This is a genomic window from Enterovibrio calviensis DSM 14347, assembly GCF_000621165.1.
Taxonomy (GTDB): Bacteria; Pseudomonadota; Gammaproteobacteria; order Enterobacterales; family Vibrionaceae; genus Enterovibrio; species Enterovibrio calviensis.
The window spans coordinates 172,551-229,812 of record NZ_JHZA01000009.1 but is presented as its reverse complement, the minus strand read 5'-3'; the positions used below and the strand labels follow the sequence as shown (position 1 = coordinate 229,812).

The 57,262-nt window shown below is 48.3% G+C and carries 58 protein-coding genes and 1 other RNA gene (2 of these 59 only partly in view); 37 read left to right on the top strand and 22 right to left on the bottom strand.

Annotated features, from left to right (window positions below; genetic code table 11):
* The 4 genes from rng to tldD form a co-directional block, all read left to right on the top strand.
* Positions 1-790 carry the 3' portion of a ribonuclease G gene (gene rng / locus Q365_RS0109575; RefSeq protein ID WP_028023141.1) on the top strand. The gene continues 680 nt to the left of window position 1, outside the view, so the window shows 790 of its 1,470 coding nt (coding positions 681-1,470); its start codon lies beyond the left edge, outside the window; the stop codon is at positions 788-790.
* A 52-nt stretch (positions 791-842) separates the two neighbouring features.
* The gene (locus Q365_RS0109570) at positions 843-4,730 is read left to right on the top strand and encodes a YhdP family protein (protein ID WP_028023140.1); all 3,888 of its coding nucleotides are present in this window, start codon (positions 843-845) and stop codon (positions 4,728-4,730) included.
* Positions 4,730-5,548, top strand: a complete 819-nt coding sequence (locus tag Q365_RS0109565) for a carbon-nitrogen hydrolase family protein (protein WP_028023139.1) — start codon at positions 4,730-4,732, stop codon at positions 5,546-5,548. The genes Q365_RS0109570 and Q365_RS0109565 overlap by 1 nt, the downstream gene beginning before the upstream one ends.
* 82 nt (positions 5,549-5,630) lie before the next feature.
* Positions 5,631-7,076, top strand: a complete 1,446-nt coding sequence (gene tldD, locus Q365_RS0109560) for a metalloprotease TldD (protein WP_028023138.1) — start codon at positions 5,631-5,633, stop codon at positions 7,074-7,076.
* Positions 7,077-7,177: 101 nt separating this feature from the next.
* On the opposite strand, the gene yjgA is transcribed toward tldD, so the two are convergent.
* Positions 7,178-7,708, bottom strand: a complete 531-nt coding sequence (gene yjgA, locus Q365_RS0109555) for a ribosome biogenesis factor YjgA (RefSeq protein WP_028023137.1) — start codon at positions 7,706-7,708, stop codon at positions 7,178-7,180.
* A 317-nt stretch (positions 7,709-8,025) separates the two neighbouring features.
* On the opposite strand from yjgA, the gene pmbA reads away from it, so the two are divergent.
* A complete protein-coding gene (pmbA, locus tag Q365_RS0109550) occupies positions 8,026-9,366 on the top strand; it encodes a metalloprotease PmbA (RefSeq protein WP_028023136.1) in 1,341 nt (446 codons plus the stop codon).
* 155 nt (positions 9,367-9,521) lie between these two features.
* On the opposite strand, the gene Q365_RS0109545 is transcribed toward pmbA, so the two are convergent.
* The 13 genes from Q365_RS0109545 to Q365_RS0109485 all read right to left on the bottom strand — a co-directional run bounded on the left by Q365_RS0109545 (position 9,522) and on the right by Q365_RS0109485 (position 20,102).
* A complete protein-coding gene (locus tag Q365_RS0109545) occupies positions 9,522-10,574 on the bottom strand; it encodes an acyltransferase (protein WP_028023135.1) in 1,053 nt (350 codons plus the stop codon).
* 299 nt (positions 10,575-10,873) lie between these two features.
* Positions 10,874-12,241 carry a magnesium transporter gene (gene mgtE / locus Q365_RS0109540; RefSeq protein ID WP_028023134.1) on the bottom strand — a complete coding sequence of 456 codons (1,368 nt, stop codon included), beginning with the start codon at positions 12,239-12,241 and terminating at the stop codon, positions 10,874-10,876.
* Between the two features lie 131 nt (positions 12,242-12,372).
* On the bottom strand, positions 12,373-12,648 hold the full coding sequence (locus Q365_RS0109535) for an HPr family phosphocarrier protein (RefSeq protein WP_028023133.1): 276 nt from the start codon (positions 12,646-12,648) through the stop codon (positions 12,373-12,375).
* Entirely contained in the window at positions 12,645-13,496 is an 852-nt protein-coding gene (gene rapZ, locus Q365_RS0109530; protein ID WP_028023132.1) for an RNase adapter RapZ, read from the bottom strand. The genes Q365_RS0109535 and rapZ overlap by 4 nt, the downstream gene beginning before the upstream one ends.
* A 17-nt stretch (positions 13,497-13,513) precedes the next feature.
* Positions 13,514-13,957, bottom strand: coding sequence for a PTS IIA-like nitrogen regulatory protein PtsN (ptsN, locus tag Q365_RS0109525; RefSeq protein WP_028023131.1), 444 nt, complete (start codon positions 13,955-13,957; stop codon positions 13,514-13,516).
* Between the two features lie 2 nt (positions 13,958-13,959).
* Positions 13,960-14,247: a ribosome hibernation promoting factor gene (hpf, locus tag Q365_RS0109520; RefSeq protein ID WP_028023130.1), complete on the bottom strand. Its 288-nt coding sequence runs from the start codon at positions 14,245-14,247 to the stop codon at positions 13,960-13,962.
* A 25-nt stretch (positions 14,248-14,272) separates the two neighbouring features.
* Positions 14,273-15,748, bottom strand: coding sequence for an RNA polymerase factor sigma-54 (locus Q365_RS0109515; RefSeq protein ID WP_028023129.1), 1,476 nt, complete (start codon positions 15,746-15,748; stop codon positions 14,273-14,275).
* A 75-nt stretch (positions 15,749-15,823) separates the two neighbouring features.
* A complete protein-coding gene (gene lptB, locus Q365_RS0109510; RefSeq protein ID WP_028023128.1) occupies positions 15,824-16,549 on the bottom strand; it encodes an LPS export ABC transporter ATP-binding protein in 726 nt (241 codons plus the stop codon).
* A 6-nt stretch (positions 16,550-16,555) separates the two neighbouring features.
* Positions 16,556-17,065, bottom strand: coding sequence for a lipopolysaccharide transport periplasmic protein LptA (gene lptA / locus Q365_RS0109505; RefSeq protein ID WP_028023127.1), 510 nt, complete (start codon positions 17,063-17,065; stop codon positions 16,556-16,558).
* Entirely contained in the window at positions 17,046-17,612 is a 567-nt protein-coding gene (gene lptC / locus Q365_RS0109500; RefSeq protein WP_028023126.1) for an LPS export ABC transporter periplasmic protein LptC, read from the bottom strand. Before lptC ends, lptA begins: the two co-directional genes overlap by 20 nt.
* Positions 17,609-18,160 (bottom strand): 3-deoxy-manno-octulosonate-8-phosphatase KdsC, encoded by a 552-nt coding sequence (gene kdsC / locus Q365_RS0109495; RefSeq protein WP_028023125.1) that lies wholly within the window; start codon positions 18,158-18,160, stop codon positions 17,609-17,611. The genes lptC and kdsC overlap by 4 nt, the downstream gene beginning before the upstream one ends.
* Complete coding sequence (locus tag Q365_RS0109490) at positions 18,160-19,128, bottom strand: KpsF/GutQ family sugar-phosphate isomerase (protein WP_028023124.1); 969 nt, start codon at positions 19,126-19,128, stop codon at positions 18,160-18,162. The genes kdsC and Q365_RS0109490 overlap by 1 nt, the downstream gene beginning before the upstream one ends.
* 11 nt (positions 19,129-19,139) lie before the next feature.
* Positions 19,140-20,102, bottom strand: coding sequence for a calcium/sodium antiporter (locus Q365_RS0109485; RefSeq protein WP_028023123.1), 963 nt, complete (start codon positions 20,100-20,102; stop codon positions 19,140-19,142).
* 401 nt (positions 20,103-20,503) lie between these two features.
* On the opposite strand from Q365_RS0109485, the gene mlaF reads away from it, so the two are divergent.
* The 7 genes from mlaF to murA are packed head-to-tail and all read left to right on the top strand — an operon-like array spanning position 20,504 to position 25,068.
* On the top strand, positions 20,504-21,301 hold the full coding sequence (gene mlaF, locus Q365_RS0109480) for a phospholipid ABC transporter ATP-binding protein MlaF (RefSeq protein ID WP_028023122.1): 798 nt from the start codon (positions 20,504-20,506) through the stop codon (positions 21,299-21,301).
* A complete protein-coding gene (mlaE, locus tag Q365_RS0109475; RefSeq protein WP_028023121.1) occupies positions 21,298-22,080 on the top strand; it encodes a lipid asymmetry maintenance ABC transporter permease subunit MlaE in 783 nt (260 codons plus the stop codon). The genes mlaF and mlaE overlap by 4 nt, the downstream gene beginning before the upstream one ends.
* Positions 22,081-22,084: 4 nt before the next feature.
* Positions 22,085-22,561 (top strand): outer membrane lipid asymmetry maintenance protein MlaD, encoded by a 477-nt coding sequence (gene mlaD, locus Q365_RS0109470; protein WP_028023120.1) that lies wholly within the window; start codon positions 22,085-22,087, stop codon positions 22,559-22,561.
* Between the two features lie 6 nt (positions 22,562-22,567).
* Positions 22,568-23,215 (top strand): phospholipid-binding protein MlaC, encoded by a 648-nt coding sequence (gene mlaC / locus Q365_RS0109465; protein ID WP_028023119.1) that lies wholly within the window; start codon positions 22,568-22,570, stop codon positions 23,213-23,215.
* On the top strand, positions 23,212-23,535 hold the full coding sequence (locus Q365_RS0109460; RefSeq protein ID WP_028023118.1) for an STAS domain-containing protein: 324 nt from the start codon (positions 23,212-23,214) through the stop codon (positions 23,533-23,535). The genes mlaC and Q365_RS0109460 overlap by 4 nt, the downstream gene beginning before the upstream one ends.
* A gap of 2 nt (positions 23,536-23,537) precedes the next feature.
* Positions 23,538-23,795, top strand: coding sequence for a BolA family iron metabolism protein IbaG (ibaG, locus tag Q365_RS0109455; protein ID WP_035024730.1), 258 nt, complete (start codon positions 23,538-23,540; stop codon positions 23,793-23,795).
* A 16-nt stretch (positions 23,796-23,811) separates the two neighbouring features.
* Positions 23,812-25,068 carry a UDP-N-acetylglucosamine 1-carboxyvinyltransferase gene (gene murA / locus Q365_RS0109450; RefSeq protein WP_028023116.1) on the top strand — a complete coding sequence of 419 codons (1,257 nt, stop codon included), beginning with the start codon at positions 23,812-23,814 and terminating at the stop codon, positions 25,066-25,068.
* Positions 25,069-25,170: 102 nt separating this feature from the next.
* Here murA and degS read toward each other — a convergent pair whose 3' ends face one another.
* The 3 genes from degS to zapG all read right to left on the bottom strand — a co-directional run bounded on the left by degS (position 25,171) and on the right by zapG (position 28,231).
* Positions 25,171-26,235, bottom strand: a complete 1,065-nt coding sequence (degS, locus tag Q365_RS0109445) for an outer membrane-stress sensor serine endopeptidase DegS (RefSeq protein ID WP_028023115.1) — start codon at positions 26,233-26,235, stop codon at positions 25,171-25,173.
* A 127-nt stretch (positions 26,236-26,362) separates the two neighbouring features.
* Positions 26,363-27,730: a Do family serine endopeptidase gene (locus tag Q365_RS0109440; protein WP_028023114.1), complete on the bottom strand. Its 1,368-nt coding sequence runs from the start codon at positions 27,728-27,730 to the stop codon at positions 26,363-26,365.
* Between the two features lie 87 nt (positions 27,731-27,817).
* The gene (gene zapG, locus Q365_RS0109435) at positions 27,818-28,231 is read right to left on the bottom strand and encodes a Z-ring associated protein ZapG (protein ID WP_028023113.1); all 414 of its coding nucleotides are present in this window, start codon (positions 28,229-28,231) and stop codon (positions 27,818-27,820) included.
* Between the two features lie 183 nt (positions 28,232-28,414).
* Here zapG and zapE point away from each other — a divergent pair, with 183 nt between their 5' ends.
* The 8 genes from zapE to sspB all read left to right on the top strand — a co-directional run bounded on the left by zapE (position 28,415) and on the right by sspB (position 34,784).
* Positions 28,415-29,518: a cell division protein ZapE gene (gene zapE, locus Q365_RS0109430; RefSeq protein ID WP_028023112.1), complete on the top strand. Its 1,104-nt coding sequence runs from the start codon at positions 28,415-28,417 to the stop codon at positions 29,516-29,518.
* Positions 29,519-29,752: 234 nt separating this feature from the next.
* Positions 29,753-30,181, top strand: coding sequence for a 50S ribosomal protein L13 (gene rplM, locus Q365_RS0109425; RefSeq protein WP_016960771.1), 429 nt, complete (start codon positions 29,753-29,755; stop codon positions 30,179-30,181).
* A gap of 12 nt (positions 30,182-30,193) precedes the next feature.
* On the top strand, positions 30,194-30,583 hold the full coding sequence (gene rpsI, locus Q365_RS0109420; RefSeq protein WP_028023111.1) for a 30S ribosomal protein S9: 390 nt from the start codon (positions 30,194-30,196) through the stop codon (positions 30,581-30,583).
* A 392-nt stretch (positions 30,584-30,975) separates the two neighbouring features.
* On the top strand, positions 30,976-31,566 hold the full coding sequence (petA, locus tag Q365_RS0109415; protein ID WP_028023110.1) for a ubiquinol-cytochrome c reductase iron-sulfur subunit: 591 nt from the start codon (positions 30,976-30,978) through the stop codon (positions 31,564-31,566).
* On the top strand, positions 31,566-32,828 hold the full coding sequence (locus Q365_RS0109410) for a cytochrome b (protein ID WP_028023109.1): 1,263 nt from the start codon (positions 31,566-31,568) through the stop codon (positions 32,826-32,828). The genes petA and Q365_RS0109410 overlap by 1 nt, the downstream gene beginning before the upstream one ends.
* The gene (locus Q365_RS0109405) at positions 32,828-33,565 is read left to right on the top strand and encodes a cytochrome c1 (RefSeq protein ID WP_028023108.1); all 738 of its coding nucleotides are present in this window, start codon (positions 32,828-32,830) and stop codon (positions 33,563-33,565) included. The genes Q365_RS0109410 and Q365_RS0109405 overlap by 1 nt, the downstream gene beginning before the upstream one ends.
* Before the next feature lie 86 nt (positions 33,566-33,651).
* Complete coding sequence (gene sspA, locus Q365_RS0109400; protein WP_028023107.1) at positions 33,652-34,287, top strand: stringent starvation protein SspA; 636 nt, start codon at positions 33,652-33,654, stop codon at positions 34,285-34,287.
* Positions 34,287-34,784 (top strand): ClpXP protease specificity-enhancing factor, encoded by a 498-nt coding sequence (gene sspB / locus Q365_RS0109395; RefSeq protein ID WP_028023106.1) that lies wholly within the window; start codon positions 34,287-34,289, stop codon positions 34,782-34,784. Before sspA ends, sspB begins: the two co-directional genes overlap by 1 nt.
* Before the next feature lie 45 nt (positions 34,785-34,829).
* Here the strand turns inward: sspB and Q365_RS0109390 are convergent, their stop codons facing one another.
* The 4 genes from Q365_RS0109390 to Q365_RS0109375 are packed head-to-tail and all read right to left on the bottom strand — an operon-like array spanning position 34,830 to position 38,178.
* Complete coding sequence (locus Q365_RS0109390; RefSeq protein ID WP_028023105.1) at positions 34,830-35,387, bottom strand: BON domain-containing protein; 558 nt, start codon at positions 35,385-35,387, stop codon at positions 34,830-34,832.
* A 3-nt stretch (positions 35,388-35,390) separates the two neighbouring features.
* The gene (locus Q365_RS0109385) at positions 35,391-35,981 is read right to left on the bottom strand and encodes a phosphoheptose isomerase (RefSeq protein ID WP_028023104.1); all 591 of its coding nucleotides are present in this window, start codon (positions 35,979-35,981) and stop codon (positions 35,391-35,393) included.
* Between the two features lie 9 nt (positions 35,982-35,990).
* Positions 35,991-36,353, bottom strand: coding sequence for a YraN family protein (locus Q365_RS0109380; RefSeq protein ID WP_028023103.1), 363 nt, complete (start codon positions 36,351-36,353; stop codon positions 35,991-35,993).
* Complete coding sequence (locus Q365_RS0109375; protein WP_028023102.1) at positions 36,337-38,178, bottom strand: penicillin-binding protein activator; 1,842 nt, start codon at positions 38,176-38,178, stop codon at positions 36,337-36,339. The genes Q365_RS0109380 and Q365_RS0109375 overlap by 17 nt, the downstream gene beginning before the upstream one ends.
* A gap of 55 nt (positions 38,179-38,233) precedes the next feature.
* Between Q365_RS0109375 and rsmI the strand changes: the two genes are divergently transcribed.
* The 17 genes from rsmI to lpxC all read left to right on the top strand — a co-directional run bounded on the left by rsmI (position 38,234) and on the right by lpxC (position 56,798).
* Positions 38,234-39,094, top strand: coding sequence for a 16S rRNA (cytidine(1402)-2'-O)-methyltransferase (gene rsmI, locus Q365_RS0109370; protein ID WP_028023101.1), 861 nt, complete (start codon positions 38,234-38,236; stop codon positions 39,092-39,094).
* A 55-nt stretch (positions 39,095-39,149) separates the two neighbouring features.
* An RNA gene (gene rnpB, locus Q365_RS26110) (RNase P RNA component class A) lies at positions 39,150-39,537 on the top strand.
* Between the two features lie 286 nt (positions 39,538-39,823).
* Positions 39,824-40,282: a division/cell wall cluster transcriptional repressor MraZ gene (gene mraZ / locus Q365_RS0109365; protein ID WP_028023100.1), complete on the top strand. Its 459-nt coding sequence runs from the start codon at positions 39,824-39,826 to the stop codon at positions 40,280-40,282.
* Positions 40,283-40,294: 12 nt separating this feature from the next.
* Positions 40,295-41,248: a 16S rRNA (cytosine(1402)-N(4))-methyltransferase RsmH gene (gene rsmH, locus Q365_RS0109360; protein ID WP_028023099.1), complete on the top strand. Its 954-nt coding sequence runs from the start codon at positions 40,295-40,297 to the stop codon at positions 41,246-41,248.
* Positions 41,248-41,559, top strand: coding sequence for a cell division protein FtsL (gene ftsL, locus Q365_RS0109355; RefSeq protein ID WP_028023098.1), 312 nt, complete (start codon positions 41,248-41,250; stop codon positions 41,557-41,559). Before rsmH ends, ftsL begins: the two co-directional genes overlap by 1 nt.
* Positions 41,559-43,310: a penicillin-binding transpeptidase domain-containing protein gene (locus Q365_RS0109350; RefSeq protein WP_028023097.1), complete on the top strand. Its 1,752-nt coding sequence runs from the start codon at positions 41,559-41,561 to the stop codon at positions 43,308-43,310. Before ftsL ends, Q365_RS0109350 begins: the two co-directional genes overlap by 1 nt.
* Positions 43,310-44,797: a UDP-N-acetylmuramoyl-L-alanyl-D-glutamate--2,6-diaminopimelate ligase gene (gene murE / locus Q365_RS0109345; RefSeq protein WP_028023096.1), complete on the top strand. Its 1,488-nt coding sequence runs from the start codon at positions 43,310-43,312 to the stop codon at positions 44,795-44,797. Before Q365_RS0109350 ends, murE begins: the two co-directional genes overlap by 1 nt.
* Entirely contained in the window at positions 44,794-46,155 is a 1,362-nt protein-coding gene (locus Q365_RS0109340) for a UDP-N-acetylmuramoyl-tripeptide--D-alanyl-D-alanine ligase (RefSeq protein WP_028023095.1), read from the top strand. Before murE ends, Q365_RS0109340 begins: the two co-directional genes overlap by 4 nt.
* The gene (gene mraY / locus Q365_RS0109335) at positions 46,149-47,231 is read left to right on the top strand and encodes a phospho-N-acetylmuramoyl-pentapeptide-transferase (RefSeq protein ID WP_028023094.1); all 1,083 of its coding nucleotides are present in this window, start codon (positions 46,149-46,151) and stop codon (positions 47,229-47,231) included. Before Q365_RS0109340 ends, mraY begins: the two co-directional genes overlap by 7 nt.
* A gap of 3 nt (positions 47,232-47,234) precedes the next feature.
* Positions 47,235-48,575 (top strand): UDP-N-acetylmuramoyl-L-alanine--D-glutamate ligase, encoded by a 1,341-nt coding sequence (gene murD / locus Q365_RS0109330; RefSeq protein ID WP_028023093.1) that lies wholly within the window; start codon positions 47,235-47,237, stop codon positions 48,573-48,575.
* Positions 48,572-49,783, top strand: a complete 1,212-nt coding sequence (ftsW, locus tag Q365_RS0109325; RefSeq protein WP_028023092.1) for a cell division protein FtsW — start codon at positions 48,572-48,574, stop codon at positions 49,781-49,783. The genes murD and ftsW overlap by 4 nt, the downstream gene beginning before the upstream one ends.
* Positions 49,755-50,825: an undecaprenyldiphospho-muramoylpentapeptide beta-N-acetylglucosaminyltransferase gene (gene murG / locus Q365_RS0109320; RefSeq protein ID WP_028023091.1), complete on the top strand. Its 1,071-nt coding sequence runs from the start codon at positions 49,755-49,757 to the stop codon at positions 50,823-50,825. The genes ftsW and murG overlap by 29 nt, the downstream gene beginning before the upstream one ends.
* Before the next feature lie 12 nt (positions 50,826-50,837).
* Complete coding sequence (gene murC, locus Q365_RS0109315) at positions 50,838-52,301, top strand: UDP-N-acetylmuramate--L-alanine ligase (protein WP_028023090.1); 1,464 nt, start codon at positions 50,838-50,840, stop codon at positions 52,299-52,301.
* A gap of 205 nt (positions 52,302-52,506) precedes the next feature.
* Complete coding sequence (locus Q365_RS0109310) at positions 52,507-53,277, top strand: cell division protein FtsQ/DivIB (protein ID WP_028023089.1); 771 nt, start codon at positions 52,507-52,509, stop codon at positions 53,275-53,277.
* 17 nt (positions 53,278-53,294) lie between these two features.
* Positions 53,295-54,551, top strand: coding sequence for a cell division protein FtsA (gene ftsA / locus Q365_RS0109305; protein WP_028023088.1), 1,257 nt, complete (start codon positions 53,295-53,297; stop codon positions 54,549-54,551).
* Positions 54,552-54,584: 33 nt separating this feature from the next.
* The gene (gene ftsZ / locus Q365_RS0109300) at positions 54,585-55,763 is read left to right on the top strand and encodes a cell division protein FtsZ (protein WP_028023087.1); all 1,179 of its coding nucleotides are present in this window, start codon (positions 54,585-54,587) and stop codon (positions 55,761-55,763) included.
* A gap of 117 nt (positions 55,764-55,880) precedes the next feature.
* Entirely contained in the window at positions 55,881-56,798 is a 918-nt protein-coding gene (gene lpxC, locus Q365_RS0109295; protein ID WP_028023086.1) for a UDP-3-O-acyl-N-acetylglucosamine deacetylase, read from the top strand.
* A 73-nt stretch (positions 56,799-56,871) separates the two neighbouring features.
* Here the strand turns inward: lpxC and Q365_RS0109290 are convergent, their stop codons facing one another.
* Positions 56,872-57,262, bottom strand: partial view of a DUF721 domain-containing protein gene (locus tag Q365_RS0109290; protein WP_028023085.1) — the 3' portion only. Its footprint extends 80 nt past the window's final position; only the last 391 of its 471 coding nucleotides appear in the window; its start codon lies off the right edge, out of view — the gene reads right to left on this strand; its stop codon occupies positions 56,872-56,874.

Sequence of the window (57,262 nt, the reverse complement as noted above, 5' to 3'; positions counted from 1 at the left end):
GTTAGACATCATTCGTGTTGATTCTCGCACCGGTATGGAAGCGCTTCGTGAGTTTACCGAAGAGTTTGTGCCTGAACTGAGTCCGAAGCTGGAACTGTACACGGGTGAGCAGCCGATCTTCGATATGTACGACACCGAGAACGAAATTCAACGTTCTTTGGATCGTAAAGTAGAACTGAAGTCGGGTGGCTACATCATTATCGACCAGACGGAAGCGATGACCACTATTGATATCAATACGGGTGCGTTTGTCGGTCGTCGTAACCTTGAAGAGACGATTTTCAACACCAATACGGAAGCGACAAAGGCGATCGCTCGCCAACTACGTTTACGTAATCTTGGTGGCATTATCATTATCGACTTCATCGATATGATCTCTGATGAGCATCGCCAGCGTGTCGTGCAATCGCTTGAGCAAGCGCTGCAGAAAGATCGCGTGAAAACCAACATCAATGGCTTTACCCAGTTGGGTTTGGTTGAGATGACGCGCAAGCGCACGCGAGAGAGTATTGAACATGTGCTTTGTGGGCAGTGCCCAACTTGTGTGGGTCGTGGCTCAGTGAAAACCGTAGAAACAGTCTGCTACGAAGTGCTGCGTGAAATCACTCGCGTTAACCGTGCTTATGATGCAGATAAGTTCGTCGTTTATGCGTCGCCTGCCGTGGGTGAAGCGTTGGAAGGCGAAGAGTCTCACGCTGTGGCAGAACTGGAAGTGTTTATCGGTAAGCAAGTTAAAGTGCATATTGAGCCGCTATACACCCAAGAACAATTTGATGTAGTGATGATGTAATCAGGCGCTGATTTTGGCGTGGTGTATGTAGCTTGATGATGAATATAGTTAAATGGTAAGAATCGCCCAGCGACTGGCTGGAATTGTTACGTGGTTGGTGGTTATCGTTCTGGTGACCGCCGCAGTTGTGACAGCTTCAATGCGCCTAGTACTTCCCAACTTGGATGCCGCGAAAGCGCCACTTCAACGTTGGGCAAGTAAAGAAAGTGGGTTTCATGTTGAATTCTCTACCTTTCAAGGGCACTGGCGTTATCTTCTGCCTTCGCTCTCCCTCCATGATTTCACGCTCTCAACCAACGAGGGCGAACAACAAGTGCTGTCTGCTACAAGCATTGAAATGCAGTTCGACCTGTTGGCCAGTCTTCAGCGCCGAGAGCCCACGTTCACCAATGTCAGTATTGACGGTTTAGCGGTCGATCTCACTCAACTTCCGGAACGAAATACCGCATCAGACAAAAGCGGCAGTTTAGCGACTCAGCTAGAAAATTTGTTTTTAGTCGGCCTTGGACAGTTTGCGATCCATGATGCGAGCGTCACCGTGTTGTCGCCATCTGATGAGCGGAAAACCATCAATATCGAATCACTGCGTTGGGACAATCAAGCGAGCGAGCATCGCGTCCAAGGTGTGGTGAGCGTTGAGGGGACGTCGCTCAATCAAGTCGATATTCGCGGTGTATTCACTGAAAACGATGGGCTCGCTTCGCTAAGTGGTGATTTTTATCTTAATGCTGAGGATGTATCGCTAAGAGCCTGGATCGCCAAATTCATCAATCCGGATGTGGTTTTGTCTAAAGCGAAAGTCGCAGGGCAAGCGTGGCTGACGGTAGAAAATGGCATGCCGAAAACGGCACTGGTGAGCTTGACCGACAGTGTCATTGCTTGGGGAGCCAAAGCACCGACCCTCCAAACGCAAGATACTTCACAATCTGTTTCGATCCGTCGAGGCCAAATTCTGCTGGAGCGTGCGGGAGAGAAAAGCTGGCGGATTGCCACCGAAAATCTTGCCATTAAAACCGGTAAAGTTTTGTGGCCAGAACCCAAGTTACGAGCTGATATTGCTGATGATGCTTGGGCGGTGAACTTGGCGGCATTGGACTTATCTTTGCTGTTGCCACTGCGGGAGATGCTGGTTATTCCTGATGACGTCGAGCATGCACTGACGTCACTGTCATTGTCGGGTAACGCCTCAGATATTCGTGTCGCCAAATCGAAAGCATCAGACGTTGCTTACTCTGTTGAACTCGATGAAGTCGCATTCCAGCATTGGAGCTATCTGCCTGAAGTACACAAACTCCATGTATCACTGGCGGGAGTGGGAACGAACGGTAAAGCTACATTGGCGCTGCAAGATGACACCTTGCCTTACGGCGAATTTTTCCAAGCGCCGTTACCCATAGAACAAGGTGATGTGACCGCCTATTGGGATTACACCGATGAGCGTGTGGTGGTGTGGTCTGACAATGTTGCGGTGCGATCGCCTGATCTGAGTGTCGTGGGTGAGTTTCGACTCGATATTCCCTTTGAAGGGAGCAGTTGGTTATCGTTTTATGCCGAAGCTAACGCGAAGAATGCTGGCGAGACATGGCGCTATTTACCCACATTGGCATTGGGGTATGAGCTGACTGATTACTTGTCGTCAGCCATTCGAGGCGGCCGCGCTGATCATGCTAAGTTAGTTTGGTATGGTGACTTCAACACCTTCCCTTACCCTGAGCATGAAGGTACGTTTCAAGCCTATGTGCCGCTAAAAGATGCGAAGTTCAGTTTTGACACGCAATGGCCAATGCTGACTGAGCTAGACCTCAACCTATTGTTCCAAAATGACAGCCTGTATTTAGATGCCAGTAATGTGGGTTTGATGGCGGCGAGAGGCTATGACCTTAACGGTGAAATTCCGTCATTGAGCAATGAAAATGGTCAGTTGCTGATTGATGCAAAAATTGCGTCTAACGGCAACGATTTGCACGAATACATGTTGGCCACACCCCTTGTGGACTCTGTCGGGGCGGCATTGACCCATGTGCAAGTCAATGGCGAGATCGAGGGTAAAATCTCCCTCTCGATTCCATTAAATGGCGATGATGTGAGTGTGCAGGGTTCAGCATCCCTAGATGGGAGCCAAGTAGCCATTGCCAGCCCGAAGATCGAGCTGAACAACGTGACAGGAACGATGTCGTTTGATAACGATGTAGTGTGGGCCCAAAAACTCAATGCGACGCTTCTTGATCAGCACGTCAATATCGGCTTCAAAGGTGAAGCTGAAGCAGAGAACTATTTGGTCAATATTGATATTGATGGCAAATGGGAAGGTGACAAGCTAAAAGCGGCATTGGATCTGCCCGATCTTCAATTCATTGAAGGGCGTTCAGCGTGGGACCTTGGGGTCGATATTGCATTAAAAGACATTGGATTTACCTACGATGTTTTGCTGGATGCTGATTTGACTCACGTCGATATCAATTTGCCTGCTCCGCTAAATAAACCGTTATCGGTTGAACAGCATGGTCGCTTAAAGGCATCGGGGAATGAACGAGGCTTAGTGGGACAAATTGAGTTTCCTCAGCTTAAATATCAAGCCGATGTCGATATCAGTGGTGAAAGACCGACAGTCATTCGAAGTCGCACCGTGGTGGGTAATGGAGAGTTGTCGCTTAAGCCTTTATCCGGTGATGCTGTCAGCGTTGATGTGCCCGTTTTGGATGTTATGGCGTGGAAAGACATTGTTACTCGCTATGAATTAGCCCAAGAGGGGCAGAAGCATGACTTTCCCGTCAACATGTCGCCGCCATCAAGAGTGAATGTGAAAGCGAGCAAAGTGTTGGCAGACGAACTTACGTTTAACCAATTCTCACTCGCGGCCCGACGGAAAAGCGACGGTTTTCATATTCTGATAGGCAGTGAGGAATTGTCGGGTGATGCGTGGTGGGATGAGGATAACTTGCTGACCGTGTCTATCGAGCACTTATTTTTGAATGTCGATATTGAAAAAGACATCAAAGAAAAAGCATCAACTCCCATTATCGCAGCAAGAGAGGCGACAGATATTGATCGCGTCTTGATGTCGAAGATCCCTTCGACAGATTTGGTGATCGACGAGCTTTGGCTGCAAGGTTACCGAGTGGGGCGTATTGAATCGCAGTTGCTGAAAACCGATCAAAAACTCACCTTGTCGAAATTTAAACTCGCCAGTGGGAACACTCGCTTAACCGCGAATGGCGGCTGGGAGATCACGCCTGGTGGGATCAATAAGAGTCATTTGACGTTTGGTATCCAAGGTCACAACAGTAGTGACTTAATGGGGCGTTTTTCAGTGACAGGCGGGATTCAAGATGCCAGTGTCAAGACGAGTGGTAACTTGACGTTTGACGGCGCACCGTGGTCGATGAATATCACCACATTAAATGGCACGCTGGAAACGCGGCTTGAAGATGGCTACGTCAGTGGTGTCGGGGGCGCGGGCCGTTTGCTCGGCCTGTTTAGTTTGGATTCAATCTTACGAAAAATGCAGCTCGACTTCACTGGCGTCTTTGAGGATGGTCTAGCTTTTGATGAGATCAGTGGTAGTGCTTCAATCACTAACGGGGTGATTGTCACGGATAATATCCAGATGAAAGCGCTAGCAGGTGATATGTTTATTAAAGGGATAGCGAATTTAGAGAAAAATCAGGTGAATGCTGAAGTGCGATTTATTCCTGATCTCACCTCCGGCATCCCAATATTAACCGCGTTTGCCGTCGCGCCCCAAACCGCATTATATGTTTTGGCGGTGACGACCGTGCTTTCTCCAGTGGTCGATGCATTTACACAAGTTCGCTATCAGGTTACGGGATCCATTGATGAACCCATTGTCAGGGAAGTATCGCGAATTACAGGCGAAGTGACCTTGCCAGAACAGGCAACGGAACGCCTGCGCAATGAGCAGAAAGGGAGTAATGAGTAATGACCAAGTTTGGTGTTGTACAGATGAACTCGGGGATAAATGCTGAAGAAAACCTTGATGTACTTGAAGGTCAGCTCAGGCATTTACGCTCTCAGGGCGCTCGCCTCATTCTCACGCCTGAAAACGCATTGGTTTTCGGTCGCAAAGAAGACTACGAAAAATACGCCGAAGAGCTAGGGCATGGCCCATTGCAAAAGCGCTTGTCAGAAGTGGCGTTTGAGTTGGGCATTTGGCTTGTGATGGGGTCGTTTCCAATCCGTAATCACGATGGCACCTTGAGCACCACGTGTTTGGTGTATGACGCCGCAGGGAACTTGCGCGCTTCTTACGAAAAGCTGCATATGTTTGATGTGGATATTGCGGACAACCACCGCAGCTATCGTGAGTCTGATACGTTTCGTGCTGGCGAAAACTTAGCGCTGGTCGATACCCCGTTTGGTACGTTGGGTCTCTCCATTTGTTATGACATCCGCTTCCCTCAACTCTACTCTGCACTTCGCCAGCGTGGCGCGGACATCATTGTGGTGCCAGCGGCCTTTACCAAAGTGACAGGGGCTGCGCATTGGGAAGTGCTGCTTCGTGCGCGTGCAATTGAAACCCAATGTTGGGTGCTAGCTGCCGCACAATGCGGAGAGCACCAAGGTGGACGCGAGACATATGGGCACTCGATGATTGTCGATCCATGGGGGCAGGTTGCGTGTCAGCTTAACGACAAAATTGGTACGGCATGGTCTGATGTCGATCTGGCGTCTAACAGTGCAATACGTAGCAAAATGCCAGTATTACAGCATGCTCAGTTGCAATGCGTGATGAAATAGCGCAACCTCAATTCATTATTCATCCGGCAGTGGAACTTGCTGCCGGACATGTCTTTTTTCAGCGCTAAAGAGCAATTTATCCATGAGTCTGGAACACGTCGAAGAAACCATGCTTCACCTATCGGGTGTAAGCAAAAATCAACTCAGCCAAACGCTGGAGCATTTGGCCGCTAGAAACATTGATTACGGCGATGTCTATTTCCAGTCATGCTGGCATGAGTCGCTCGTTTTGGAAGATAGCATCATTAAAGATGGTTCATTCAACATCGATCGCGGTGTGGGTGTGCGTGCTATTACCGGCGAAAAGACAGGTTTTGCTTATTCAGACCAAATCAGTGCTGATGCGTTGATGCAGAGTGCGACAGCTGCGCGAGGCATTGCGGATAAAGGCGGAAAGCTTAAGGTATCGGCGTTTGCTAATCGTGCTCATTCCATGATTTACCAAGCTATTGACCCGCTTCAGAGCATGTCGAAGCAAGACAAAATAGCTTTGTTGAAAGAAGTGGATGTTTACCTTCGCGCGAAAGAGCCATTGATTGAAGAAGTGTCTGTGAGCATCAGCGGTGTGTATGAGCAGGTATTGATCGCCGCAACCGATGGCACGTATGCAGCCGATGTTCGCCCGCTGGTGCGCATGTCTGTGAGTGTGCTGGTGGAGAAGGATGGACGTCGTGAGCGCGGTGCTGCAGGCGGCGGTGGTCGCTTCGGCTATCAGTACTTTGTGTCGGACGAAGACGGCAAAACCATTGCTATGCATTATGCCGATGAAGCCGTGCGCCAAGCATTGGTCAATTTACACGCGAAAGCAGCGCCTGCGGGTACTATGCCTGTTGTATTAGGTGCTGGCTGGCCGGGTGTGTTGCTTCATGAAGCTGTTGGTCATGGTTTAGAAGGTGACTTTAACCGTAAAGAGTCGTCAGTGTTTACCGGACAAATTGGTGAGCAAGTGACGTCGACGCTTTGCACCATCGTGGATGATGGCACGCTACAAGATAGACGTGGTTCATTGAACATTGACGATGAAGGTGTTCCGGGTCAATACAATGTATTGATTGAAAACGGCATCTTAAAAGGCTACATGCAGGACAAGCATAATGCGCATTTGATGGGCGTTGCGCCAACGGGCAATGGTCGTCGTGAATCTTACGCTCACCTTCCTATGCCTCGCATGACCAATACTTACATGTTAGGTGGACAAAGTTCGCAAGAAGATATGATCAGCAGTATTGAGTATGGCTTGTTTGCACCAAACTTAGGTGGTGGTCAGGTTGACATTACCTCAGGCAAATTTGTGTTCTCAACCAGTGAAGCGTATCTGATTGAAAACGGCAAAGTGACGACACCGGTGAAAGGTGCAACCTTGATTGGCAGTGGCATCGAAGCGATGCAGCAAATTTCCATGGTGGGTAACGATCTTAAATTGGATCGCGGCGTGGGTGTGTGTGGCAAAGCCGGTCAAAGTGTTCCTGTAGGGGTTGGACAACCTACGGTGAAAATTGATGCAATGACCGTTGGCGGAACGGAATGAAATGACGCATTAAGCACTACGAAGTTGAAATAAAAAAACCGGGAATATCCCGGTTTTTTTATGGGTCGCAGCAGCATATTAGGGATGCTACGCCAAAATAATTACTCGCCAGCTTCCGCTTTGAGTGCTCTCAGGATTTGGAAAATCTCACGAGAGGCTTTAGGTGGTTTGTTGCTTTCTTGCTCTTTCTTCGCCTGACGCGCTAGCTGGCGAAGTTTTTGACGATCTGCATTTGGGTGCGCTTCCATCACAACATTGATGGCTTCATCACCGCTTTCAATGACACGATCGCGCATTTTCTCAAGCTTATGCAGTTCGATCGTTTGTTGATTGTGCTTGTTCTGCAGAAGATCTAGTGCGGCTTGAATTGGTTCAACGTCGCGGGTACGCATCATTTTACCAATCAGCTGCAACTGGCGACGTCTGGCTTCTTTTTCAAAGCGTTGCGCGTCTACAACCGCAGTGCGCATATCGTCGTCCAGTGGAAACTTGGCCAGTACAGAAGGTCGAAGTTCGACAAGCTGTTGACCTAGCTTTTGCAACGCTTCCATGTCACGTTTCATCTCGGATTTACTGACCCAGATGATCTCTTCTTCCTCTTCCCAAGGCTCACGTTTGTTCTTACGGCCCATAATCTTTCCCGAGGTTATCGCTTACTTTAGCGCCTTAGTTTATACCAATATCATCAAATATTCGCTCATTCTTAGCGCTTAAACGTATCGAATATTTTGTCACAACCCTTGATATGAGAGTGCTAGGCTCCCTAGAGGGTTACTCGACTCAGGTCTTTCATCATGAATCTGCAGTCGTTGAAGGGGCAGGTCGCGCGATTAGGGCGCTAGAATCGCATGGATATGTTCAATAAAGTCGAATTTTGCAGGCGTTTTATAAGTACGCTAATGGCTTCGAATGGTATGCTTATTGGTAACACACATCAATTTAAGACTTTATGGACGTGAAACAACAGGTTGCTCAGCAACGTGCTGAATTAGAAGCCGCGGTTACCCGCGCTTTAGAATTGGCGGGTAAGAAAGCAGATGCCGCTGAAGTCGCGATCACCAAAACCACGGGGATCAGCGTTGCCACTCGTATGTGCGAAGTGGAAAGCGTCGAGTTTAACAGCGATGGTGCACTGGGAATCACGGTCTATCGTGGTCAGCGTAAAGGCAGTGCATCAACGTCGGATCTGTCTGAAAAAGCCATTGCACAAACTGTTGCTGCTGCGTTGGATATTGCCAACTACACGTCAGAAGACCCGTTCTCTGGTCCCGCTCCCGCGGAATTGATGGCCTACGATTATCCCGATCTGGATTTGTTCTACCCTGATGAGCCAGAACCTGATCATGCCGCTGAAAAAGCGATAATGGCTGAGCGTGCTGCGCTCGACTATGACAAACGTATCAAATTCAGCGACGGCGCGAGCTACGATAGCCACTATGGTGTGCGTGTTTATGGTAACAGCCATGGCATGTTAGGCAGCTACGCATCAAGTCGCCACAGCATCAGTTGCAGTGTGATTGCGGAAGACAGCAAGGGCATGGAACGTGATTACAGCTATTCCGTATCACGTGACAAAAATGAGCTGTGGCTCCCCGAGAAAGTCGGTATTGAAGCCGCCCAGCGCACGATTGATCGTATGGAGCCTCGCCGTTTAACCACACGTACAGTGCCAGTGATGTTCTCGGCTGATGTGGCGACGGGATTGTTAGGTCACCTCGTGATGGGGATCAGCGGTTCAAGCCTTTACCGTAAATCGTCATTCTTGCTAGATAAATTGGGCCATCAGATCTTGCCTGAATGGTTTTCAATTTATGAGCGCCCGCACCTGCTGAAAGGCATGGCGAGTGCGCCTTTTGATAGCGAAGGCATGATCACCAAAGATCTCGATATCATTACTGATGGTGTGCTTCAGACGTATCTCGCGACCAGCTACGCGGCACGCAAGCTAGGTATGCAGCCAACCGGTCATGCTGGTGGTATTCATAACTGGTTTGTGGGTAACACGGGTCAATCTTTCGCTCAAATGCTGAAAGAGTTGGGCACGGGCTTGTATGTGACCGAGTTGATGGGGCAAGGTGTGAACTCGGTAACGGGTGATTACTCTCGCGGTGCGGCTGGTTTCTGGGTTGAGAATGGCGAAATCCAATACCCAGTCAGTGAAATTACTATCGCAGGTAACCTCACTGATATGTACAAGCAGATTGTGGCCGTAGGTGCTGATACTGAGTACCGTAGCCAAATCCAGACTGGTTCGATTCTAATTGAATCAATGAAAGTGGGTGGCGAGTAACGTTAATTTTTGATGTGTAACTGCCAGTCATTGTGGTGACGCTGAAAGTGCCACCCAAACATACCCAAATAACCTGAATCCTGCATCTTCAAGTTATTTGGGTATAGAAAGCCACCCATCATGGGTGGCTTTTTTGTGTTAAACGTACCGGAATTTTAATATCCGATGATGTAGCGAGACTTGACCTTCCCTGTCAGTATTTTGTTGAGGGCGATGGATATTAATACGCTCAAAGCAATGACAACAAAGCAAGTGATCAGATAATACGGAATGTTTGTTGATTCTGGATGATCTAAAAATGGAAGCCTTTTGATGGTTGTTAGCACCCAAGGGTGAATGAAAAATATAGCGAAGCTTGTATCGGAAATGAGGTCTGTTAGCTTGGTTTTAAAAACAAACGTTTCCAATAAAAAATACAACCCGATTGATAAAAACATTTTCTGTATAAACATAATGTCAATGCCGCCGTATTCGAAAACATCCTTTGAATAACTGCCTTCATGCCCTAAAACATACTGATAGAAGGCAAGTGCCAAAGCCATAATCAAAAACACGGTTGCTTTCATGCCACAGTGCTTATTTACTTCCTCTCGGTATAAGGAAATGTAAATGCCGACCAAATAGAATGGCGTAAAATAAACCAGCATTTGAATAGGGTTAATGTTTTCGTAAGAGCGATGAACAAAGAGTGATATTGCAGAGAAAATAGCAATTAAAATAATCTGAGTGCGCTTTGGTAGTTGTATGAATTTGAAATGAAGAGGCGACGCGAGAAAAAGAAGTACCGCAAACGGGATATACCAGTAAGCAGTAAGCATCCGCCCTGTCAGGTAATACTTGATAGTCGTTGCAAAGGTACTGTCTTCGGGTGAGAAAAAAACAATCCTATGAAAATCTGCATCAGGAGAGAAAAAACCAGACTTGATAACATAGACAAGGGTGATAGCGCAGGTGGTAAGGATTAAGTAGGGAACGATAATTCTTTCGAATTTCCCTTTCATGAAGGACTTATATTTATACCTTTTATAAAAGATATGATGAAACATGTAGCCGGAGATGAAAACAAAAAGAGCGGTTCCGCCAGTTAGAATGTTCTTTAAAACCGTAACAAATCCCGTTGTATCCTCAAGGCCATAAACGTATGAATGACTCATGACGATAGCAATAATAGCGACGGCCCGATAATTATGGATGGATTGCAAGAACATTATTAACTCCTGTACCAATATTCTGACCGTTTATTCTACTTTTACTGCATTAAGAATAGTGTCTAACTTTTGATTGTCCAGATAAGATAGGATGCTTAAAACCTTGAAGATGTTGGGCGTATTGTCTGAACCATTAGAATGGGTTCGCAGCGATGCAAACCGCTCCTTATATACCCAAGCAACCTGAATCCTGCATCTTCAGGTTGCTTGGGTATAAAGCCAAAGTCTTGTGTCATTAGGATGAACTAGGGCATAAAAAAACCTCCCGAGGGAGGTTCTTTGTTTCGACTTTGAACGCATCACACTAAAAACAGTGTTGCCAATCCAAGGAAGACGGAAAGGCCGACCATATCCGTAATGGTGGTCAGTGCCATCCCACCGGCAAGGGCGGGGTCAATTTTCATTTTCTTGAGTAAAATAGGTACAGTCACACCTGCAATGCCTGCGATCACTAGGTTGGTGAGCATCGCTGCGGCAATGATCGCGCCCAGCATCCAGCTCCCTTTCCACAACACGACAACGCCACCAATAATACACGCCCAGATGACACCATTAAGTAGGCCAACCAGCGCTTCTTTGTTTAACAGCCAGCGGGTGTTGGAGTCACCGATATGGCCTACAGCTAAACCACGGATCACCAAAGCCACGGTTTGGTTACCTGCTACGCCACCCATTGATGGGACGATAGTCATCAGAACGGCAATGGCCGCCATTTGGTCCAGCGTGTTTTCGAATAAGTTGGAAACTGAAGCCGCGGCAAGGGCTGCGAGCACGTTAGCGCCGAGCCAAACGCTTCGGCTGCGTGCAGATTTGAGGACGGGCGCGAAGGTATCTTCTTCATCGTCCAAACCCGCCATACTCATCATTGAGTGTTCTGCGTCTTCACGGATGATATCAACCACGTCATCGATAGTGATACGTCCAACCAGATGTTGCTCTTCATCCACAACGGGTGCTGATACCCAGTTACGTCGTTCAAAGAGGCTGGCGATATCGCTGTCATCCATGTCCACTGGAATCGCTTCATCAGCGTCTTCCATGATGTCGAGGATCTCTGTGTCTGGTTGTGAGGTGATCAACGCAGTAATAGGAAGAGAGCCAATAAGACGACTATTTTCATCAACCACATACAGGGTATCGGTCGCTTCCGGCAACTCGCCTTTCATGCGCAGATAGCGCAATACAACATCCACGGTGACGTCGGAACGAATGGTCACCACGTCGGTGTTCATCATGCCGCCCGCGGTATCTTCTGGATACGCTAGCGCTTGTTGAACACGATCTCGGTCTTGGATATCCATTTGCGCCAGAACGTCTTGAGAGACGCGGTCTGGCAAGCTTCGCAGTAGATACGCAACATCATCGGTGTCCATGCCTTCTGTGGCAGCAGCAAGCTGCTCAGGCTGCATACGCACCATGATCCCATCTTTCACATCTTCTGAAAGCTCTTCGAGGATCTCGCCTTGTTCTTCAGGGTCGGTCAATTGCCAAAGAACTAAACGGCTCTTTGGTGGAGAGGCCTCAAGAAGATGTGCGATATCCTCGGGTTCCATGTCTTCCAGCATTCGGCGAACGTGGACAAACATACCGTTTTCGAGGGCGCGGCTAACTTCCTGTAAGGTTTGATGGGTCTGGCTGGATGGTTCTACTTCGTAATTCTCTGCCATGGATATATCCGTGTAACGGCGAGTAGCGCAATGACATGAATATTAACGCAATCTGAGAGGGCTGTCTTTTTCGTTTTGTTGGCAAGAAGCAATGCTAAGCGTTGAGGCGAAGTTTACGATGAGATCTTTCATTAGTTTTCTTCATCAAATCCGGCTTCGATTAATCCAGTCACCGCGTCTAGTGCTTGCTGCGCTTGCTGGCCTTCAGCGGATACGATGATTTGCTCACCTTGACTGGAGTCGAGCAGTAAAATGGCCATTACGCTGTCAGCGGTGACCGTTTGATCATCTTTGGAAATCATCACTTCTGCATCATAGCTCTGCGCCATTTCCACCAGTTTTACCGCTGCGCGTGCATGAAGACCGAGTCGATTTCGGATCAAAACTTCTTTACTGACTTGTGTCATATATTCCCTTCAAGCGTGCGGTGTCGTATTTGTACTTGGTGATGGTGGGCGGCGAAATAGTCCGCAAGGAATTGCGCGATGTAGACGGAACGATGCTGGCCTCCCGTGCAACCAATGGCGACGGTGAGGTAGCTGCGGTTATTTTTTTCGAGAGAAGGGAGCCAAGACTCAAGGAAGCTTTTGACTTGAGCGATGAGCATTGCGACGTCTTGCTGTGCGGCGAGAAACATTTTAACGGGTTCATCGAGGCCAGTCAGAGGGCGAAGAGCAGGTTCCCAATGTGGGTTTGGCAGAAAGCGAACATCAAACACAAAGTCTGCATCTGATGGCAATCCATGCTTAAAACCAAATGATTCGAAGACCATGACTAAATCGCGATTAGTTCGGCCTAGCACCAGTGCGCGAACGGCTTCACTGAGATCATGGATGGAATGCTTGGAAGTATTGATGACTTTATCAGCGCGCTCTTTTAACGGGGTTAATAACCGCTTTTCTTGGCAGATGGCTTGCTCAAGAGAGAGGTTGTTTCGTGACAATGGATGTAAGCGTCTTGTTTCGCTAAAGCGCTTGATGAGTTCGTTGTCATCCGCATCAAGAAAGAAGATATCGACATCCACATCAGCAGGCAGTTTTGCCAGTGTTTGCGTGATTTCTTCTGGATCGGCTGGCATATTGCGGATATCAATGCTGACGGCGATTAAGCTGTCGTCGCCATTTTGAGCCGCAACAAACTGAGGCAGTAGGTCAACAGGAAGGTTATCAACGCAGTAGTAGCCAAGATCTTCTAGCACACGAAGCGCAACAGATTTTCCTGACCCTGAACGACCACTGACGATTTTTAACTGCATGATGTGTCCCTGTGGTGTTATCCAGTGATGATGTCGTAAAGCTCTTGATCTGAGCTTGCATGACGTAACTGACGGCAGACCTGCTTGTCACCCAGCTTTTGAGCAATCAGAGACAAGGTCTTTAAATGCTCTTTACACTGGTCGTCAGGGACGAGAAGCGCAAACAACAAATCCACAGGCTGGTTGTCAATGGCGTCGAATTCAATGGGCTCTTCACATTGGATTAATACGCCGACAGCATGGTCGCTGTTGAAAATACGGCCATGGGGAATGGCTATCCCATTCCCTATACCCGTACTTCCCATCTTCTCTCTGCCCAGCATGCACTCAAAGAGTTTCTGTGGGTTTTGATCCAATTTAGACGCAGCGAGTTCGCTGATAAGTTCAAGTGCACGTTTCTTACTTGAACAAAGGACTGCACTTTTGGTGCAGTCCAAATTGAGTACTTCTTTAAGTTCCATGATTAATGGTGATTCATCTTTTCTTTATGTTTATTTAATTGCTTTATCAGCTTGTCTGTCAGCGAGTCGATGGCTGCGTACATGTTCTCTGAATCTGCTTTTGCGAATATCTCGCCATTGTTTACATGCAGGGTCGCTTCAGCAATCTGTTGGAGTTTTTCGACGTTAAGTACGACGTGAACGTTATTGATGTGATCAAAAAATCGTTCCAGCTTATCAAACTTGGTTGTCACATATTCCCTAAGGGCGTCGGTGATCTCTACGTGGTGACCGGTGAGATTGATTTGCATAAACATCTTCCTTTTGATTGGACGCCTAAATGAGGCGTTTACGCTGATTTGACGGGGAAATACCCAGAGATTCTCGATATTTAGCGATGGTTCGCCGTGCTACCTGAATCCCTTGTTCCGCCAACAGTGTGGCAATCTTGCTGTCGCTGAGTGGCTTAGCCTGATTTTCGGCTGCAACCAACTTCTTGACCAGAGCGCGAATTGCCGTAGAGCTGCATTCACCGCCATTGTCTGTGCTGACATGGCTCGAGAAGAAGTATTTCAGTTCAAAGATACCCCGTGGGGTATGCATGTATTTTTGGGTGGTAACCCGAGATATTGTCGATTCGTGCATTTCCACAGCCATAGCGATGTCGTTCAATACCATGGGCTTCATCGCTTCTTCGCCGTATTCAAAAAAGTCTTGTTGATGTTCGACAATACAACGCGCAACTTTTAGTAAGGTTTCATTTCGGCTTTCTAAGCTTTTTATTAGCCACTTAGCGTCTTGCAAATGGCTGCGGATAAACTGGCTATCTGCTGCGCTACAACCGTTCTTGGTCAATGCGGCGTATTGTTGATTTACCTTGAGACGTGGCACGCTATCAGGGTTGATGTTGACGACCCACTTTCCGCGATCTTTAAGCACGGACACATCGGGAATCACATATTCGGCCTCATTGGTCACAATGAGGTTACCAGGGCGAGGCTCAAGGGTATGGATCAGTTGCATGACTTCTTTGAGTTCAGGCTCACGAAGTTTGCTTTCTTTCATGATTTGTCTGAAGTCACGATTCGCCAACGAGTTCATGTGCTCTTTCAGCACCATGCGCGCTTCGGCAAGCCAAGGCGTATCTTCGGCAAATGCGGCGAGTTGAATCAACAAGCATTCTTGTAAGGAGCGAGATGCAACACCGAGAGGGTCAAACTGCTGAACGCGTTTTAGGACGGCTTCGACTTCGTCGAGTTCAATGTCATCGTCTTCCGCACCCATACTTTCGAGAATGTCTTCACTGGTGACGGTGAGATACCCTTTGTCATCGACTGCATCAATGATGGCGGTGGCAATGGCAAGGTCGACTTCCGTAAACGGAGTGAGCTGAACTTGCCACATCAGGTAATCATAAAGGGTTTCTGTGGTTTCTCCCTGATACACCGGAATATCATCACCGAGCGCGATTCCGGTACTGCCCGTGTTAGCGCTGTACATATCATCCCATGTTGTATCGACGGGAAGATCTTCTGGCATCTCGTGCTGCTCCATGGCATCAGAGCTGTCTAAGGTGTCTTGCTTGCTTTCAGCGGATGCACTGACGTTGTCATCACCGTCATACGCCTGATCACTCTCTCCATCAGCGTTATCTGTTGATTCATCCTGCTCTAGGAGAGGGTTAGCTTCCAACGCTTCCTGGATTTCTTGTTGCAGATCGAGCGTCGACAATTGCAAAAGGCGGATTGCCTGCTGCAATTGTGGCGTCATCGCAAGTTGTTGGCCAAGCTTTAGCTGAAGCGAGGGTTTCATAGTGATTCTGGCACCTTTCCTAATTATTTTGTCAGTGCGTATCTATTTGGTCGTTCGCCAACCGAACTCTTATAACTATAGTCTGAACTGGTCGCCTAGATAGACTCGTTTTACATGCTCATCGTTGAGCACTTCATCAGGAGTACCGTGCGCAATCAAGTGGCCTTGACTCACAATATAGGCGTGCTCACAGACACTGAGTGTTTCACGAACGTTATGATCGGTAATTAATACTCCCAAACCACGATCGCGAAGATGTTCAATGATTTTCTTGATATCGATAACCGAGATCGGGTCAACACCGGCAAACGGTTCATCCAGTAGAATAAACTTTGGATTTGCGGCTAGCGCTCGTGCAATTTCGACACGTCGACGCTCACCACCTGACAATGACATACCCATGTTGTTGCGAATATGCTGAATGTTGAACTCGTCGAGCAAGTCCTCAGCTTTATCCTGTTTCTCTTCTTTTGATAGGTCAGAGCGTGTCTCAAGTACGGCCATTAGATTGTCGTAAACACTGAGCTTGCGGAAAATAGACGCTTCTTGAGGTAAGTAGCCGATACCCATGCGAGAACGGTTATGCATGGGTTGAATGCTGATATCCAAATCATCTATCTGAATGGTACCTTCATCGCGAGCGACGAGACCGACGATCATGTAGAAAGAGGTGGTTTTACCTGCACCATTTGGCCCGAGTAGACCGACTATTTCACCAGACTTTACTTCTAGGCTTACGTCAGTGACCACTTTGCGTCCGTTGTAGCTTTTCGCGAGATTTTTAGCGGTTAGTATGGCCATTCAGAGTTAGTTCTTATCTTGTTTGGTTTGTGGTTGTAAAACCGTTGTCACTCGGCTGCTTTCATCACTTTCTGCAACGAGAAGCTGTTTCTCAATGTTGTAGGTGATCTTCTGACCTTCAACCTGATTCCCGCCTTCTTGGGTCAATACCGCTTTATTTGTCATGGTCAAAAAGCTTTTGATGGTTTCGTAGCGAAGATCAAACGCTTCACCGTTGATCTTTTTGCCGTCATCCATGGTCTGCTCAAACGTCGCAGGTTTGCCATACGCGTCGATGATCTCTGCGCCTTCTTCGCCCGAAGGTCGAGTGACAACCACTTTATCTGCGTTTAGGCGAATTGAGCCCTGACGTAGGTAGACATTCCCCGTAAAAATAACCGTATTGGTGGTCATGTCGAGATTTTGCGAGTCAGAATCAATGTAAATAGGCTGCTCAGCGTCTGTTGACAAAGCTAGTGCGTTACTTGAAACCAGCATTAGCAAGATGGCAAAGAATTTAGTTCGTTTTTGTTTCATACCTGCTCTTCACTTGTTCAATCAGTTCCATCTGATGGGAGCCAAAATTGCCTTTTGCCCTGAGGCCTCGAGTTTGTAATCCCGTTCCTGTGATTTCAGTCTCTGTGTCTGACCAGAAATCACGAGACGAAAGATCGAGGGTAAGTTTCTCAGTAGTGACAACTTTAATTTGTGCATCTGGCAACAGGTTAAAGATCCTTACACGACCTGTCATCACCAGAATATGGTTATTCTCAAGAATGGCGAACTCAGAACTCATACGCCATTCTTCTTCTGTGCCGTTACTATAGGTCCATAGTACGGGTTCATTGAAGTGGGTTTCGTCTAGTTGTTGATAATGCTCGAGATGTGTTGAATCCAATGTGTAGCTGCGAATACCTTGTTCTGTATAGGATGTCGATTTGACGTTCTCTGCAGTGAACAGGGGTTTTTCCGCATCAGGTGTAATTTGTACTTCATCTTGCCAGTAGTGCTGGTTGAGCAGGTAATAGCCTGCATAACCGCACACAGCAAGCAAGATCACCACACCTAAACGTTGCAGTGTCATATGCTAAGCCCTTTGTGCGCATCGAGTTCACCACGCGCCTCAAGAATCAGATCACAGACCTCTCGCACTGCGCCATAGCCACCTGGTGTGCGCGTTACCCAACTTGCACGTTGTGCAAGTAGTGGATGACCATCTTGAACGCAAAAGGATACACCGACTTGAGACATGACCGCCCAATCAATGAGATCGTCACCAATATACGCGGTGTGTTCCGCAGGGATGCCCAATTTCGCCACAAGGTCTTGGTAAGCCGACGCTTTATCGTCTTGACCTTGATAGATGTGATTGATGCCAAGCGCTGACATTCTTCGCTCAACGATAGCGGATTTACGCCCAGTGATGATGGCAATTTCGACACCGGCCGCCATCAGCGACTTAATGCCATAGCCATCACGAGTGTGGAAAGCTTTTAGTTCTTCGCCATCATTACCCATGTAGATGCGACCATCAGAGAACACGCCATCTACATCGCAGATAAGCAGTTTCACCGATGCCGATCGCTCGACAATCTCAGTAGGAACTGGGCCATATAGCGTTTCAGTTTGCATTACATAACACCTGCTTTAAGAAGATCATGCATGTTGAGTGCACCGATAAGACGTGAATCTTCTGTGACCAGTAGTCCGTTGATTTTTCTTTCTTCCATTTGCTTTAGCCCTTCGGCCGCGAGCAAGTCCGCACTGACGGACGTTGGGTTCTTGCCCATGACATCGCCAATTAGGGTGGTGTGTAGATCAAGGCGCTGGTCGAGTAGGCGACGCAAATCACCGTCTGTGAAGATACCGCTCAAGGTACCATCATGCTCGACGATGGCTGCCATACCTAGTCCTTTCGCTGAGATCTCTAGCAATGCGTCTCGAACAGTGTCATCAGGTGAGACAACTGGCAGCTTATCGCCTGAATGCATGACATCGGAAATGCGCAGTAGTAATTTTCGTCCTAACGCGCCACCTGGATGGGATAGTGCAAAATCATCAGCGGTGAAGCCCTTGGCCTGCATGAGAGCGATAGCTAGCGCATCACCCATGACCAGTGTGGCTGTTGTACTTGATGTAGGTGCAAGTCCGATAGGGCAAGCTTCTTTTGGCACTTTGATACACAGATTAACCTGCGCTAGACGTGCCATGGTCGATGATGGGTTGCCTGTCATGGTGATCAGCGTGATCCCGCGGCGTTTGACTACGGGAAGTAAGGTGATGATTTCAGACGCTTCACCTGAGTTTGAAATGGCCAAGACCACATCGCCTTTCTCGATCATCCCTAAATCACCGTGACTGGCTTCTCCGGGGTGAACAAAAAACGACGGCGTGCCCGTGCTAGCCAGCGTCGCCGCAATCTTATTACCAATGTGACCCGATTTCCCCATCCCCATCACCACGACCTTTCCGGTCGCTTGCTGGATGAGTTGGCATGCTTGCTCGAAATCTTGGTTGATGTATTGCTCAAGCTGAGCAATCGCATCAAGTTCAATGTTTAACGTTGTAATGCCGGCCTGGCGAAAATCAAAGTCAGTCATAGATAATCCGATCAGGATGCGATGTTAGTGAATAGAAAGCCTTGGTAGCCCACAAAGCAGACTAGCAGTGCAATACCTTCCCAGCGCTTGATGGTTCGGTTTCGACCCGCAGCAAACAAGAAAAGCAGAACAGATAACGCAAGCATGACATAGAAATCGCGACTCATCGCCAAAGGATTCAGGCTTGATGGTGCAAGCAGTGCGGGAATGCCCATGACGGCCAAAATATTGAAGATGTTTGAGCCGATAATGTTACCGACCGCTAAATCGTCTTCACCTTTCAAAACACCCGCAACGGATGCCGCGAGTTCAGGAAGGCTTGTGCCAATGGCCACAATCGTAAGGCCGATAACTAAGTCGCTCATGCCGAAGGATTTGGCAATTGTTACGGCGGAACCAACGACCATGTCTGCACTGAAAATCAGAAGCACCAAGCCAATGACGACCCAAATGGCTGCAGACATATTACTGACGCCTTTAGGAATTTCAGCTTCTTGCTCGTTTAGCATCGGGTCTTCGTTGTCACTCTCTTTACCAAACTTCATCATAATGAGGAGGAAGAGGACAAATAGAACCACTAACGTAATGCCTTCATAGAAGCCAAGGTAATTGTCCCACAGCATTGCGCCAGCAATAACGGTAACGCCCATCATCAGTGGGAGTTCGCGACGAAGAATTCCTGAACTTATCGCAAGCGGTTTGATCAGCGCAGTGACACCCAAGATAAGTGCAATGTTAGCAATGTTTGAACCGAGCACGTTACCTACAGCGGTGTCAGTTTTGCCGCTCAACGCAGCGGTTGCCGATACCACCATTTCTGGGGCTGAACTACCCATCGCTAGAATGGTCATACCGATAACAAGCGGTGAGATCCCAACATTACGAGCTAGAGCGGCAGCACCGTAGACAAGTCGGTCGGCACTCCATACCAACAAACACAAGCCAACGACGAGAATGGCGGTCGCTTCAAACATTTTATTACCTTTGATAGAGATACAGCGGAAGAATCAAAAAAGTAATTTTGACTGCTAATTGAGTAAATGTGAAGGGAAACGGCATGATAGTTGCGACTGGTTTATGACTTGAGAGGATAGTGAAGAAGAATACGTGGTTCTATTAAGCTACTGTAGATCACAAAAACGGTTGAAAATGCGTTCCAAATCACGCGTTTGGTGCTGGAATTATCTACCCTAACTGGTTGAGTGATCTCTGTTCAATAAGGTGCATATATAAGAAGACAAAGGCTATCAAGGAAATTGACAGTTTTCTTACTGAGAAATTGCAAATGAATACTGTTCAATTGCTTGTTTTGCACTTTCGATCCCCTTATGATCCACCGTTTAACATTCAAGGACGTTAATATCAAAGGCCATCGATGACAAAAAATAATCTGGTTGAAATCAATAGCCTGAGTTTCTCTCGCGGAGAGCGCTTGATATTTGATGACGTGAGCTTGACGGTTCCTGTTGGCAAAGTGACCGCCATCATGGGGCCATCGGGAATTGGAAAAACTACGTTACTGCGTTTGATTGGCGGCCAACTGCCACCTGATAGCGGTACTATCGAGTTTGCTGGACACAATATTCCCACCCTTTCTCGCAGCAAACTGTATGACGTGCGCAAACGCATGAGTATGCTTTTTCAGTCGGGTGCACTGTTCACCGACATGACGGTGTTTGATAATGTTGCCTTTCCTTTGCGCGAGCACACCGAATTATCTGAAGCCTTAATCAAAACCATTGTGCTATTGAAACTTGAAGCTGTTGGCTTGCGTGGTGCTGCTGATTTGATGCCAAGCAGCTTATCCGGTGGCATGGCGAGAAGAGCCGCTTTAGCAAGAGCGATTGCGCTTGATCCCGAGCTGATTATGTTTGATGAGCCGTTTGTGGGGCAGGACCCGATCACTATGGGTGTATTGGTATCCTTGATTCGAAACCTCAACCAAGCATTAGGACTGACCGCCATCGTTGTTTCTCACGATGTGCCGGAAGTAATGAGCATCGCTGATCACGTTTATCTGCTGACCGATGGCAAGATCATTGCGTCAGGTTCTCCTCAATCACTGCGTGACAATCCTGATCCTAGAGTCAGTCAATTTCTTAAAGGAGATGCCGATGGCCCTGTGCCATTTAGGTATCCAGCCCAAGACATCACACAGGAGTTATTTTCGTGATTGTTAACCTAGTTCAAGACCTGGGTGCGCGTACGATGGCGGTGTCGCGAACAATGGGTCGCGCCACCTTCGTGTTATTGGGTGCGTTGATTGGCAAGCCACAGCCCAAAAAAATGTTTCCATTGCTCGTTACCCAGCTTTATTCCGTTGGCGTACGTTCGCTTGCGATCATCATGGTTTCGGGCTTGTTTATTGGCATGGTGCTGAGTTTACAAGGCTACTTAGTGCTTGCTGATTTTGGCGCTGAGAGTTCCCTAGGCCAAATGGTTGCGTTGTCTCTACTACGTGAACTTGGTCCTGTGGTCACGGCACTGTTATTTGCGGGCCGAGCAGGTTCTGCGTTAACCGCTGAAATTGGGTTGATGAAAACCACTGAGCAACTGTCGAGTCTGGAAATGATGGCGGTTGACCCACTGCGTCGAGTGGTTGCACCGCGCTTTTGGGCTGGCGTGATCTCCATGCCGCTTCTGACCATGATTTTTATGATTGTCGGGATTTGGGGTGGTCAACTCGTTGGGGTTGATTGGAAAGGGATTGATTACGGAAGCTACTGGTCTGTGATGCAGTCATCGGTCGAACTGGGTTATGACATTGGGCAGTCATTTATTAAGAGTTTGGTGTTTGCCATTACTGTTACCTGGATTGCCTTATTCAATGGCTACGATGCTATCCCCACGTCAGAAGGGATCAGCCGAGCAACAACACGTACTGTCGTGCATTCGTCTTTAGCAGTGTTGGGATTGGATTTTATCCTCACAGCACTGATGTTTGGGAGCTAACTAAATGCAACAAAATCGAAAAACAGAATTCTGGGTTGGCACGTTTGTCATTGTTGGGCTCGTTGCGGTTCTACTGTTGATCTTCCAAGTGGCCGATGTGAAGAGTTTCTCTCGCACCGATCATTATCGTCTGGAGGCACAGTTCGAGAATATTGGCGGATTGAAAGTTCGCTCGCCAGTGAAAGTCGGGGGCGTGGTTGTCGGTCGTGTTACTAGTATCAACTTGACTGTGCCTGATTACGTGCCGTCGGTCATTATGGAAATCGACCGTCAATACGGATACTTCCCTGAAACCAGTTCGGCCTCCATTTTGACATCCGGTTTACTGGGAGAGCAGTACATTGGTATCCGTCCTGGCTTTATTGATGAGGACATTGAGTTGCTGCAAGACGGTGATTTATTAGAAGACACACGTTCAGCAATGGTCTTAGAAGATCTGATTGGTCAATTCCTGTATAGCGTTGGGGATTCGAAGGAGTAATCAAGTATGAAAAAATGGATCACAGCGGTGCTAGCGGTTGTCAGTATGATGGCGACGAGTGCCGTGATGGCGCGAACAATTGATGCCACTAATCCTTACACCTTGATCGACGGTGTGGCTGACAATGCGTTCAGCCGCTTGAAAGATGATAAAGACGCGTATCAGGCAAATCCTGAACTGTTGCGTGATGTCGTCAAAGAAGAGTTAATGCCGTATATCAATGTGCGCTACGCTGCGTTGAATGTACTTGGGCCGCAAGCCAAAAAGGCGAGCAAAGAAGAACGTGATTTATTCACCGAAGCATTTTATGACTACTTGGTGATGTCTTATGCACAAATCCTGACGCAATACACCGATCAGGAAGTGACAGTAGAGCAGCCAAAGGATATCGCTAAAAACCGTTCAGTTGTCTCGGTGCGTGTGGATATTGTCGATAAATCCCGACCACCTATTCGCTTAGATTTTAAATTGCGTAAAAATCGCAAAACTAAGGAATGGCAGGGTTTTGATGTTCAGGTTGAAGGTGTCAGCATGCTGAACACGAAAGCGAGTGAATGGAGCGGTCAATTGCGCAAGAACGGGGTAGAAGCCGTAGCTCAAGAATTGATTGAGCGTTCGAAAGCGCCGATCACCAAAGAAGAGAGCGAATCGTGAGCGAACAGCTTGCGTTTGAAAAGCGCATAAATGGCGATTACTGCTTGTCAGGGGAGCTTGATCGTGACACAGTTCCTCCATTTTGGAGCCGGCGCGCAGAATGGCTGCCAAGCGACTCTCATGTCACCTTGGATTTGTCTTTGGTCAAGCGCGTAGATTCGGCCGGAATGGCAATGTTGTTGCATTTGCAGCAACAGCTCAAAGTGAATCAGCAAACGCTGATACTCAGTAATACACCTTCACAATTGAAGGTGTTGTTACAACTGAGCAATGTGGAAAGTCTTTTTACTGATGATACCTCATCGGTTCGCGGGGAATAATTGTGGAACCAACAGAAATTAAAGCGCTGCTTGAAGAAGCCTTGTCCTTGGACGAAATTCACGTCAAAGGCGATGGAAGTCACTTTGAAGTAGTTGCTGTCGGTGACATCTTTGACGGTATGTCACGCGTCAAAAAACAACAAACCATCTACGGGCCTTTGATGGAGCAGATTAGAACAAACGCTATCCATGCTCTTAGCATCAAAGCGATGACCCCTGCTGAGTGGGCTCGCGACAAGAAACTGATGCAACCGCTATAAGTTCACGAGGAACAGCATGCAAAAATTCCGTGTTCACGGTGGTGGCCCACTTCGTGGTGAAGTCACAATATCTGGTGCCAAAAACGCCGCATTACCTATTTTATTTGCTGCACTATTGGCGGAAGAGCCAGTAGAAGTTGCCAATGTCCCAAAATTGCGCGATATCGACACCTCTATGGAGTTGCTTTCTCGCTTGGGCGCAAAAGTATCGCGTAATGGCTCTGTTCATGTAGATGCGAGCAATATTACTGAATACTGCGCACCTTATGACCTAGTAAAAACCATGCGTGCATCGATTTGGGCGTTGGGTCCGTTAGTTGCTCGTTTCGGTAAAGGTGAAGTGTCATTGCCAGGTGGTTGTGCGATTGGTGCACGTCCTGTCGATTTACACATTCATGGACTTGAGCAACTCGGCGCGACAATCACGCTTGATGAAGGCTATGTGAAAGCTCACGTTGATGGTCGCCTCAAAGGTGCGCACATTGTGATGGATAAAGTGAGCGTAGGTGCCACGGTAACCATCATGTGTGCTGCAACGCTAGCGGAAGGCACGACAGTCATAGAAAATGCTGCACGAGAGCCTGAAATCGTTGATTGTGCGAAATTCCTCAACATGCTGGGTGCGAAAATCACTGGTGCTGGCACTGACGCAATTACCATTGAAGGTGTTGAACGTCTAGGTGGTGGCTATCATGAAGTTGTTGCCGATCGCATTGAAACGGGCACGTTCTTAGTTGGTGCTGCGGTTTCTGGCGGTAAGATCCTATGCCGCAATACGTCTCCTAAGTTACTTGAAGCTGTATTGGCGAAATTGGAAGAAGCTGGCGCGCTGGTGGAATCTGGCGATGACTGGATCTCACTCGACATGACAGATCGCGAGCTTAAAGCCGTTAATATTCGTACCGCGCCTCACCCTGGTTTTCCGACCGACATGCAAGCGCAGTTTACGCTGTTGAACTTGATGGCTAAAGGAACGGGTATTATCACGGAAACGATTTTTGAAAATCGTTTTATGCATGTGCCTGAATTGCAACGTATGGGCGCACACGCAGAGATTGAAGGCAACACAGTGATCTGTGGCGATTGTGACGGCTTAAGTGGTGCTCAAGTTATGGCTACTGATCTGCGCGCTTCTGCTAGCCTTGTGATTGCCGGTGCCATCGCTAACGGCGAAACGGTTGTTGATCGTATCTATCATATCGATCGTGGCTACGAACATATTGAAGATAAGCTTCAAAAGTTGGGCGTACAAATCGAGCGTTTTAGCGATTAAACCCATTTGAGGTTTGTAGTAGGCTAAACGACAAAAGGTCACCGAGAGGTGACCTTTTTGCATTATCGCAATTCCGTATTGTCGTTACTTAAGGCGAGAACCTCAAAGCGTCGGTTCTTCACCAATGGTGACAATGAGCTCCATAGGCTGACCTTCTCTGATCACTTTGAATGGCACTTTCGATCCTGGACGATTGTCGGCAACGACATCGAGTGCGCTGCGGAAACTGCCTATAGGCTGATTATCAATTTCAATGATCAAGTCATTGACCCTGAGACCAGAGCGATCAGCGGGGCCATTAGGCTCAGTGCTGGCCACTAACACGCCACGTAATTGCTCCGCATCTAGCAACCTTGCCATCACGGGATTAACCTCACGTCCTTCCACCCCGATATAACCGCGGATCACTCGTCCATCAGCAATCAGTTTTTGCATCACTTTGACGGTCAGCGAATAAGGAATGGCGAAGGAGATTCCATAGGTGTCGGTGTCTGTGGCTTGTTGGAAAGAGGCGGTATTAATTCCGACTAACTCTCCGCGACTATTGACCAAGGCACCACCAGAGTTTCCTTTGTTAATCGCGGCATCTGTTTGAAGAAAATCTTGCTGACGATTAAAGCTCATGCCTGGGCGGCCCGTCGCAGAGATAATGCCAAATGTGGTGGTTTGTCCGAGGTTGTAAGGGTTACCAATCGCCAGCACCACATCGCCGACCGCTGGGTCATAACTTTCGTTAAATGGAATGACGGGTAAGCTGTCGAGATCGATTTTCACCACGGCAAGATCGGTACGTTGATCTTTGCCAACAAGCTGCGCTGTGCTAATTCGACCATCTTGGAGAGCGACAATAATTTGGTCTGCACGTGCAACAACATGGTAGTTAGTGACGATATAACCCTTGTCACTCATGATCACGCCGGAGCCTAGTCCCTCGGCATTGAGCTGGAGTCGGTTCTCATTGCTATAGCGACGAGTATAAATATTAACAACGGCAGGGGAGGCACGACGGACGGCGTAATTGTAGGAGAGTAACGAGGCCTCAGGTTCAAACTGGGCAAGGGTTGCGTCAGTGACCAATTGGCCGGTTCGCAATGAAGGAAGTGTTAGCAGTAAAACGGCGGCCACTACGATACCGTAAACCACAGAACGTGCCCAAAAAGCTAGCATGCCACTCCTCAAAATCGCCACTATTCAAAACGACGAGCATACCATTGAAATGTGGACAAGAGTAGAGATTGACGATGCGTTAACATGGAGCCTGATAACATCAGGCTCCTGTTTTATGACGACTAAATTAGCGAATAACGAGGTACATGCTCGCGCCATCACGAATAACATTCAAAGCAAGAACACTAGGTTTGCTTTCGAGTTGCTTGCGGAAATCACCAAGATTTTTCACTTTGTCGCGATTCAGTCCAACAATCACATCACCCACTTTGAGTCCATAGCGAGCAGCCACTGAGTCTTTCTCTACGCTTGCAACACGCACGCCACTGAGCTTACCTTCAGAGAAATTCTCTAGGCGGGCTCCTTTTAAAGCTTCATGCAGTGTTTCAGCATTGGCTTTTGCGAGCGTTGCTTCTTTAAGCTCAGCAGTGACAGTTTGATCTTTTCCGTCACGGATAATACCGAGTTTTACTTTTTTGCCAGCACCGAGAGTCGCCACTTTTGCGCGTAACTCGCCAAAGGTACGAATATCTTTGCCGTTGACCGAAACGATAATGTCGCCCGCTTCTAACCCTGCTTTTTCTGCTGCAGAGTCAGGAATGACTTGGCTGACAAAGGCACCATGATTGGTTTCATAACCAAACGCTTCAGCCAGTTCAGAAGTCAGCTCTCCACCTTGCACCCCAAGCACGCCACGTTTAACTTCACCGAACTCGAGAATCTGTTCAGCAAGGTTTTTGACCATGTTAACGGGGATAGCGAAACCAATACCGACGTTTCCGCCATTCGGGCCGAGAATCGCTGTATTGATACCGATGAGTTCACCATTGAGGTTGACCAAGGCACCACCAGAGTTGCCGCTGTTTATTGCTGCGTCGGTTTGGATGAAGTTCTCAAAGTTTTCAAGATTTAGGCCGCTGCGGCCTAGCGCAGAAATGATCCCCGAGGTGACGGTTTGTCCTAGCCCGAAAGGGTTACCAATCGCGATAGCGAAATCGCCCACGCGCAGGCCGTCGGAGTCAGAAAAAGTTATTTCAGTGAGATTCTCTGCCTTTTCTAGTTTCAGTAACGCCACGTCTGACATGCTATCGCTGCCAATTAGTTCGGCATCGTATTCGCGTCCATCATGGAGTTGAACCAGAATTTTATTGGCGCCATCGATCACATGGTGATTGGTGATGATGTAGCCTTTACTTGCATCAATAATGACACCCGATCCCAGTCCGCGAAAAGGTCTCTCACGGGTTTGTTCTGCGTCGAATTCAGGGCCAAAGAAGAAGCGGAAAGATTCAGGGATGCGTTGTTTTGATACATGGCTACCTTCTACCGAAATACTGACAACAGCAGGGCTGACAGTTTCAAGCATAGGCGCGAGGCTGGGTAGAGTCTCACCAGCAACGGCAGCGGGTAGTGCAGCCGTGGCTGGTAAGGTTGTGAACGTCGTACTGAGCGCTAACGAAAGCGCACTTAATGTAAGCAAAGATTTTTTTTTCATATACACACTCCCCTCAATAGGTACGTTTTAAGAGTGGGGGTGGTTCAAAAAAGTTCAATGCTCTGAGTGAGTAAATCTGTGATCTACTTAGCTCGCCTTGCTCGTTTTCTCTGCATCTTTGAGCAAGCCTGATGCGCCGTCAGAGTAGTCTCTAGGTGGACCTTGCGCCGTGTCATTGTCTTCGGTGACTTCTGACAGTTTGCTAATACGCTTTGCAAATGGATTATCTTGATCCGGCAAGTTCGGCATTAGTTCTGAAGACGTCGTCGCCATGTGTTGGTACAGCTTACTGTAGTCGCGTGAAATGTTGTCGAGCAGTTCAGCACTTTGCGCAAAGTGGTCAACTAGCTCCTGGCGATACTGTTCCAGCTCATAGCGAGATTTATCGAGTTCTTTTTTCAAATCTTTTTGTTGCGTGTTTTCGCGCATGGTCAAACGGGCGATGATGAAGCCAATGACAACGCCGATGATCACAAAAACAAGTGTATTGATCCAAGCCATAAGTGCTCCTTAACTTTTTATAACAGGTTGGACTTAAAGCAATTCTCTCCGTCATGCGGTGAGTAATTAGGAAATGGCATACCCCTTAATGCTCTAGTTTTACTATACATGGCAAAAGTTACGCGTGGTACTATTGATTTTGAGAACAACTTTATTGTCACTTGCATACGTTAGGTTCAGGGAATGACACCTTTAGAACAATACAAAAATGATTTACTGCGCCCAGATTTTTATGAAGATGCATCTCAGAAGCATGCAGTGATGATGCTTGATGATTTGTATCATCGTCTGATAAAGCGCGCCAATACGCCCACATCAAAGCCAAGTTTCTTAACGTCTTTTTTCAAAAAGGCAGAGCCAGTTTCCCGACCTGAGAAGGGGCTATATTTCTGGGGAGGTGTAGGTCGAGGGAAGACTTATCTTGTTGATACTTTCTTTGAAAGTCTGCCATTTGAAAAAAAAATCCGCATGCACTTTCACCGCTTTATGCATCGCATCCATGATGAACTCAAAGCGCTTGATGGTCAGCAAGATCCTTTGCTGAAGGTGGCGGATAAGTTGGCCGACGAAGCACACATCTTATGTTTCGATGAATTCTTTGTCTCTGACATTACCGATGCCATGATACTTGGCACCTTAATGGAAGCATTGTTTGACCGTGGAATTTGTTTGGTCGCAACGTCGAACATCGTGCCGGATGAACTCTATCGAAATGGTTTGCAGCGCGCGCGCTTCCTTCCTGCTATCGCGTTGATTAATCAACATTGTGATGTTGTTAATGTTGATGCGGGTACGGATTATCGGCTTCGAACTTTGGAGCAAGCAGAAATCTACCACTATCCGCTAGACGATTCCGCCAACTCGAATTTGAAAGACTACTTTTACCAGTTGGCGACAGAGCCTTGTTTTGAGGCACGTGACATTGAAATCAATCATCGGAATTTGCATGCGATCCGCGAAGCAGAAGGGGTGGTGCAGTTTGATTTCTCCACTTTGTGTGACAGCCCGAGAAGTCAGTCTGACTATATTGAGTTAGCTCGCCTGTACCACACAGTGCTTTTGGCGAATGTGCCGCAAATGGATGCGTCAAAAGATGATGCAGCAAGGCGATTTATCGCAATGGTTGATGAATTTTACGAAAGACATGTAAAACTTATCATTTCTGCCGAAGCACCCCTGCAATCACTGTATGTCGATGGGAGGCTAACTTTTGAATTTAAGCGCTGTTGTTCGCGTTTGAAGGAGATGCAAAGCCATGATTATTTGGCGTTAGAGCACCTCCCGTAACGATACCTCGTTTAATGACGGAATTTTTCTGGCAAGTTAAGAGAAAAAGTCGCGACTTTTTTTTAAAAAAAGGTGATTTTTTCTCCACCCTTCCTTATAATCCTGCGACCCACCGTTACTGTTGAAAGGCTTAGGCCGAGGGAACCACCACTCGAAGGGGTGCTGAATGGGCTCTTATACAGTGGGAGCGAAAGCTCCTTAAGTGAAATCTTTAATTATCGGGTAATTATTAGCATGAAAACTTTCGTTGCTAAACCAGAAAGCGTAAAACGCGACTGGTATATTGTAGACGCAGAAGGTAAAACTCTGGGCCGTATCGCAACTGAGATCGCATCTCGTCTGCGTGGTAAGCACAAGCCGGAGTACACTCCGCACGTTGACACTGGTGACTACATCGTAGTTATCAATGCGGACAAAGTAACCGTAACTGGTGCGAAATTCACTGACAAGATCTACTACAGCCACTCTGGCTACATTGGTGGTATCAAGTCAATCAGCTTTGATAAGCTGCAAGTGAAAAAACCAGAAATGATCATCGAACTTGCCGTTAAAGGTATGTTGCCACGTGGTCCTCTAGGTCGTGCAATGTTCCGTAAACTGAAAGTTTACGCGGGCGCTGAGCACAAGCACGCGGCACAACAGCCGCAAGTACTGGACATCTAAGGGGATATTACAATGGCAGAACAATACTACGGCACTGGTCGTCGCAAGAGCTCTACAGCTCGTGTATTCATCAAGCCGGGCAGCGGTAACATCGTAATCAACAAGCGTGAGCTGGAGCAGTACTTCGGTCGCCCAACCGCTTGTATGGTTGTTCGTCAGCCACTTGAGCTGGTTGAAATGACTGAAAAGCTAGACCTTTACATCACTGTTTCTGGTGGTGGTATTTCTGGTCAAGCTGGTGCTATCCGTCACGGTATTACCCGTGCACTGATGGAATACGATGAGACTCTTCGTCCTGCTCTTCGTGCAGCTGGCTTCGTCACTCGTGACGCGCGTAAGGTTGAACGTAAGAAAGTTGGTCTACGTAAAGCACGTCGTCGTCCACAGTTCTCTAAGCGTTAATTCGCTTCCGAATTCTATTCGGGAACTATGGATCAAAAAGCCTGGCTTATTGCCAGGCTTTTTATTATCTAAATTCAAATCATTACACCGATCAATACACCCAATCTCTCCCTCTATTCCATCTTTCCTTATATTGATATTTCCCTGAATTTTTTCTTTTTTAGCAGTTAGTTAAAAAAACGGTGCATACCTCACATTTGTTACAAAAAAGTAGCTTTATCTTGTCAAAAAGTGGGGTTTTCCTTATCATTTAAGCCACGTATGCCTGTGCTATCTTTAGATAATCAATAGGCCGTCTACGTAATAAATATTTTTTTGAGTTAGCCGTACGCTCCAGGGACGCATAAGGACAGTTATAAAAATCCATGCGGGAGCACATGGGAGAATGTTGGATGAGCAATGCGCCAGTTAATTCCGGCCGACGCCGTTTCCTGACTCTATCAACCGCTGTGGTTGGTGGTGTGGGTGCAGCAGCAGTCGCTGTACCTTTTATTAAGTCTTGGAACCCTAGCGCCAAAGCAAAGGCTGCCGGAGCCCCGGTCGAAGTCGATATTAGTAAAATTGAGGAAGGCCAATTAATCAGGGTGATTTGGCAGGGTAAGCCTGTATGGATTGTTCGTCGTAGCGAACTTGCTTTACAGCAATTGAATGAGATCGGCGACAAGCTTCGCGATCCTGAGTCTCTTGAACCACAGCAGCCTGAGTATATTAAAAACGCTTACCGCTCCATAAAGCCTGAGCTTTTTGTTGCTGTGGGTTTGTGCACGCATCTTGGTTGCTCCCCAACGTATCTGCCAGACAGTTTTGGGGAACAGGTTGAGGGCGTCACATCTGGGTTCTTCTGTCCGTGTCACGGTTCGAAGTTCGATATGGCGGGGCGTGTATTCCAGAGTGTACCAGCACCACTTAATCTGGTTGTTCCGCCTTATACTTATTTGAATGATAAGCGTATTCTGGTGGGTGCCGATGAGGGAGCAGCGTAATGGAAAACTTGCTTAATTGGTTCGAGAAACGCCTGCCTGTGATGAATGCTTATAAAAAGCATTTGTCTGAATACCCAATGCCGAAAAACTTTAACTTCTGGTACCTGTTTGGCTCGCTTGCCATGCTGGTACTAGTCAACCAGCTACTAACAGGCATCTGGCTGACCATGAGCTACAACCCTTCTGCGGAAGGAGCTTTTGCGTCAATTGAATACATCATGCGTGATGTCGAATATGGCTGGCTACTACGTTATATGCACTCGACGGGTGCATCTGCGTTTTTCGTCGTGATATACCTCCATATGTTCCGCGGTCTCATTTATGGTTCTTACCAAAAGCCTCGTGAGCTGCTGTGGGTATTCGGCATGCTGATCTTCTTAGCGCTGATGGCTGAAGCTTTCATGGGTTACTTGCTACCGTGGGGACAGATGTCTTACTGGGGTGCGCAGGTTATCATTTCATTGTTTGGTGCAATTCCAGTCATTGGTGACGACTTAACACTATGGATTCGTGGTGACTTTGTCCTTTCTGGTGCAACGCTAAACCGTTTCTTTGCCCTGCATGTTGTAGCATTGCCAATTGTGATTTTGTTGCTGGTTGTTTTGCACATCCTTGCACTACACGAAGTTGGCTCAAATAACCCTGACGGTATTGAAACCAAATTGCCTAAGGGTGAAAAAGGCGAAGGCTACGAGACACAGTTCGCGTTCCATAAGTACTACACCAAGAAATACGACATCATTGATTCCGTTCCTTTCCATCCGTATGGAACAGTGAAGGATCTCATCGGTGTTGCTGGTTTTGGTATTTTGTTTGCTTACGTCATCTTCTTCAATCCAGAAATGGGCGGCTATTTCCTTGAGCCACCTAACTTTGAAGCGGCAAACCCGATCAAGACACCTGATCACATTGCGCCGGTATGGTACTTCACACCGTTCTACGCCATCTTGCGTGCGGTTCCTGATAAGTTAACCGGTGTTGTTCTCATGGGCTTGTCCATCGCTGTGTTGTTTGTTCTGCCTTGGTTGGATCGCTGTAAAGTGCGCTCTTACCGCTACCGCAGCAAATTGCACTTAGCGAACATTGTTCAGTTCGTTATCTCCTTCATTGCTTTGGGTGTGTTGGGTACGTTGCCTGCAACTAGCCTGTATACGCTGCTGGCTCAGATCTTTAGCTTTGGTTACTTCATGTTCTTTGTTCTGCTGTTTGTCTACAGCAAGAATGAAGCAACAAAACCATTACCGGAGAGGGTGAACTACTAATGAAGAAGTGGATTGTAATGTTGTTCGCGCTGTTGCCTTCTCTCGCGATGGCGGCAGGGTCGAGCGTTCCGCTGGATGCGGCAAACAATGATTTGTCAGACAAAGCATCACTACAAAACGGTGCTAAGTTGTTCATGAACTACTGTTTTGGTTGTCATGCAACTCAGTATCAGCGCTATGAGCGTATTGCTGATGATCTTGATATTCCAAAAGATCTGATGATGGCGAATCTGGTTTTTGATGAAAACGCAAAAATCGGTGACTTGGTTAAGAATGCAATCACTGTCGATGACGCAGCGACCTTCTTTGGTGGTCCAGCGCCTGATCTAACACTTGTGGCGCGAGTTCGCGGCACGGATTGGATCTATACCTACCTTCGTTCTTTTTATGAAGATCCCTCTCGTCCATTTGGCGTAAACAACACGGTATTCCCGAGCGTTGGTATGCCACACGTACTTGAAGAGCTTCAAGGCACACCGGTTAAGCAGTACAAATCTGTATTGATAGATGGCCAGCAAGTTGAAGAGTTTGTTGGTATCGAATCACTGGGTAATGGCGAGCTGAGTCCTGAAGAGTATGATGATGCTGTTCGTGATTTGGTGAACTTCCTCGAATATTCGGGCGAGCCGAATAAACTGGAACGTCAGCAGATGGGCTACTGGGTCATTGGCTTCCTTGTCGTTTTGCTTATCTTGACCATATTGCTCAAGAAAGAGTATTGGCGTGACGTTCACTGATCGGTTAATCTAGTGAGTTGCTGATCCACAATGGGAGCAGGTGCTCCCATTGTTTTTTCTATAGATGAAACATTCTGGAGGGGTTAATGGCTGTTGCTGCCAATAAACGCTCGGTGATGACGTTGTATTCTGACGCATCAGACATGTATAGCCATCAGGTTCGCATCGTTCTTGCTGAGAAAGGTGTAACCTACGAGATTGAGCTTGTTGATCCTACTAACCTACCAGAGGATTTACTTGATCTGAATCCGTACAACTCGGTACCGACTTTAGTTGACCGTGAATTGGCATTGTATAACGCCAATATCATCATGGAATACCTGGATGAGCGTTTCCCTCACCCGCCGCTAATGCCGGTTTACCCTGTTGCTCGTGGTAACAGTCGCCTGATGATGTATCGTATCGAGCGTAACTGGTACACCTTGGCTGAGAAAGTCGAGAAAGGCAATGCTGAAGAAGCTGATAAGGCTCGCCGTCAGCTGCGTGAAGAGTTGCTTGCTCTGGCACCTGTATTTGCAGAGTACCCATTCTTTATGAGCGAAGAGTTTAGCTTGGTAGATTGCTACTTGGCACCTTTGCTATGGCGTTTGCCAGTGATGGGTATCGAGCTAAGTGGTCCGGGTTCGAAAGAAGTGAAGACTTACATGGCTCGCGTTTTTGAACGTGATTCATTCTTGGCTTCCTTGACTGAAGCTGAGCGCGAGATGCGTCTGGCCCAGTAATGACTGAAGAGACATTGAAGCCTCGTCGCCCGTATTTATTACGGGCGTTTTACGACTGGTTAATTGAAAACGATCTGACGCCACACTTAGTGGTTGATGCGACGTTGCCCTACGTGAATGTGCCGCTTGAGTATGTTCAGGATGGTCAAATAGTTCTAAACGTTGCGCCAAGGGCGGTTGGCAATCTTGATCTGGGTAATGATGAAGTTTGTTTCAATGCGCGTTTTGGTGGTCGACCTATGCTCGTGTCGGTACCGCTTTATGCTGTACTCGCAATTTATGCACGAGAGAATGGTGCGGGTACCATGTTCGATCCTGAACCTGTTTATGAAGCAGAACTTGAGCGAATTGAACTGGAACCTGAAACTGAATATGAAGGCGAGAATATCGCTGATATTTCTGGGAAAGTCGAGGTGGAGGAATCCACTGATGTTGAACCAGATTCAGAGCCAGACAATAGATTCAAAGGTCGTCCAACACTGACGGTCGTTAAATAAAAAAAGCAGCCAATGGCTGCTTTTTTCTTATCCTTTCAAACTGAGTTATTCAGTTTCCGCGGGGGCTGAAGGTTGCTCATAATATTGAAAGCCTTTAATAACCTGCTTTACGCCGCTTAGGTTGCGCGTTATCTCGGTTGCCTCGTTGGCTTGCTCACGTGTGACATACCCAAGCAAGAACACTTCACCATCTTCAGACAACACTTTGATATTAACGTTTCTCAGTTTCTTACTGCCAATGATTGCGGATTTAACCTTGGTGGTAAGCCAAGCATCTTTACTCACTTCGCCTAATGACAGCGGTTCTTTAATGCGTATTTGGTCGTAGACCGTTTCTATGCCTTTAAGCTCGCGTATTTTTGCGACAAGAGACTGCTTGAGGTCGCTGGTCTTCGCTTGGCCAATCAGCAGTAGGTTTCCATCGTAAGCCACTGCATTGATGCGCGTATCGCCTTGGTAGGGGGCTTTATTGGCAATCCCTGCGACTTCCATTGATAGCTGAGTGTCTGCCCATTCTGTTTTTGCGTTTCGAGTGTCCTGCTCATAAATAGCCGAACAGGCACTTAAGCCAAAGAGTGCGGCAAGTAAAAGTGCCTTTTTCATCGTTTACCCTCCGTGTGTTGGGAAAAGGAATTGGTCAATCAAATCACAAAGGGTATGTAGGGTAACGAGGTGAACCTCTTGAATACGCGCAGTGCGTTGCGATGGCACACGGATCTCCACATCAACTTCACCGAGCAGCCCTGCCATTTCGCCGCCATCTTTACCTGTTAGTGCGACAATTGTCATGTCTCGGGTTACTGCGGCTTCCATCGCTTTGATAATGTCTTTGCTGTTTCCGCTTGTGGAAAGAGCCAAAAGTACATCGCCAGCCTGTCCAAATGCTCGCACCTGCTTTGAAAACACCTCATCATGGTGATAATCATTGGCGACGGCTGTCAAAGTCACGGTGTCAGCCGTTAGCGCAAGTGCTGGTAGGCTAGGGCGCTCGGTTTCAAAGCGATTGAGCAGGCATGATGCGAAGTGTTGGGCATTTGCTGCAGAGCCACCATTACCACAACAAAGGATCTTGTTGCCATTTAGCAAGCATTGAACCATGACCATCGCGGCTTTTGAAATTGGCTCCGGCAGTGCTTCAGCGGCTGCGATCTGAGTTTGGATGCTTTCGGTGAAGCTCTCTTTGATGCTGTCTAGCATTGATTACCCTTAAAAATATATATTCTTCATCCAGTTTACAGAGTTTACATCACCTTCAAAAGCCACAGCATCAAAGCGAAATTCAGCGTGTGTCGCGGAAAGGCCTTGTTTGGCAAGCCAGAGATAAGCGGATTTCAGCAAACGCTGCTGTTTTTGATGAGAAATAGTGACTGCTGCACCACCGAAAGCTGATTGTTTGCGAAATTTAACTTCTACAAATACGATGCAGGTGTCGTGGCGCATCACAAGATCTAATTCGCCCACTTTAAAGCGGGCATTTTTATCCAGAGTGACTAAGCCTTGCCGTTCCAGAAAACGGCAGGCTTGTTGTTCATAGAGATCGCCAGTTTGTTTCTTATTTAACTGAAACAATCCCTTGGTCTCCAAAGACAGCCCAAGACACAGAGCGATTCACTGTGCAATAGTCACCGAGAGACAGTTCTCCGGAATGACCTTCGTAGCGATATTCTGGTAAGGCTTGCATCTGAGGTAGCGCCTCGATAAGCGCGTAAGCATCCATTCCCAATGCGTATAGGCGCGTCATCCCGTTATCGAGTTCCGGCCAGAGTTGGTTGAAGCGCGCTGCGGTAGGATCGTTGGGCTCAACAAGCAAAGGAACATCGCTAAATTCAATCCCGCGAAGTTCGCCAATTTCACCGACACCATTCACGCGGTTGTTGCTGCGTGAACTCGCGTAGAGTTTTGGCGGTTTAACATCAGGGTTGATTGCGACTTCAATGAAGGGTTTAAGCAGTGTGAGTTCGCCAGCATTCGCTACCAAGTATACGGAGTCGACATCACGACGACTGCGTTGCTCTGATTCCATGTCCAAGCCAAGCAATTGGTTCATCTGCTGAATACGGCCTTGGCTTTCCGTTAAACCAAACACACGTTTAACGGTTTTTTGCATGGCTGAGCGATTTTTAAAATACTCGACTTCAGCGGGCTCGCCTGTTTCAGCTTCCCATTGCTTAGAGAAAGCATCACTGACTCGGCGACCAAAGCGGTTATCGGGGGCGATAACCAAAGGAAATTGGTGCTTGTTCTGGGCAATATGCAGTGCAGCTTGCTCGGCTTCTTGCTCTGGTGACAGCGTAAAAAAGCAGGTATTGGCTTCGCCATCTTCATTGATCGGGATATTCAATGCCAACGTAGGAATGCTATTTGCGCTTTTCGTGAGAAAGTCATCGACGTTGTCTTTTTGCAATGGACCAATGACAAACTGAATACCATCTGTGCGCATTTGATTGACGATATCCATCATTGGTATGGCATTGGTGTCATAAAACATCACTGAAGGCACGGTATTGCCCGAGTTATCGTCCAGCAATGCTTGTAATAAGCCATTGCGGATCGCTTCACCTTGTGTGGCAAACTTATCGCTAAGCGGCAGCATCACACCGATACGATCTGGGCGAGTGATCTCCATCGACTGCAATGTCGCTAAATTCTCAGGTAAATACTGATTGGCGGGGTGCGATGGATTCGCAGCTAGCCATTCGTTCAGCGCTTCTTGTTGCTGGGCAGGTCGGCCAGCGTAGCGACGAACTGTATTGACGAGTTCAATCCATCCCACCAAGGTTTGGTTGCCACTGGCGGTGAGGGCATTGAGATCAGACTGCGGCATTTGTACCAACAGATCCCACACTCGGTTCCAGTTTTGCTGCTTATCATAGCTGTCAGTGAGATAAGGCGATGCTTCAGCATAGGACAGGGCTGCACCCGCTTTATTTCCCACTTGCTGATAGAGTTCGCCTTTTAAGGTGTAGTAACGCTCAAGTTGAACTGAGGGCAGTTGCCATGTCGGCAAAAAATTGAGGCTATCTACCGCTGCTTGAGCATTGCCATTTTGTGCCAAAAGCTGTGCTCGCCCAAGTTGCCACTCAGAAAGCTGCAAATTTGTTAGTGGCATTTTTGCAATACGGCTCACTAAAACATTGGCTTGCGAAAATTGCTGCTCCGCAATAAGGGCTTTCAAAGCAAGCAAATACCAATCTGCTTTTTCTTCACCTGTCGTCGTTTCAGCCTTTAGCAAGTAGAACGTTGATGACTCACGCGCAGGCGCCGTAATGTCATATTGAGGTCCTTGCTCTACTGGTGGCGTTGTTACACACGCCGAAAGCGCCAATGCTAGGGCGATTGGAGAGATAACTCGTGATACACTTTTGCACTTATGGGTTATTTTACGCATGAACATCTTCTGTCCGTAACTTGTTGCCCTCTATATTAATCGCCGAAGGGTTGTGAAACAAATGACTGATGAAACTTCAACCGTGGTTGACGTCTCAACTTTATATATCGTGCCGACACCGATCGGAAACCTGGGAGACATCACCCAGCGTGCACTGGAAATATTGCAGCAGGTTGACATCATTGCTGCCGAGGATACCCGCCACACTGGCAGACTTTTGTCCCATTTTAGTATCACGACCCGAACTTTTGCGCTTCATGACCATAATGAACAACAAAAAGCGGATTTCTTGATAGAAAAACTGGTCAATGGTCAGTCAATTGCGTTGGTGTCGGATGCTGGCACGCCGTTGATCTCAGATCCAGGTTACCACTTAGTGACTCGTTGTCGTCAGGCAGGTGTTAAAGTTGTGCCTTTGCCCGGACCATGTGCGGTGATTACCGCGCTAAGTGCGTCAGGTTTGCCATCTGACCGCTTCAGTTTTGAAGGCTTCTTGCCGCCAAAGAGTAAAGGTCGACGCGATAAATTTACTGAGATCGCCCAAGATCCTCGAACCATGATTTTCTATGAGTCGCCACACCGCATTACTGACACGTTGGAAGACATGTTGGCGGTGCTAGGTACAGAGCGCCAAGTGGTGCTGGCTCGTGAACTGACGAAAACCTACGAAACCATTCATGGTGCGCCGTTAGGTGAATTGGTTGAATGGCTCAGTGAGGACAGCAACCGCATTCGTGGCGAAATGGTATTGTTGATTGCTGGCCATCGCGCAGAGAAAGACGATTTGCCGATTGAAGCTACCAATGCGGTTACCTTGATCGCCAAAGAATTGCCTTTGAAAAAAGCCGCCGCGATTGCTGCTGAGCTTTATAACGTGAAGAAAAATGCCCTGTATAAGTGGGGATTGGATAATCTAGAGTAATAAGTCGTGACGAAACGCTAGATTAGTGGTGGTGAGTTCTATATAATCCGCCGCCTGAGTTGGCTGGGTAACCGCTGCTTCGTTGATGTCCTTTGGGAGACTGACGGGGGGGAGGAAAGTCCGGGCTCCACAGGGCAGGGTGCCAGGTAACGCCTGGGAGGCGCAAGCCTACGACTAGTGCAACAGAGAGCAAACCGCCGATGGTTTACTATTTATAGTATTCACAGGTAAGGGTGAAAGGGTGCGGTAAGAGCGCACCGCGCGACTGGCAACAGTTCGTGGCACGGTAAACTCCACCCGGAGCAAGACCAAATAGGTCCCCTTTGGCGCGGCCCGCGTTGGGGACGGGTAGGTTGCTTGAGCCTGTGAGCGATTGCAGGCCTAGACGAATGGTTACCACCGTTTTTACGGTACAGAACCCGGCTTACAGGCCGACTCACTTAATACCCAGAAGGCGAGCATTAGCTCGCCTTCTTTAGTTTTAAAGATTGGAAAAGCTGATTTAGCGTCTGCTAAAACACGAATATTGTCACTGGTATGGTGTGCGGTTAAAAAAACAGCATGCCTTCAATCAACGACAAGTTGTTGAAATAAAATATGGTTCGCGGAACTGTGATCCATGTCGCCTAACAGGGTTGCTTGACTTTCTTTTTGCCTGATACTTACACTTCTAAGTGGGAAATTGTGGAATAAAGTGGGTTATTCTGGTGGGAAAGGGAATGAAATGACATGTTGAGAGGGGTGAGCGCCATTTCTCTCGACGGAAAAGGTCGGGTAGCATTGCCAAAGCGATATCGAGAAGAACTTGATGCGCTATGCGATGGCGTGTTTGTATGCACCATTGATCATCAGTTACCATGCCTGCTGCTTTATCCGCTCCCTGAGTGGGAGCGGATTGAAGCCAAACTTTCCCGTCTTTCTAGCCTCAATCCTGCAGAGCGTCGATTGCAACGTTTGTTGCTCGGGCATGCGTTTGAGTGCGAGATGGACGGACAGGGTCGAATTTTGATTGCCCCAACGCTGCGTGACTACGCGGGGTTGAATGGGAAAGCCATGTTAGTTGGACAGTTGAACAAGTTTGAACTGTGGAACAGCGACAAGTGGCAAGAACAGATCGACCAAGATATTCAAATTCAAGCCGAATCAGCGGAAGCGTTGAGTGAAAGGCTCAACAATTTCTCGCTTTAGGTACCCAAGATTATGTCAGAGCAGTTTTCACATATTTCCGTCCTTCTCCACGAATCCATTGAGGGCCTCGCTCTCAAGCCCAACGGTATTTATATCGATGGGACGTTCGGACGTGGTGGTCACACCCGCGAGATCTTGTCACGTCTTGATGAGAATGCCCGTCTTTACAGTATCGACCGCGATCCACAGGCGATTGCTGAAGCAGGCAACATTGACGATCCGCGTTTCAATATCATTCAAGGTCCTTTCTCTGGTATTCAGCAATATGTTGAAGAGCTAGGTTTAAGTGGCCAGATCAACGGTATCTTATTCGACCTAGGCGTGTCTTCGCCTCAGCTTGATGACGCGGAGCGTGGTTTCAGCTTTATGCGTGACGGCCCGTTGGACATGCGCATGGATCCAACCTCAGGTTTATCTGCAGCGCAATGGCTTCAAGAAGCTGACGCCGATGATATTGCGTGGGTGCTTAAAGTCTTTGGTGAAGAGCGTTTCGCTAAGCGTATAGCTCGTGCCATTGTTGAACATCGTGAAGATGAAGAAAAAGAGCCACTGACCCGCACATTACAATTGGCAAAACTGATTGCCAATGTTGCGCCATCGCGAGACAGAAAAAAACACCCAGCTACGCGCAGCTTCCAAGCCATTCGTATTTACATCAACAGTGAGTTGGATGAAATCGAAACCGCGCTGCAAGGTGCATTGAACGTGCTGGCGCCAGAAGGGCGTTTGTCGGTAATTAGCTTCCATTCGCTGGAAGACCGTCTGGTGAAGCAATTCATTCGTAAGCAAAGCAAAGGGCCAGCCGTGCCTCATGGATTGCCGCTGACGGAAGATCAAATCCGTGCGCTGGGCAGTGCAAAAATGAAGCCTGTTGGTAAAGCGCTGAAGCCAAGCGATGGTGAAGTGTCAGACAACACACGTTCTCGCAGTTCAGTGTTGCGTGTCGCTGAAAAATTGGGTGACTAATGGAACGCGCACCGGGTCTGACTAAGCAAATATTTCATGACCTTACCACTGTGGGTAAGGTGCCATTGGTGTTGCTGGTACTGGTGCTGCTTTCAGCGTTATCTGTGGTGTATGTTACGCAAAAAACACGCACTGAAATTGCTCATCAAGATCGATTATTGATGGAGCGAGAAAGGCTCGAGGTGGAATGGCGAAACCAGATCCTCGAAGAACATGCGTTATCGGAACATAGCCGTGTCGAATCCATGGCGCGGAATGATCAGGACATGATTCGTCCTGATAGCAGACGTGAAATCATAGTGAGTCAATAGTGTTTAAGGGAAAAGCCAAACCAACGAATCAACGCGCCAAGAAGCCAGCGCCAACACTGATTAAGTGGCGTTTCGTGACGGTTTGCGTGTGTATTTCCTTTGCTTTGGTCGCTCTGATATCTCGTGCTGCCTATATTCAAGTGATAGAGCCAGATCGCCTTCGTTATGAAGGCGATTTGCGTTCTGTTCGCGTCAAAGCTCTACACTCATCCCGCGGTATGATCACCGACAGAAATGATGAATCTCTGGCAGTAAGTGTGCCTGTTGAAGCGGTCTATGTTGATCCTGTCACAGTATTCAAAAACGGCGGTTTGAAAGAAAAAGACCGCTGGTATGCGCTAGCCGATGTTCTCGGGCTAGATCGCGAGGAAATGCTCACTCGCATCGAAAAAAACCGTAAAAAGCGTTTTATTTACCTGCAACGTCAAGTTGGCCCCGCTGTCGCCAACTATGTAGCTGGTCTAAAGTTGCCAGGCATTGGCATGAACGATGAATCACGCCGATTTTACCCCGCGGGTGAAGTGAGCTCCCATTTGGTTGGTGTGACGGGTATCGATGGTCGCGGCTTAGAAGGTATCGAGCGTGGCTATGATGGTTGGCTGAGCGGTGAACCTGGCCGTCGTACTGTGCGCAAAGACAGATACGGTCGCGTCGTAGAAAACATTTCTTTGGAAGCCAAAGAAGAAGGCAAGCCGCTGCAGTTGAGTATCGATCAACGTCTTCAAGCCATTTCCTATCGCGCCATCAAGCAGGCCGTTGCAGACTACCGAGCGACATCGGGGTCGTTAGTCATGGTGGATGTTCGCACAGGCGAAGTGCTGGCCATGGTCAATGCGCCGTCATACAACCCTAATAATCGCGCTGATCTCAAAAGCTTCAAAATGCGTAACCGCGCTATCACCGACGTTTTTGAACCGGGTTCAACCATCAAACCTTTGGTGGTGTTGGCTGCGCTTGAGAATGGCGTTGCTGATGAAAACACTATCATTGATACCGGCAATGGCGTGATGTCCATTGGTGGAGCGCGAGTGCGTGACGTGTCGAAAGCCGGTAAGGCTGACCTTCGAAAAATCCTTCAAAAATCCAGTAATATCGGTGTCAGTAAACTCTCTCTTTCTATGCCTGTTGAAGCCTTGCTTGGCCTTTACAGTAGTTTTGGTATTGGTGATGCCACTGGCGTGAACCTGATTGGTGAGTCGTTCGGCTTGTACCCTAACCGCCGTCGTTGGTCTGATTTTGAGCGTGCGACGCTTTCGTTTGGTTACGGATTATCTATTACCCCCGCACAATTGGTACGCGCCTATGCCGTCCTTGGTGGATTAGGTGTGAATCGCCCGTTGTCGATATTGAAAACCGAAGCGGTTGTGCCGGGCAAGCAAGTTGCCTCTCGTGAAAACACGCGCAAGGTGTTGGACATGCTTGAAGCGGTTACCCAAGAAGGTGGCAGTGCGAGAAGAGCGGCGGTGGACGGTTATCGGGTCGGCGCTAAAACGGGTACCGCCAAAGTGGCTGTCGCAGGCGGCTATGGTGATGAATATATTGGTTATACAGCGGGGATCGCTCCCATCAGCAATCCTCGTATCGCTATCGTGGTCGTGATCAATGAACCGCAAGGCGACAAATATTACGGTGGTCAGGTTGCGGCCCCTGTGTTTTCAGACGTAATGAAGAGCGCGTTGCAGATATTAAATATTGCACCGGACGCTCAGCAACCCTCGTTACAGATTGCTAAAACGGACAGGCAAAACTGATGCCGAATACCAGCTTTAAAGAACTCTTGGCGCCGTGGTTTGAATCAGCGCCAGATATCAAAATCTCCGGTTTGAAACTGGACAATCGCCAGATAGTTCGTGGCGATGTGTTTGTTGCCGTTCAAGGGCATAGCTTGGACGCACGTCGTTATATCCCCGATGCCATTGCCGCGGGTGCGGTAGCCATTATTGCGGATGAAGGTGATACCAGCGGTCAGTTTGGTGTGTCGCTTCATGCGGATGTGCCTGTGGTGGCTTTCCCCCACCTAAAATCAACCTTGTCAGATATCGCTTCTCGTTTTTATCAAACCCCCAGCCTTGCGATGACGACGATCGGAATCACAGGCACAAACGGTAAAACGACGGTAAGCCAGTTAATAGCCCAATGGATTGATTTATTGGGTGGAAGAGCAGCGGTGATGGGAACCACGGGTAATGGCTTTCTTTCGTCACTCGAAGCCGCGCCAAATACCACGGGAAGTGCGCTGGATATCCAACACCAATTAGCCCAGTTTAAAGATCAAGGCGCGACCCATGTGGCGATGGAAGTGTCTTCGCATGGTTTAGTTCAAGATCGCGTGAAAGCGGTCTCTTTTGATGCTGCGATCTTCACCAACCTCAGCCGCGATCACCTTGATTATCATGGCACCATGGAAGCCTATGCTGAAGCTAAGCAGCGGTTGTTTACCTACTATGGCTCGCCAGTTCCTGTGATTAATGTGGACGATCCTATTGGCGCGGGTTGGGTGAAAAGCATGCCTGAAGCTGTAGCTGTTTCTATGTCAGAACACGCAGTGAGTGCTCATCAAGGTAAAAAGCTCTGGTTGACGGATGTCACCTACGCAACCAGTGGTGTCACTATCGCTTTCTCCTCATCATGGGGAGAGGGAGAATTCACCGCGCCATTGGTGGGTGAATTCAATGTGATGAACTTGCTTCTGAGCTTGGCGACATTGTTGGGGCTCGGGAATGAAAAATCCGCGCTGTTGGCTGTTGCTTCCCAACTTCAAGCCGTTATCGGTCGAATGGAAGTTTTTCATCGCGCTGACAAACCCATGTTAGTGGTTGATTATGCTCATACGCCCGACGCACTAGAAAAAGCACTCCTTGCACTGCGCCGCCACTGTGACGGTAAGTTGTGGTGTCTGTTTGGTTGTGGTGGTGACAGAGATACGGGCAAACGCCCAATGATGGCTGAGATTGCAGAACGTCTCGCCGATGTCGCCATTTTAACAGACGACAACCCTCGCTCGGAATCTCCTGAAAGCATCGTGGCAGACATGCTCAAGGGCATGGCCTCGCCAGAGAAAGCTGTTATTCTTCATGACCGTGCAGAGGCTTGTCGCTATGCCTTTGAAAATGCATCAGAAGATGATGTGATTCTTGTTGCAGGGAAAGGCCATGAAGATTACCAAGTGTTGGCATCTGGCACTGTTCATTATTCCGATCGTGAAACGGTTCGCGATCTGTTGGAGGTAAAGGGATGATCCCGGTTTCGCTTCAAACGTTGCAGTCTGTTTTAGCGGCTGACCTACAAGGTGAAGACGTCATCATCAATGCCGTATCGACCGATACGCGCACACTCGGCGAAGGCGCTCTGTTTGTGGCGCTGGTGGGTGAGCGTTTCGATGCGCATGACTTTATCGATACTGCCAAAGCCAATGGTGCTTCTGCATTGTTGGTCTCGACACATGTAGATTCTGATTTACCACAGCTAGTAGTTAAAGATACCAAGCTTGCATTGGGCCAGCTCGGTGCGTGGGTTAAAGCTCAGTGCGATGTCAAAACCATCGCACTAACAGGCAGTTGTGGCAAAACCACGGTGAAAGAAATGCTGGCGGCGATTTTGTCTCAGCAGGGACAAACCTTGTATACCGCGGGTAATTTTAATAACGACATCGGTGTGCCATTAACCTTGTTGCGCTTAACCCCCTCGGACGCCTATGCGGTGATTGAGCTGGGCGCGAATCACATCGGTGAAATTGCTTACACCACCCAGTTGGTGAAACCCGATATTGCGATGGTAACGAACCTAGCTGCGGCGCACCTTGAGGGCTTTGGCTCATTAGATGGTGTGGCTCAGGCCAAGGGCGAAATTTTTGAAGGGTTGGCAGACAACGCGTTGGCGATTGTGAACCTTGATAGTTTTGGTGGTGAACGCTGGGACACGGTATTGGAAAGTAAGCAGTTACTTACCATGACAGTGGCGGATAAAAATGCTGACTATCGTGCAGAGAACATCAGACAAACTGATAACGGTTGTTTCGAGTTTGATTTAGTGACGAACGAGGGGGTTTACCCTTTGTTTGTGAATTTACCCGGGCAACATAATGTCGCGAACGCGATATTGGCAACCATAGCGGCATTGAATGTTGATGGTGTCACCATGGATGATGTGGCGCGTGGTCTCGCTTCCGTGTCGCCTGTTAAGGGGCGAGGCGCGATAAGCTTTCCGCGTCCGGGACTTCGTCTGATTGACGACAGTTACAATGCGAGCCTTGCCGCCATGAAAGCCGCGGTCGATTTACTGGATGGCTTTGCGGGAGACAAGGTTATCGTCTTGGCCGACATGGGAGAGATGGGAGAACATTCCGCTGCCGTGCACCAAGAGGTAGCTGATCATCTCAGCCAATCTTCCATTCAAACCGTGATCACATATGGGCCAGCCAGCGAAGTCATCAGTGCTCGTTGCGGTGGTCAACATTTTGAAAATAAAGACGCGCTGATCGCGCATGTAGTAGAACTCATGAAAACAAAACGTGAAGTATCCGTTTTGGTCAAAGGGGCCAACGGAATGAAAATGTCAGAAGTGGTAGCAGCAATCGAGGAGAGCGCGTCATGCTAGATTGGCTATCGGATATTCTTGCCCAGCACATTCCCTTTTTCAGGCTATTTGATTACCTGACCTTTCGCGCCATTCTCAGTGTGTTGACCGCTTTAGTGCTTTCCCTTTGGATGGGCCCGCGCTTGATCGCCCGTTTGCAGATGTTGCAGATTGGCCAGGTGGTTCGCAACGAAGGCCCTGAATCTCACTTCAGCAAACGCGGAACGCCGACTATGGGCGGCTTGATGATCCTCACTGCGATTACCGTCACTGTGCTGCTGTGGGCCGACTTGTCCAACCCGTATGTGTGGGCGGTATTGTTTGTTACCTTGGGTTATGGCGCCATTGGCTTTGTTGATGATTATCGCAAAGTGGTACGTAAGAACACGGATGGTCTTATCGCACGTTGGAAGTATTTTTGGCAATCCGCTATCGCATTGGTCGTGGCATTTGCGCTCTATGCTTACGGAAAAGATACTGCTGCGACTCAGTTAGTTGTGCCTTTCTTTAAAGATGTCATGCCGCAGTTGGGCTTGTTCTACGTGGTGTTTACCTACTTTGTGATTGTGGGTACCAGTAACGCCGTTAACCTTACTGACGGCTTAGATGGCCTTGCCATTATGCCGACGGTGATGGTTGCTAGTGGCTTTGCCTTTATCGCGTGGGCAACGGGCAACGTTAACTTCGCAGAATATCTGCATATCCCTTACATCAAAGATGCAGGCGAACTCGTGGTGGTTTGTGCCGCGATTGTCGGCGCGGGTCTTGGCTTTTTGTGGTTTAACACCTACCCAGCACAAGTCTTTATGGGCGATGTGGGTTCACTTGCGCTGGGCGGTGCATTAGGCACCATTGCTGTGCTGGTTCGCCAAGAATTCTTGCTAGTGATCATGGGCGGCGTGTTCGTTATGGAAACACTGTCGGTGATCTTGCAAGTGGGTTCGTACAAGCTTCGTGGCCAACGCATTTTCCGCATGGCGCCTATCCATCACCATTATGAGTTAAAAGGTTGGCCCGAGCCGCGCGTGATTGTTCGATTTTGGATCATTACCTTGATGCTTGTTTTGATTGGTTTAGCCACGTTGAAGGTACGTTAATTCATGGCAGGCACCGCGAAAAAACAAATAGTGGTGATAGGGCTCGGTATGACCGGGCTTTCTGTCGTGAATCATTTGCTGCGCAAAGGCGGTGATGTTGATATCAAGGTGATTGATACACGTGCTACACCACCAGGCGCTGAGCAACTGCCTTCAAATGTCGCGTTGCATGCGGGTGGGTGGAACATGGATTGGCTATTGAGTGCCGACCAAATTGTTGCAAGCCCGGGAATTGCGCTCGCGACCCCTCAGCTTCAAGACGCCGCAGCGAAAGGCATCGAGATCGTGGGTGATATTGAATTGTTTGCGCGTGATGTGACAGCGCCTGTGATTGGTATTACTGGCTCAAACGGAAAAAGCACGGTCACTAGCCTTGTGGGCGAAATGGCAAAAGCTGCGGGTGTGAATGTTGGTGTCGGCGGTAATATTGGTTTTGCTGCGTTAGACATGCTGGCGTATGGCCACGAGCTTTACGTGTTAGAGCTGTCGAGCTTTCAATTAGAAACCACGTCGTCGCTTGATATGGCTGCCGCTGTGTTTTTGAATCTGTCAGAAGATCACATGGATCGCTATGGCGGTATGGATGACTACCGACAGGCTAAGCTGCGTATCTATGATCAAACTCAGCTTGCGGTGTGGAATCAAGATGATATCCAGACGCAAGCGCCTGCAACCACGCAAGCAGAAAGTTTCGGTTTCTCACAAGGTGAGTACACACTCACTCGTCAAGAAGGTGCAGAGTGGCTGGCAGCCAAAGGTGAGCCAATCATGGCAGTGACTGATATTGCTTTGGTCGGTCGTCACAATGTGGCTAACTGTCTTGCTGCTATGGCGCTAGCGGATGCAGTCGGGATTGACCGTGCAGCACAATGTCAGGCAATGCGCGAATATTGTGGTTTGCCTCACCGTTGCCAACAGGTGTTGGAACATCGCGGGGTTTTATGGGTCAACGATTCTAAGGCGACAAACCCTGCCAGTACCTTGGCTGCGTTGGATGGCCTTCAATTGCCCGGTAAGCTTCACCTTCTTGTGGGCGGCGACGGCAAAGGCGCGGAATTTTCATCATTGAAGCCGGTGCTCGCAGCGCTAGATGTGACCTTGTATTGCTATGGCCGAGATGGACAAGCATTTGCGAACTTAGTGTCTTCACCTGTCGTGGTGGAAACCATGCAACAAGCTATGGACATCGCGGTGGAAACGGCAAAATCTGGGGATATGGTGTTGTTGTCACCCGCCTGCGCGAGCTTCGATCAGTTCACCAATTTCATGGTACGTGGTGATACGTTTACGGCGTATGCCAAAGCCATTACCGAACATAATGCCAAGGAGACGGTGTCAGAATGATGAGTGCAAAGTGGGAAGACATGCGTGTCTTGCGTTGGTTGTCACGACCAGCGCCCACTGCTTTGTATGATAGACACCTCGTTTGGCTCTCGTTCGGACTCATGATGGTGGGCCTGATCATGGTCTCGTCTGCCTCAATTCCAGTATCGACCCGCTTGGTCGATCAGCCATTTTATTTTGCTATCCGTCAGGGAGTGTACCTCGTTGGTGCGCTCATTATCGCTGCGATCGCAATGCAAATCCCATTGGCTCGCTGGCAACAACTCAGCATTCCCATGTTGTTTATCTCATTAGGGTTGCTGATAGCGGTTTTGGTCGTAGGACGCTCAGTGAACGGTGCAGTGCGTTGGTTGCCGTTAGGCGTCATTAACCTTCAGCCAGCTGAAGTGGCGAAACTGTCCCTCTTTTTGTTTATTGCCGGTTATCTCGTGCGCCGACATGGTGAGGTGCGAGAAAGCTTTACAGGGTTCCTGAAGCCACTGGCTGTGTTGGTTGTTATAGCCGGTTTGCTCCTGCTACAACCGGATTTGGGCTCCGTGGTGGTAATGTTTGTCACCACCGTTGGCATGCTGTTTATTGCTGGCGCTAAGTTGTGGCAATTTGGCGTGCTGCTCTTTAGTGGATTAGGGCTGGTGGGCTTACTGATTATCGCCGAGCCTTATCGTGTCGCGCGTGTCACGTCGTTTTTAGACCCTTGGCAAGACCCGTTTGGCAGTGGTTATCAGCTAACCCAATCTCTCATGGCATTTGGTCGAGGGGATTGGTGGGGGCAAGGGCTAGGAAATTCCATTCAGAAACTGGAATATTTGCCCGAAGCGCATACTGACTTTGTTATTGCCGTACTTGCTGAAGAGTTAGGCTTAGTCGGCGTTGTCGTGGTGCTATTAATGGTCTTTGCACTGGTTTTCCGCGCACTGTTTATCGGCAAGCGTTGCCTTGAGGCAAATCAGTTGTTTGGCGGCTTTCTCGCCTTTGGTATCGGCATTTGGTTTGCGTTTCAGGCGCTTGTGAATGTGGGCGCGGCAGCGGGAATTGTGCCAACGAAGGGCTTGACCTTGCCACTGGTCAGTTATGGTGGATCCAGTTTATTTATTATGTCGACAGCGGTAGCCATTCTTCTTCGTATTGATCATGAATACCGTTTAGAAACTTCTCAGGCGCACCAACGAATTGTGACCCATGAAAAACGAAAACGAACAAAAGCATAAAAAGTTATTAGTGATGGCCGGAGGGACTGGCGGTCACGTTTTCCCAGGGCTAGCGGTTGCCAATGAACTGCAGCAACAAGGTTGGGAAATCCGCTGGTTAGGAACAGCGGATAGAATGGAAGCAGATTTGGTGCCTAAACATGGCATTGAGATCGACTTTATTGAAGTAAAGGGGCTGCGTGGTTCAGGCTTTGCGCGTAAACTTCTCGCCCCTTGGATGGTGATAAACGCGGTACGCCAAGCGCGTAAACATATTCAACAATTTCAGCCGGATGCCGTGCTCGGTATGGGCGGCTATGTGAGCGGCCCTGGTGGCTTAGCGGCGTGGTTGAGTGGCATTCCTGTTGTGTTGCACGAACAAAATGCCGTCGCAGGTTTAACCAATCAGTGGTTGGCTAAAATTGCCAAGCGTGTGTTGCAAGCGTTCCCTGGTGCATTTCCTCATGCGGAAGTGGTTGGGAATCCGGTAAGGAAAGATGTGTGCGAATTGCGTGACGCAGCGCCTTATAAAGATGGATCGCCTCTGAATATTCTTGTGATGGGAGGCAGCCAAGGGGCTCGCATTCTCAATCACACCGTGCCAGAAGCTTTGGCATTGCTAAAACGCGATGTGATTGTTCGCCATCAAGCCGGTAAAAGCAGCCAAGCAGATACGCTTAACCGTTTCGCGCAAGCAAAGGTTGATAATGTTGAAGTTACCGAATTTATTGATGACGTTGCAAAGGCGTATGACTGGGCAGACGTATTGATTTGTCGTTCAGGGGCGTTAACCGTTTCTGAAGTCTCTGCAGCGGGCGTTCCATCGATTTTTGTGCCGTTTCAACACAAAGACCGCCAACAGGCATTGAACGCAGAACATTTAGTACAAGATGGCGCAGCCATCATGATTGAGCAACCCGATTTGACCGCTGAAAAGCTGGCTTCGGCGTTAGAACACCTAGATTCACAGTCGTTGATGACAATGGCACACGCTGCGAAACGTGCAGCGATTACCGATGCGGCAGCGCGTGTTGCTGCTGTCATCAAAGACGTAGCGAAATAAGAGAACAAAGTGATGGGCAAGTTTGATAGTCATCAGTTAGAAAAAATTAGAACCATGGTGCCAGAAATGCGCCGTGTTAAGCGTATTCACTTTGTCGGTATCGGCGGCGCAGGTATGTGCGGTATTGCCGAAGTATTATTGAACGAAGGTTATGAGGTTTCAGGGTCTGATTTGTCAGAGAATCCTGTCACGCAGCGTCTTGAGAGCAAAGGGGCAAAAGTCTTCTTTGGCCATGCTGAAACTAACGTAGACGGCGCGAGTGTGGTGGTGGTATCTACTGCCATTCAGCAAGACAACCCTGAACTCGTTGCGGCAAAATCGGCGCGTATTCCTGTGGTTCGCCGAGCCGAAATGCTGGCCGAGCTGATGCGTTACCGCCATGGCATCGCCGTTGCAGGTACGCACGGTAAAACTACAACCACTGCGCTGACGACGTTGATCTACCAAGAAGCCGGGCTTGACCCAACGTTTGTTAATGGTGGCTTGGTAAAAAGTGCAGGTACGAATGCGCGTTTGGGCTGCAGCCGTTATCTCATTGCAGAGGCAGATGAAAGCGATGCGTCTTTCCTGCATTTGCAGCCTATGGTCGCGATTGTGACCAATATTGAAGCCGACCATATGGATACCTATGGCGGTAACTTCGATAACTTGAAGCAAACCTTTATCGATTTTCTGCACAAATTGCCGTTCTACGGACAGGCAGTCATGTGTATCGATGATGCAGTTGTCAGAGAAATCATCCCATTGATTGGTCGCCAAGTGATCACTTATGGATTCTCTGATGATGCCGACGTGCAACTGAGAGATTATCGTCAAGAAGGCCAGAAAGGCATATTTACCATTCGTCGCAATGGCAAGCCTGATTTAAACATTGAGCTTAATATTCCTGGTCGCCACAATGCGCTAAACGCCGCAGCAGCGGTTGCTGTTGCGACCGAAGATGGCGTAGAAGACGAAGCCATTTGGCGTGCACTTGTGAACTTTGAAGGTACAGGACGCCGTTTCGATCAGCTGGGCTTGTTCCCTGTTGACGATGGTGAGGCTTTGCTGGTGGATGACTATGGTCATCACCCAAGTGAAGTCGATGTCACGATTCAAGCGGCGCGAGCGGGCTGGCCGGATAACCGCCTTGTGATGGTATTCCAACCGCACCGATATAGCCGAACACGTGATCTGTATGATGACTTTGCCAACGTACTCGAAAACGTCGATGTGCTGTTGATGCTAGACGTTTACTCCGCGGGAGAAGCACCAATCGCTGGCGCAGATGGTCGTAGCCTTTGCCGCACACTACGTGGTCGCGGCAAGATCGATCCGATCTTCGTTTCCGACGTAGAAGCATTGCCAGCGGCACTGGGGGCGGTGTTGCAACCCGGTGATTTAGTTCTGACACAAGGCGCGGGTGATATTGGTAAAGTGGCTAGAAAACTGGCTGAAATGAAACTAGACAAAAAGGCGCTGAACGCACAGATATAAGCGTGATTGCACGTGTTGCAATGCGGCAAAATGGGTTGTGTCTAATTTTTAACCTAATTTTGCACGATTTGCATGTATTTGATCTCAGCTTTATCACTTATGCGTCAACAAGGCTTGGTGACCTGTCAAACTGACCGTTATAATCCGGTCGGCTTTGTATACCGAAGCGACAGGTTGCCCAATAGAGGCGAGGCATTAGCCTGAAATGACAGATGTGACCGCGAATGACATACCGGCTCAACCTTCAATGTTAAGAGAACATTGGGGGGGGCTGGTGTTTTTGGTGTTTGTCATTTTAGCGATTCTGTGGCTGTTACTCCGAGTCCTCAATTGGATGGGAGATGAAAAACAACTGCCTTTGTCCCAAATTGTTGTACAAGGCGAATTAATACATTTGTCGTCGGTGGAAGTCAGAAACGCCGTCCTTCAAATTGGGCCTTTGCAAAGCTTTATGTTGCAAGACGTGGATGATATTCACGGCGCTATTTCGGCCTTACCTTGGGTTGCTAATGTCGCGGTTCGTAAGCAGTGGCCAGATACATTAAAAGTTGATGTGACTGAATACATACCTCAAGCAGTCTGGAATGGATCTCAATTGCTAGATGTAGGTGGTATCGCGTTTAGCGCTAGCCCTGATGACGTCAAAGAAAAAGGCTTAGTGTCTTTGCATGGCCCTGAGGGAAGCGAGAAAGAAGTGTTGGATGCATGGCGTGAAATGCGCGATATCTTGCAGCCTACCCAACTTAATATCGCAGCCTTGGCGCTAAATGAACGCCGCTCTTGGCGAATAGTGACACAAGACGGAATTCGGATTGAGTTAGGCCGAGAATCGAGACAAGAAAGATTACATCGTTTTGTGGATGTCTTTGATGATATGAATTCCACGGGACGAGATATTCAATACGTAGATTTGCGCTATGACACTGGCGCTGCGGTGGGCTGGAAAGCCCCTGAACAAGCGCTCAGTGAAGAGTAAGCCTAAGAGTAGATGGAATGAAGCAAGCAACTGACAGACCACTGATTGTTGGATTAGATATCGGGACATCGAAAGTCTCAGTGTTAGTCAGTGAGATATTACCTGATGGCGCAGTGAATGTACTGGGTGTAGGTACAACACCGTCTCAGGGGATGGATAAAGGTGGTGTTAACGACCTTGAATCTGTCGTGAAATCGGTTGAGCGAGCAGTCAATGGCGCAGAAATGATGTCTGACTGTAAGATTCATTCTGTATTTTTATCGTTGTCAGGTAAGCACATTCATTGTTTAACTGAGCGCGGCATGGGTACGATTTCTGATGAAGAAGTCACCCAAGATGATGTAGATATGGTTATCCATACTGCGAAGTCTGTAAAAATTAGTGACGAGCAGCGTGTGCTGCATGTGATCCCGCAAGAATACAAAATAGACTATCAAGAAGGGATCAAAAACCCAGTAGGGCTTTCTGGCGTCCGTATGGAAGCTAGCGTGCATCTGATCACCTGCCACAACGACACGGCGCGTAATATCGAAAAAGCGGTAGAACGATGTGGCCTGAAAGTTGATCAGTTAATTTTTTCTGGGTTGGCCGCGAGCCATGCGGTGATCACCGCAGATGAAAGAGAATTAGGTGTTTGTGTCGTCGATATCGGCGGCGGAACCATGGACATTGCAGTATGGACTGGTGGTGCGTTGCGTCATGCAGCGGTGATTCCATACGCAGGTAATGTAATCACTAGTGATATTGCTTATGCATTCGGCACGCCTTTGAGTGACGCAGAGAAAATCAAAGTGAAACACGGGTGTGCGCTAGGTGAGCTAGTGAATAAAGATGCCAAGGTCAATGTACCGAGCGTGGGTGGGCGTCCTTCACGGAGCCTACAGCGTCAAACATTGGCTGAAGTCATTGAGCCACGTTGCAGTGAATTGCTGGGGTTGGTGCAGCATGAATTGGAACGTGTGCAGGAACGATTACGCGCACAAGGCGTGAAGCATCAATTGGCCGCAGGCGTAGTCCTGACGGGCGGTGCTGCACAAATGCAAGGATTGGTGGAATGTGCAGAGCGCGTATTCCAAAACCAAGTCCGCGTGGGTCTTCCTTCTGGTGTGACAGGGTTGACGGATTACGTCAATGCACCTTATCACGCCACCGCAGTGGGTTTATTACACTACGGCAAAGACAATCTATTGAACGAAACGAGCGAGCCAGAGCCTAAACGAACTGTGTCAGGAATGTTCAGTAAGTTTAGTGGCTGGATCAAGAAAGAATTTTAAACCTGATGCGAACAGGAATGACGGAGAGAACACATGTTTGAACCGATGATGGAAATGTCCAATGACGCGGTAATTAAAGTCGTTGGTGTTGGCGGCGGCGGTGGTAATGCAGTCGAACACATGGTGCGTGAGTCAATTGAAGGGGTGGAGTTCATCACCATCAATACGGACGCTCAGGCGCTGCGTAAGACGGCTGTAAGTACGGTTATTCAAATCGGTGGTGACATCACGAAAGGTCTTGGTGCGGGTGCAAACCCACAAGTTGGCCGTGAGTCAGCATTGGAAGATCGTGAAGCGATTAAAGCTGAGCTCGAAGGTGCCGATATGGTATTTATCGCAGCGGGTATGGGCGGTGGTACTGGTACCGGTGCTGCACCTGTTATCGCTGAAGTGGCAAAAGAGCTGGGTATCCTTACCGTAGCCGTTGTGACTAAGCCGTTTAGCTTTGAAGGCAAGAAGCGTCTTGCGTTTGCTGAGCAAGGAATCGAAGAGCTGTCTAAGCACGTTGATTCATTGATCACCATTCCAAATGAGAAGCTTCTAAAAGTACTGGGCCGCGGTATTACGCTGCTTGATGCTTTTGCAAAAGCCAATGACGTATTGCGTAACGCAGTACAAGGCATTGCAGAGCTGATCACTCGCCCTGGCTTGATTAACGTCGACTTTGCGGACGTACGTACCGTGATGTCTGAGATGGGTCATGCCATGATGGGTAGCGGTGTCGCAACCGGTGAAAACCGTGCGGAAGAAGCTGCCGAAATGGCGATTTCAAGTCCGCTACTGGAAGATATCGATTTGGCTGGTGCACGAGGCGTTCTCGTAAATATTACAGCTGGTTTTGATATGCGACTGGATGAATTCGAAACTGTGGGCAACACTGTAAAGGCATTTGCCTCAGATAATGCCACTGTGGTTATCGGTTCTTCTATGGATCCAGAGATGAGTGACGAATTGCGCGTAACCGTAGTCGCTACTGGTATCGGCAACGAGCGTAAGCCAGACATCACTTTGGTTCCTGGAACTCAAAAACCAGCACCAGTGGAAAACAAGGCACAACCTTTGCAAGAAACGCCAAAGGCGGCAACAAATGTTTCAAGTGGACAGGCGATCGAAAGTTCAGCTCAACCACAGACATCTAACGTTGCGCCTAAGCCGAAGCAAGAACAAGACTATCTGGATATTCCTGCATTCTTGCGTAAGCAAGCGGATTAATCAGGCGGCGCTTGGTTTGTGTACAGCAGCATGATATTATGCTGCCCGTTTTGTCTCGTTGTGACACCGTAATGGGTGACATGAGGCGCAAAAAAAGATTTCAGTTGGGAATGGCAGATGATTAGACAGCGAACATTAAAAACTATTGTTCAAACGACTGGGGTGGGTTTGCACTCTGGACGTAAGGTCACATTGATCCTGCGCCCAGCGGCAGCTAACACCGGCGTTATTTATCGTCGTACTGACCTGAATCCTCCTGTGGATTTTCCAGCAGATCCAGCGTCAGTTCGCGATACCATGCTGTGTACTGCACTGGTCAATGACGATGGCGTTCGTATTTCTACCGTAGAGCACTTAAATGCTGCGCTTGCTGGTATGGGTATCGATAACGTTATCGTTGAAGTAGATGCACCAGAAATCCCAATCATGGATGGTAGCGCGAGCCCATTCATCTACTTGTTGCAATCAGCGGGTATTGAAACACTTAATGCACCAAAACGCTTTGTGCGCATTAAGAAACCTGTTCGCATCGAAGACGGCGACAAGTGGGCTGAACTGCTACCTTATGATGGTTTCCGTTTAGATTTCGCCATTGATTTCAATCACCCTGCGATTGAATCTGAGCAACAAAATCTGGTGATGGATTTTTCTTCGCAAGCGTTTATCAAAGACATTAGCCGTGCAAGAACCTTTGGTTTCATGCGTGACATTGAGTACCTCCAGTCACGTAACCTGTGTCTTGGCGGTAGCTTCGATTGTGCGATTGTTCTTGATGATTACCGCATCCTGAACGAAGACGGCCTGCGTTTTGACAATGAACTGGTTAAACACAAAGTGCTAGACGCTATTGGCGATCTATACATGTGTGGACATAACATCATTGGTGAAATGCGTGCATTCAAGTCAGGTCACGCGTTGAATAACCAACTGCTTCGCGCAGTGCTTGCAGACCAAGAAGCTTGGGAATGGGCAACATTTGAAAACGAGCAGACACTGCCAGTGACATTTGCAGAGCCGGGTATGGTTCTAGCCTAAGCAAGTTATGAACACAAAAAAACCGGCGATAATACGCCGGTTTTTTTATGTCATTTTTTATTGAACTGAGGTTCTATTTACTGCGGTTTCGTTCTGCCAATTCAGCAATGGCTTCCAATTTCTTTTTCACTTTCTCAGGCGCTGACTGCGCGATCATCCTTAAGCACTCAGCCGCGGCTGGGCTTACCGTGCGCCATTCTTTTGCTTTCTCTATCTTTTCTGCTTCAGCTTGCTCTCGTCTTGCCAATTCTGGGTTAACTTTAATTTCTATAGTCATCAGTGATGGCAAAGTATCGCGGCGAAGCGCCGACATTAACGTATGGCGGTCATAGTTGAGTCGCGTCGCCCATGAGGAAGACCCGCACTCTAAGATCAGAATGCCATCGCGGTAATTTGCGACACGGCAATGCTGTGCGGATGCAGGAGGAAGCAGAGCTTTCACTTGTTGGCTGAGCTGCGAGAGC

Excerpts from the sequence above, each read along its gene's own strand:
- Q365_RS0109570 (WP_028023140.1), top strand. The coding sequence starts at position 843 with ATGGTAAGAATCGCCCAGCGACTGGCTGGAATTGTTACGTGGTTGGTG.
- Q365_RS0109565 (WP_028023139.1), top strand. The coding sequence starts at position 4,730 with ATGACCAAGTTTGGTGTTGTACAGATGAACTCGGGGATAAATGCTGAA.
- tldD (WP_028023138.1), top strand. The coding sequence starts at position 5,631 with ATGAGTCTGGAACACGTCGAAGAAACCATGCTTCACCTATCGGGTGTA.
- yjgA (WP_028023137.1), bottom strand. The coding sequence starts at position 7,708 with ATGGGCCGTAAGAACAAACGTGAGCCTTGGGAAGAGGAAGAAGAGATC.
- pmbA (WP_028023136.1), top strand. The coding sequence starts at position 8,026 with ATGGACGTGAAACAACAGGTTGCTCAGCAACGTGCTGAATTAGAAGCC.
- Q365_RS0109545 (WP_028023135.1), bottom strand. The coding sequence starts at position 10,574 with ATGTTCTTGCAATCCATCCATAATTATCGGGCCGTCGCTATTATTGCT.
- mgtE (WP_028023134.1), bottom strand. The coding sequence starts at position 12,241 with ATGGCAGAGAATTACGAAGTAGAACCATCCAGCCAGACCCATCAAACC.
- Q365_RS0109535 (WP_028023133.1), bottom strand. The coding sequence starts at position 12,648 with ATGACACAAGTCAGTAAAGAAGTTTTGATCCGAAATCGACTCGGTCTT.
- rapZ (WP_028023132.1), bottom strand. The coding sequence starts at position 13,496 with ATGCAGTTAAAAATCGTCAGTGGTCGTTCAGGGTCAGGAAAATCTGTT.
- ptsN (WP_028023131.1), bottom strand. The coding sequence starts at position 13,957 with ATGGAACTTAAAGAAGTACTCAATTTGGACTGCACCAAAAGTGCAGTC.
- hpf (WP_028023130.1), bottom strand. The coding sequence starts at position 14,247 with ATGCAAATCAATCTCACCGGTCACCACGTAGAGATCACCGACGCCCTT.
- Q365_RS0109515 (WP_028023129.1), bottom strand. The coding sequence starts at position 15,748 with ATGAAACCCTCGCTTCAGCTAAAGCTTGGCCAACAACTTGCGATGACG.
- lptB (WP_028023128.1), bottom strand. The coding sequence starts at position 16,549 with ATGGCCATACTAACCGCTAAAAATCTCGCGAAAAGCTACAACGGACGC.
- lptA (WP_028023127.1), bottom strand. The coding sequence starts at position 17,065 with ATGAAACAAAAACGAACTAAATTCTTTGCCATCTTGCTAATGCTGGTT.
- lptC (WP_028023126.1), bottom strand. The coding sequence starts at position 17,612 with ATGACACTGCAACGTTTAGGTGTGGTGATCTTGCTTGCTGTGTGCGGT.
- kdsC (WP_028023125.1), bottom strand. The coding sequence starts at position 18,160 with ATGCAAACTGAAACGCTATATGGCCCAGTTCCTACTGAGATTGTCGAG.
- Q365_RS0109490 (WP_028023124.1), bottom strand. The coding sequence starts at position 19,128 with ATGACTGACTTTGATTTTCGCCAGGCCGGCATTACAACGTTAAACATT.
- Q365_RS0109485 (WP_028023123.1), bottom strand. The coding sequence starts at position 20,102 with ATGTTTGAAGCGACCGCCATTCTCGTCGTTGGCTTGTGTTTGTTGGTA.
- mlaF (WP_028023122.1), top strand. The coding sequence starts at position 20,504 with ATGACAAAAAATAATCTGGTTGAAATCAATAGCCTGAGTTTCTCTCGC.
- mlaD (WP_028023120.1), top strand. The coding sequence starts at position 22,085 with ATGCAACAAAATCGAAAAACAGAATTCTGGGTTGGCACGTTTGTCATT.
- mlaC (WP_028023119.1), top strand. The coding sequence starts at position 22,568 with ATGAAAAAATGGATCACAGCGGTGCTAGCGGTTGTCAGTATGATGGCG.
- murA (WP_028023116.1), top strand. The coding sequence starts at position 23,812 with ATGCAAAAATTCCGTGTTCACGGTGGTGGCCCACTTCGTGGTGAAGTC.
- degS (WP_028023115.1), bottom strand. The coding sequence starts at position 26,235 with ATGCTAGCTTTTTGGGCACGTTCTGTGGTTTACGGTATCGTAGTGGCC.
- Q365_RS0109440 (WP_028023114.1), bottom strand. The coding sequence starts at position 27,730 with ATGAAAAAAAAATCTTTGCTTACATTAAGTGCGCTTTCGTTAGCGCTC.
- zapG (WP_028023113.1), bottom strand. The coding sequence starts at position 28,231 with ATGGCTTGGATCAATACACTTGTTTTTGTGATCATCGGCGTTGTCATT.
- zapE (WP_028023112.1), top strand. The coding sequence starts at position 28,415 with ATGACACCTTTAGAACAATACAAAAATGATTTACTGCGCCCAGATTTT.
- rplM (WP_016960771.1), top strand. The coding sequence starts at position 29,753 with ATGAAAACTTTCGTTGCTAAACCAGAAAGCGTAAAACGCGACTGGTAT.
- rpsI (WP_028023111.1), top strand. The coding sequence starts at position 30,194 with ATGGCAGAACAATACTACGGCACTGGTCGTCGCAAGAGCTCTACAGCT.
- petA (WP_028023110.1), top strand. The coding sequence starts at position 30,976 with ATGAGCAATGCGCCAGTTAATTCCGGCCGACGCCGTTTCCTGACTCTA.
- Q365_RS0109410 (WP_028023109.1), top strand. The coding sequence starts at position 31,566 with ATGGAAAACTTGCTTAATTGGTTCGAGAAACGCCTGCCTGTGATGAAT.
- Q365_RS0109405 (WP_028023108.1), top strand. The coding sequence starts at position 32,828 with ATGAAGAAGTGGATTGTAATGTTGTTCGCGCTGTTGCCTTCTCTCGCG.
- sspA (WP_028023107.1), top strand. The coding sequence starts at position 33,652 with ATGGCTGTTGCTGCCAATAAACGCTCGGTGATGACGTTGTATTCTGAC.
- sspB (WP_028023106.1), top strand. The coding sequence starts at position 34,287 with ATGACTGAAGAGACATTGAAGCCTCGTCGCCCGTATTTATTACGGGCG.
- Q365_RS0109390 (WP_028023105.1), bottom strand. The coding sequence starts at position 35,387 with ATGAAAAAGGCACTTTTACTTGCCGCACTCTTTGGCTTAAGTGCCTGT.
- Q365_RS0109385 (WP_028023104.1), bottom strand. The coding sequence starts at position 35,981 with ATGCTAGACAGCATCAAAGAGAGCTTCACCGAAAGCATCCAAACTCAG.
- Q365_RS0109375 (WP_028023102.1), bottom strand. The coding sequence starts at position 38,178 with ATGTTCATGCGTAAAATAACCCATAAGTGCAAAAGTGTATCACGAGTT.
- rsmI (WP_028023101.1), top strand. The coding sequence starts at position 38,234 with ATGACTGATGAAACTTCAACCGTGGTTGACGTCTCAACTTTATATATC.
- mraZ (WP_028023100.1), top strand. The coding sequence starts at position 39,824 with ATGTTGAGAGGGGTGAGCGCCATTTCTCTCGACGGAAAAGGTCGGGTA.
- rsmH (WP_028023099.1), top strand. The coding sequence starts at position 40,295 with ATGTCAGAGCAGTTTTCACATATTTCCGTCCTTCTCCACGAATCCATT.
- ftsL (WP_028023098.1), top strand. The coding sequence starts at position 41,248 with ATGGAACGCGCACCGGGTCTGACTAAGCAAATATTTCATGACCTTACC.
- murE (WP_028023096.1), top strand. The coding sequence starts at position 43,310 with ATGCCGAATACCAGCTTTAAAGAACTCTTGGCGCCGTGGTTTGAATCA.
- Q365_RS0109340 (WP_028023095.1), top strand. The coding sequence starts at position 44,794 with ATGATCCCGGTTTCGCTTCAAACGTTGCAGTCTGTTTTAGCGGCTGAC.
- mraY (WP_028023094.1), top strand. The coding sequence starts at position 46,149 with ATGCTAGATTGGCTATCGGATATTCTTGCCCAGCACATTCCCTTTTTC.
- murD (WP_028023093.1), top strand. The coding sequence starts at position 47,235 with ATGGCAGGCACCGCGAAAAAACAAATAGTGGTGATAGGGCTCGGTATG.
- ftsW (WP_028023092.1), top strand. The coding sequence starts at position 48,572 with ATGATGAGTGCAAAGTGGGAAGACATGCGTGTCTTGCGTTGGTTGTCA.
- murG (WP_028023091.1), top strand. The coding sequence starts at position 49,755 with ATGAAAAACGAAAACGAACAAAAGCATAAAAAGTTATTAGTGATGGCC.
- murC (WP_028023090.1), top strand. The coding sequence starts at position 50,838 with ATGGGCAAGTTTGATAGTCATCAGTTAGAAAAAATTAGAACCATGGTG.
- Q365_RS0109310 (WP_028023089.1), top strand. The coding sequence starts at position 52,507 with ATGACAGATGTGACCGCGAATGACATACCGGCTCAACCTTCAATGTTA.
- ftsA (WP_028023088.1), top strand. The coding sequence starts at position 53,295 with ATGAAGCAAGCAACTGACAGACCACTGATTGTTGGATTAGATATCGGG.
- ftsZ (WP_028023087.1), top strand. The coding sequence starts at position 54,585 with ATGTTTGAACCGATGATGGAAATGTCCAATGACGCGGTAATTAAAGTC.
- lpxC (WP_028023086.1), top strand. The coding sequence starts at position 55,881 with ATGATTAGACAGCGAACATTAAAAACTATTGTTCAAACGACTGGGGTG.